General features: G+C 33.9%; 54 protein-coding genes (1 of these 54 running past the window's edge). 24 read left to right on the forward strand and 30 right to left on the reverse strand.

What is annotated here, in order from left to right; genetic code table 11:
• Positions 1 to 163: 163 nt before the first annotated feature.
• The 3 genes from GV828_RS11415 to GV828_RS11425 all read right to left on the reverse strand — a co-directional run bounded on the left by GV828_RS11415 (position 164) and on the right by GV828_RS11425 (position 2,795).
• The gene (locus GV828_RS11415) at positions 164 to 1,165 is read right to left on the reverse strand and encodes a M28 family metallopeptidase (RefSeq protein WP_166537634.1); all 1,002 of its coding nucleotides are present in this window, start codon (positions 1,163 to 1,165) and stop codon (positions 164 to 166) included.
• A 9-nt stretch (positions 1,166 to 1,174) separates the two neighbouring features.
• Positions 1,175 to 2,128: a DUF3667 domain-containing protein gene (locus GV828_RS11420; RefSeq protein ID WP_166537635.1), complete on the reverse strand. Its 954-nt coding sequence runs from the start codon at positions 2,126 to 2,128 to the stop codon at positions 1,175 to 1,177.
• Between the two features lie 118 nt (positions 2,129 to 2,246).
• Positions 2,247 to 2,795 (reverse strand): type 1 glutamine amidotransferase domain-containing protein, encoded by a 549-nt coding sequence (locus tag GV828_RS11425; protein ID WP_166537636.1) that lies wholly within the window; start codon positions 2,793 to 2,795, stop codon positions 2,247 to 2,249.
• 149 nt (positions 2,796 to 2,944) lie between these two features.
• Here GV828_RS11425 and GV828_RS11430 point away from each other — a divergent pair, with 149 nt between their 5' ends.
• The 5 genes from GV828_RS11430 to GV828_RS11450 all read left to right on the forward strand — a co-directional run bounded on the left by GV828_RS11430 (position 2,945) and on the right by GV828_RS11450 (position 7,753).
• Positions 2,945 to 3,637 carry a DUF421 domain-containing protein gene (locus GV828_RS11430; protein WP_166537637.1) on the forward strand — a complete coding sequence of 231 codons (693 nt, stop codon included), beginning with the start codon at positions 2,945 to 2,947 and terminating at the stop codon, positions 3,635 to 3,637.
• A complete protein-coding gene (locus tag GV828_RS11435; protein ID WP_166537638.1) occupies positions 3,638 to 4,123 on the forward strand; it encodes a GNAT family N-acetyltransferase in 486 nt (161 codons plus the stop codon).
• Between the two features lie 99 nt (positions 4,124 to 4,222).
• Positions 4,223 to 4,600 (forward strand): SpoIIAA family protein, encoded by a 378-nt coding sequence (locus tag GV828_RS11440; protein ID WP_166537639.1) that lies wholly within the window; start codon positions 4,223 to 4,225, stop codon positions 4,598 to 4,600.
• Positions 4,601 to 4,612: 12 nt separating this feature from the next.
• Complete coding sequence (locus GV828_RS11445; protein WP_166537640.1) at positions 4,613 to 5,119, forward strand: pyridoxamine 5'-phosphate oxidase family protein; 507 nt, start codon at positions 4,613 to 4,615, stop codon at positions 5,117 to 5,119.
• A gap of 153 nt (positions 5,120 to 5,272) precedes the next feature.
• Complete coding sequence (locus GV828_RS11450) at positions 5,273 to 7,753, forward strand: AsmA family protein (protein ID WP_166537641.1); 2,481 nt, start codon at positions 5,273 to 5,275, stop codon at positions 7,751 to 7,753.
• 226 nt (positions 7,754 to 7,979) lie between these two features.
• On the opposite strand, the gene GV828_RS11455 is transcribed toward GV828_RS11450, so the two are convergent.
• Positions 7,980 to 8,381 carry a hypothetical protein gene (locus GV828_RS11455; protein ID WP_166537642.1) on the reverse strand — a complete coding sequence of 134 codons (402 nt, stop codon included), beginning with the start codon at positions 8,379 to 8,381 and terminating at the stop codon, positions 7,980 to 7,982.
• Between the two features lie 279 nt (positions 8,382 to 8,660).
• On the opposite strand from GV828_RS11455, the gene GV828_RS11460 reads away from it, so the two are divergent.
• A complete protein-coding gene (locus GV828_RS11460) occupies positions 8,661 to 10,991 on the forward strand; it encodes an ATP-dependent helicase (RefSeq protein WP_166537643.1) in 2,331 nt (776 codons plus the stop codon).
• A 155-nt stretch (positions 10,992 to 11,146) separates the two neighbouring features.
• Here the strand turns inward: GV828_RS11460 and GV828_RS11465 are convergent, their stop codons facing one another.
• Positions 11,147 to 11,830 (reverse strand): LytR/AlgR family response regulator transcription factor, encoded by a 684-nt coding sequence (locus GV828_RS11465; RefSeq protein WP_166537644.1) that lies wholly within the window; start codon positions 11,828 to 11,830, stop codon positions 11,147 to 11,149.
• Positions 11,831 to 11,833: 3 nt separating this feature from the next.
• Entirely contained in the window at positions 11,834 to 12,865 is a 1,032-nt protein-coding gene (locus GV828_RS11470) for a sensor histidine kinase (RefSeq protein ID WP_166537645.1), read from the reverse strand.
• A 152-nt stretch (positions 12,866 to 13,017) separates the two neighbouring features.
• Between GV828_RS11470 and GV828_RS11475 the strand changes: the two genes are divergently transcribed.
• Positions 13,018 to 13,830 carry a DUF5694 domain-containing protein gene (locus GV828_RS11475; RefSeq protein ID WP_166537646.1) on the forward strand — a complete coding sequence of 271 codons (813 nt, stop codon included), beginning with the start codon at positions 13,018 to 13,020 and terminating at the stop codon, positions 13,828 to 13,830.
• 57 nt (positions 13,831 to 13,887) lie between these two features.
• Positions 13,888 to 14,511, forward strand: a complete 624-nt coding sequence (locus GV828_RS11480) for an L-threonylcarbamoyladenylate synthase (RefSeq protein ID WP_166537647.1) — start codon at positions 13,888 to 13,890, stop codon at positions 14,509 to 14,511.
• Between the two features lie 210 nt (positions 14,512 to 14,721).
• Here GV828_RS11480 and GV828_RS11485 read toward each other — a convergent pair whose 3' ends face one another.
• The 3 genes from GV828_RS11485 to GV828_RS11495 all read right to left on the reverse strand — a co-directional run bounded on the left by GV828_RS11485 (position 14,722) and on the right by GV828_RS11495 (position 17,109).
• The gene (locus GV828_RS11485) at positions 14,722 to 15,561 is read right to left on the reverse strand and encodes an OmpA family protein (protein WP_166537648.1); all 840 of its coding nucleotides are present in this window, start codon (positions 15,559 to 15,561) and stop codon (positions 14,722 to 14,724) included.
• An 86-nt stretch (positions 15,562 to 15,647) separates the two neighbouring features.
• Positions 15,648 to 16,637 carry a glycosyltransferase family 2 protein gene (locus GV828_RS11490; RefSeq protein ID WP_166537649.1) on the reverse strand — a complete coding sequence of 330 codons (990 nt, stop codon included), beginning with the start codon at positions 16,635 to 16,637 and terminating at the stop codon, positions 15,648 to 15,650.
• A gap of 25 nt (positions 16,638 to 16,662) precedes the next feature.
• Positions 16,663 to 17,109 carry a type I restriction enzyme HsdR N-terminal domain-containing protein gene (locus GV828_RS11495; protein ID WP_166537650.1) on the reverse strand — a complete coding sequence of 149 codons (447 nt, stop codon included), beginning with the start codon at positions 17,107 to 17,109 and terminating at the stop codon, positions 16,663 to 16,665.
• Positions 17,110 to 17,171: 62 nt separating this feature from the next.
• On the opposite strand from GV828_RS11495, the gene holA reads away from it, so the two are divergent.
• From holA to GV828_RS11520, 5 genes are all read left to right on the forward strand, one after another.
• The gene (gene holA / locus GV828_RS11500; protein ID WP_166537651.1) at positions 17,172 to 18,191 is read left to right on the forward strand and encodes a DNA polymerase III subunit delta; all 1,020 of its coding nucleotides are present in this window, start codon (positions 17,172 to 17,174) and stop codon (positions 18,189 to 18,191) included.
• On the forward strand, positions 18,191 to 18,634 hold the full coding sequence (locus GV828_RS11505) for a GNAT family N-acetyltransferase (protein ID WP_166537652.1): 444 nt from the start codon (positions 18,191 to 18,193) through the stop codon (positions 18,632 to 18,634). The genes holA and GV828_RS11505 overlap by 1 nt, the downstream gene beginning before the upstream one ends.
• Before the next feature lie 52 nt (positions 18,635 to 18,686).
• Complete coding sequence (locus GV828_RS11510; RefSeq protein ID WP_166537653.1) at positions 18,687 to 18,869, forward strand: CAL67264 family membrane protein; 183 nt, start codon at positions 18,687 to 18,689, stop codon at positions 18,867 to 18,869.
• 97 nt (positions 18,870 to 18,966) lie between these two features.
• Positions 18,967 to 20,661: an energy-dependent translational throttle protein EttA gene (gene ettA / locus GV828_RS11515; RefSeq protein ID WP_166537654.1), complete on the forward strand. Its 1,695-nt coding sequence runs from the start codon at positions 18,967 to 18,969 to the stop codon at positions 20,659 to 20,661.
• 78 nt (positions 20,662 to 20,739) lie between these two features.
• Complete coding sequence (locus GV828_RS11520; protein WP_166537655.1) at positions 20,740 to 22,932, forward strand: tetratricopeptide repeat-containing hybrid sensor histidine kinase/response regulator; 2,193 nt, start codon at positions 20,740 to 20,742, stop codon at positions 22,930 to 22,932.
• Here the strand turns inward: GV828_RS11520 and GV828_RS11525 are convergent, their stop codons facing one another.
• The 3 genes from GV828_RS11525 to GV828_RS11535 form a co-directional block, all read right to left on the reverse strand.
• Positions 22,933 to 23,763: an endonuclease/exonuclease/phosphatase family protein gene (locus tag GV828_RS11525; RefSeq protein ID WP_166537656.1), complete on the reverse strand. Its 831-nt coding sequence runs from the start codon at positions 23,761 to 23,763 to the stop codon at positions 22,933 to 22,935. It lies immediately after the preceding gene.
• A gap of 50 nt (positions 23,764 to 23,813) precedes the next feature.
• Positions 23,814 to 25,067 (reverse strand): DEAD/DEAH box helicase, encoded by a 1,254-nt coding sequence (locus GV828_RS11530; RefSeq protein ID WP_166537657.1) that lies wholly within the window; start codon positions 25,065 to 25,067, stop codon positions 23,814 to 23,816.
• A gap of 122 nt (positions 25,068 to 25,189) precedes the next feature.
• Positions 25,190 to 26,230: a formimidoylglutamase gene (locus tag GV828_RS11535; protein WP_166537658.1), complete on the reverse strand. Its 1,041-nt coding sequence runs from the start codon at positions 26,228 to 26,230 to the stop codon at positions 25,190 to 25,192.
• Positions 26,231 to 26,338: 108 nt separating this feature from the next.
• On the opposite strand from GV828_RS11535, the gene GV828_RS11540 reads away from it, so the two are divergent.
• A complete protein-coding gene (locus GV828_RS11540) occupies positions 26,339 to 27,220 on the forward strand; it encodes a hypothetical protein (protein WP_166537659.1) in 882 nt (293 codons plus the stop codon).
• 77 nt (positions 27,221 to 27,297) lie between these two features.
• Here GV828_RS11540 and hutI read toward each other — a convergent pair whose 3' ends face one another.
• Positions 27,298 to 28,536, reverse strand: a complete 1,239-nt coding sequence (gene hutI / locus GV828_RS11545; RefSeq protein WP_166537660.1) for an imidazolonepropionase — start codon at positions 28,534 to 28,536, stop codon at positions 27,298 to 27,300.
• 374 nt (positions 28,537 to 28,910) lie between these two features.
• On the opposite strand from hutI, the gene corA reads away from it, so the two are divergent.
• Positions 28,911 to 29,990 (forward strand): magnesium/cobalt transporter CorA, encoded by a 1,080-nt coding sequence (corA, locus tag GV828_RS11550; RefSeq protein WP_166537661.1) that lies wholly within the window; start codon positions 28,911 to 28,913, stop codon positions 29,988 to 29,990.
• A 238-nt stretch (positions 29,991 to 30,228) separates the two neighbouring features.
• On the opposite strand, the gene fumC is transcribed toward corA, so the two are convergent.
• Both fumC and GV828_RS11560 read right to left on the reverse strand, forming a co-directional pair.
• On the reverse strand, positions 30,229 to 31,626 hold the full coding sequence (fumC, locus tag GV828_RS11555) for a class II fumarate hydratase (protein WP_166537662.1): 1,398 nt from the start codon (positions 31,624 to 31,626) through the stop codon (positions 30,229 to 30,231).
• A gap of 13 nt (positions 31,627 to 31,639) precedes the next feature.
• Positions 31,640 to 32,194, reverse strand: a complete 555-nt coding sequence (locus GV828_RS11560) for an STM3941 family protein (protein ID WP_166537663.1) — start codon at positions 32,192 to 32,194, stop codon at positions 31,640 to 31,642.
• 118 nt (positions 32,195 to 32,312) lie between these two features.
• On the opposite strand from GV828_RS11560, the gene GV828_RS11565 reads away from it, so the two are divergent.
• Positions 32,313 to 32,513, forward strand: coding sequence for a hypothetical protein (locus GV828_RS11565; RefSeq protein WP_166537633.1), 201 nt, complete (start codon positions 32,313 to 32,315; stop codon positions 32,511 to 32,513).
• Positions 32,514 to 32,591: 78 nt separating this feature from the next.
• Entirely contained in the window at positions 32,592 to 33,782 is a 1,191-nt protein-coding gene (gene nhaA, locus GV828_RS11570; RefSeq protein ID WP_166537664.1) for a Na+/H+ antiporter NhaA, read from the forward strand.
• A 59-nt stretch (positions 33,783 to 33,841) separates the two neighbouring features.
• On the opposite strand, the gene GV828_RS11575 is transcribed toward nhaA, so the two are convergent.
• On the reverse strand, positions 33,842 to 35,038 hold the full coding sequence (locus tag GV828_RS11575; RefSeq protein WP_166537665.1) for an LETM1-related biofilm-associated protein: 1,197 nt from the start codon (positions 35,036 to 35,038) through the stop codon (positions 33,842 to 33,844).
• A gap of 132 nt (positions 35,039 to 35,170) precedes the next feature.
• On the opposite strand from GV828_RS11575, the gene GV828_RS11580 reads away from it, so the two are divergent.
• From GV828_RS11580 to GV828_RS11595, 4 genes are all read left to right on the forward strand, one after another.
• Positions 35,171 to 36,373, forward strand: a complete 1,203-nt coding sequence (locus GV828_RS11580) for an NAD(P)/FAD-dependent oxidoreductase (RefSeq protein ID WP_166537666.1) — start codon at positions 35,171 to 35,173, stop codon at positions 36,371 to 36,373.
• Between the two features lie 131 nt (positions 36,374 to 36,504).
• Complete coding sequence (locus GV828_RS11585) at positions 36,505 to 37,092, forward strand: DUF4142 domain-containing protein (protein WP_166537667.1); 588 nt, start codon at positions 36,505 to 36,507, stop codon at positions 37,090 to 37,092.
• A 15-nt stretch (positions 37,093 to 37,107) separates the two neighbouring features.
• Positions 37,108 to 37,266, forward strand: a complete 159-nt coding sequence (locus GV828_RS11590; RefSeq protein ID WP_166537668.1) for a lmo0937 family membrane protein — start codon at positions 37,108 to 37,110, stop codon at positions 37,264 to 37,266.
• 46 nt (positions 37,267 to 37,312) lie between these two features.
• Positions 37,313 to 37,483, forward strand: a complete 171-nt coding sequence (locus tag GV828_RS11595; protein ID WP_166537669.1) for a lmo0937 family membrane protein — start codon at positions 37,313 to 37,315, stop codon at positions 37,481 to 37,483.
• 87 nt (positions 37,484 to 37,570) lie between these two features.
• Here GV828_RS11595 and GV828_RS11600 read toward each other — a convergent pair whose 3' ends face one another.
• From GV828_RS11600 to GV828_RS11655, 13 genes are all read right to left on the reverse strand, one after another.
• A complete protein-coding gene (locus GV828_RS11600; RefSeq protein WP_166537670.1) occupies positions 37,571 to 39,361 on the reverse strand; it encodes an acyl-CoA dehydrogenase family protein in 1,791 nt (596 codons plus the stop codon).
• A 122-nt stretch (positions 39,362 to 39,483) separates the two neighbouring features.
• Entirely contained in the window at positions 39,484 to 40,665 is a 1,182-nt protein-coding gene (locus GV828_RS11605; protein ID WP_166537671.1) for an acetyl-CoA C-acyltransferase, read from the reverse strand.
• Positions 40,666 to 40,842: 177 nt separating this feature from the next.
• Entirely contained in the window at positions 40,843 to 41,217 is a 375-nt protein-coding gene (locus GV828_RS11610) for a four helix bundle protein (protein WP_166537672.1), read from the reverse strand.
• A 53-nt stretch (positions 41,218 to 41,270) separates the two neighbouring features.
• Positions 41,271 to 43,661 carry a 3-hydroxyacyl-CoA dehydrogenase/enoyl-CoA hydratase family protein gene (locus tag GV828_RS11615; protein WP_166537673.1) on the reverse strand — a complete coding sequence of 797 codons (2,391 nt, stop codon included), beginning with the start codon at positions 43,659 to 43,661 and terminating at the stop codon, positions 41,271 to 41,273.
• 47 nt (positions 43,662 to 43,708) lie between these two features.
• Positions 43,709 to 44,140, reverse strand: coding sequence for a MarR family winged helix-turn-helix transcriptional regulator (locus tag GV828_RS11620; RefSeq protein WP_166537674.1), 432 nt, complete (start codon positions 44,138 to 44,140; stop codon positions 43,709 to 43,711).
• Positions 44,141 to 44,317: 177 nt separating this feature from the next.
• A complete protein-coding gene (locus GV828_RS11625; protein WP_166537675.1) occupies positions 44,318 to 44,674 on the reverse strand; it encodes a nuclear transport factor 2 family protein in 357 nt (118 codons plus the stop codon).
• 64 nt (positions 44,675 to 44,738) lie between these two features.
• Positions 44,739 to 47,876 (reverse strand): type I restriction endonuclease subunit R, encoded by a 3,138-nt coding sequence (locus GV828_RS11630; protein WP_166537676.1) that lies wholly within the window; start codon positions 47,874 to 47,876, stop codon positions 44,739 to 44,741.
• Between the two features lie 76 nt (positions 47,877 to 47,952).
• On the reverse strand, positions 47,953 to 48,576 hold the full coding sequence (locus GV828_RS11635; protein ID WP_166537677.1) for a transposase: 624 nt from the start codon (positions 48,574 to 48,576) through the stop codon (positions 47,953 to 47,955).
• 24 nt (positions 48,577 to 48,600) lie between these two features.
• A complete protein-coding gene (locus tag GV828_RS13255) occupies positions 48,601 to 48,726 on the reverse strand; it encodes a hypothetical protein (RefSeq protein ID WP_262885824.1) in 126 nt (41 codons plus the stop codon).
• A gap of 7 nt (positions 48,727 to 48,733) precedes the next feature.
• A complete protein-coding gene (locus GV828_RS11640; RefSeq protein WP_166537678.1) occupies positions 48,734 to 50,749 on the reverse strand; it encodes a DEAD/DEAH box helicase family protein in 2,016 nt (671 codons plus the stop codon).
• On the reverse strand, positions 50,746 to 51,579 hold the full coding sequence (locus GV828_RS11645) for a hypothetical protein (protein WP_166537679.1): 834 nt from the start codon (positions 51,577 to 51,579) through the stop codon (positions 50,746 to 50,748). The genes GV828_RS11640 and GV828_RS11645 overlap by 4 nt, the downstream gene beginning before the upstream one ends.
• Positions 51,576 to 52,793: a restriction endonuclease subunit S gene (locus GV828_RS11650; RefSeq protein ID WP_166537680.1), complete on the reverse strand. Its 1,218-nt coding sequence runs from the start codon at positions 52,791 to 52,793 to the stop codon at positions 51,576 to 51,578. Before GV828_RS11650 ends, GV828_RS11645 begins: the two co-directional genes overlap by 4 nt.
• Positions 52,783 to 54,348 (reverse strand): type I restriction-modification system subunit M, encoded by a 1,566-nt coding sequence (locus tag GV828_RS11655; protein ID WP_166537681.1) that lies wholly within the window; start codon positions 54,346 to 54,348, stop codon positions 52,783 to 52,785. The genes GV828_RS11650 and GV828_RS11655 overlap by 11 nt, the downstream gene beginning before the upstream one ends.
• 513 nt (positions 54,349 to 54,861) lie before the next feature.
• Between GV828_RS11655 and GV828_RS13205 the strand changes: the two genes are divergently transcribed.
• The 3 genes from GV828_RS13205 to GV828_RS11665 all read left to right on the forward strand — a co-directional run bounded on the left by GV828_RS13205 (position 54,862) and on the right by GV828_RS11665 (position 56,749).
• Positions 54,862 to 55,248 carry a DUF6122 family protein gene (locus GV828_RS13205; RefSeq protein ID WP_235935460.1) on the forward strand — a complete coding sequence of 129 codons (387 nt, stop codon included), beginning with the start codon at positions 54,862 to 54,864 and terminating at the stop codon, positions 55,246 to 55,248.
• Positions 55,249 to 55,348: 100 nt separating this feature from the next.
• Complete coding sequence (locus tag GV828_RS11660) at positions 55,349 to 56,305, forward strand: gliding motility protein GldB-related protein (RefSeq protein WP_166537682.1); 957 nt, start codon at positions 55,349 to 55,351, stop codon at positions 56,303 to 56,305.
• 54 nt (positions 56,306 to 56,359) lie between these two features.
• Positions 56,360 to 56,749, forward strand: coding sequence for a hypothetical protein (locus tag GV828_RS11665; protein WP_208103191.1), 390 nt, complete (start codon positions 56,360 to 56,362; stop codon positions 56,747 to 56,749).
• 53 nt (positions 56,750 to 56,802) lie between these two features.
• Here GV828_RS11665 and pheT read toward each other — a convergent pair whose 3' ends face one another.
• Positions 56,803 to 57,671, reverse strand: partial view of a phenylalanine--tRNA ligase subunit beta gene (gene pheT, locus GV828_RS11670; RefSeq protein WP_166537683.1) — the end only. It continues 1,555 nt past the right edge of the window; only the last 869 of its 2,424 coding nucleotides appear in the window; its start codon lies off the right edge, out of view; the stop codon is at positions 56,803 to 56,805.

Here is a 57,671-nt window from a genome sequence, read left to right on the forward strand (position 1 = left end):
ACAGAATAATGTTTCTCTAAAACTAACTTAACACATTCTAATTTAAATGCGTAATCATACTTAACTTTTCTTTCCATAAAAAATGCCCCAAATAGTGTCTAACTTTTTGGGGCATGTTCAGAATGATTGGTTCGGGGTATTTTTTTTCGGAAGAATTTTTACATCATTCCCCATTTCTATCCACTTTAATCCGCTCTTTTCTGTTGGCAATTTCCCAAGCGGTGGCAAAAACGAGTTTTGTTCTTTTGGCTAACAAATCATACTCAATTTTGTCAGGCGTGTCGCCAGGTTTGTGGTAATCTTCGTGAACACCATTGAAATAAAAAAGTGACGGAATTCCGTTTTTGGCAAAATTATAATGGTCTGAACGGTAGTAAATTCTCTCCGGATCGTTTCGATCGTTGTATTTGTAATCAAGTAAAAGTTTGGTGTATTGCTCATTGGCTTTTTCGGAAATGGTGTGTAAATCCGTGCTTAATCGATCAGAACCAATTAAATAAACATAGTTTCCGTTATTTTTATGCAAATCATCTCGACGGCCAATCATGTCAATATTTAAATCAACCACGGTATTTTTTAGCGGGAAAATTGGATTTTCTACATAAAATCTCGAGCCGTGCAATCCATGTTCTTCACCAGTTACGTGCAAAAATAAAATGGAACGCTTGGGGCCTTTTCCTTCTTTTTTAGCCTCATTAAAAACGCGGGCAATTTCTAAAAGTGCTACAGTTCCTGAACCGTCGTCGTCTGCACCATTATAAATTTCGCCGTTTTTCATGCCTACGTGATCATAATGTGCGGAAATAACTACAATCTCTTCCGGTTTTTCTGTTCCTTCGATAAATGCCCAAATATTTTCAGAGTCGTTTAAAGCCGGAGAATATTGGCGTTTCATAAATTTTGACGGAACGGCTTGGTAATAACTTTCAGCACCTTTGGGATGTGGAATTCCCATTTTTTCATATTGGGAAATCAGGTATTTTCCCGCTTTTTTTTGTCCGGGTTCGCCCGTATTTCGCCCTTCCATTTCATCTGAAGCAACGATGTAAAGGTGTGTTTTTAAATTTTCTGCAGAAATATTTTCTACGTATTTAATGTTTTTTGATCCGGAACAACTCACCAAAAAAAGTGAGAGTACAAATCCGGAAAGCAGGCTTTTTTTCATAATAAATTTTTATTGAACGTGTGACAGACTGTAAACGAACAATCCGATTAGAGCCACTAAAATCCAGAACAAGTTAATGAAAAATAATAAAAAACTTTTGGTTCTGGAAACAATTTTGCTTTCGCCAAAAACTTTTCGGTGTGACCTAAAAAAATAAAAGAAGCAGTACAATGCTGAACATAACGCGACAAATCCGGAAAGCGCATCGATATAATAAACCAATACTAATAACCAATTAAAGATGACATTTAAGGTAATAATCATTAACAATAACGAAAAATAATGAAGCGTGAAAACACCAGAGTCAAAGTAAATCCACTGCTTTTTGTCGTGCAAAAGCCAAAGAAAAAAGGCAAAAAGTGGCATGTAGAGGAACAACACTTTGGGTAAATTGTTCATGAAAGATTCACCTAATCTTTCGGATAATTGCTTATCTCGCGCAATCACCCGCAATTCATGAATTGTTTTTACAAGTCGATATTCTTTAGGACTATAACGTTGTTCAACCGGTAACACACTTTGAAGCGAATCTAATTCTTTGATAGTTCTAAATTCAGGTCTGTCCTTTAAATTTGTTGGCGAATCATTTTCAACAGTTTCCATCTCAACACGCTCAGATTTCACTTCGTCACTCGGAAACAACGAAACGTCCGGCAACAGATTTGGAATCAAAAAAGTCATAAAACTGATAAAAATGTACAACTTTACCGGAGGTACATATTTTTTTCTTTTTCCTGAAAGATACTCGTTTGTCAATTTTCCAGGTTGCAGCAAAAGCGCTTTCATGGTTTTCCAAAAACTGCTGTCGTAATGCGTCAAGTCTTCGGCAAAATGGGTAAATAAATAATGAAAAGACTGCCGTGTTTCGGAGTTTTCCTGACCGCAATTTGGGCAAAATATATGATCCACCACATAATTACAGTTGAGGCATGTTTTGTCAATTCTGATTTTATGATTTCCCATGTGATACGGTTGTTTCGGGACTAAAACTACTAAAAAAATATTGGTTAGGTAAAAAAAAACAAGGCTTCAATGCAATTGCTGCATCGAAGCCTTGCGGTTCGAATTACAAAACTCTAAATTAACGTGATTGTAATTCGTGTTTTCCTTCTTTAATTTCCTCCACGGTTTTTTTGTTGAAAGCGGGTAAATCATCAGGGTTTCTGCTGGTTACTAAACCGTTATCTACCACAACTTCTTCATCTGTCCAAGTGGCTCCTGCATTAATTAAATCATTTTTTACGGAAAAAAACGAGGTCACCTTTCTGCCTTCTAAAACATCGGCATCGACCAAAATTTGTGGTCCGTGGCAAATGGCGGCAACGGGTTTTTTTTGTTCAAAAAAATCTTTTACAAAATTTACCGCACTTTCTTCACGACGCAATAAATCAGGATTAATTACACCACCAGGTAACACCAAAGCATGATAATCACTCGCCGAAACTTCGCTCAATGTTTTATCTACTTGGTATTCTTTTCCCCAATTTCCATCGGCCCAACTTTTAATCGAACCGCTTTTTAAACTCACGATATCAGCTGTCCAGCCTTGTTGTTCCAAATGTTCTTTTGGTGATTGTAATTCACTTTCTTCAAATCCGTTTGTAGCTAAAATAGCAATTTTCTTACTCATAATTTTAATTTTTAGGTTGATTAATTTTGAGTATTAAAATTACAATTAATCGCCTCCAACTCTGCCCAAATGCTTATTAAACTATCGTTAATCTTTGTTAAGAATAGCGTAATTTAACGTAACTTCAATCAACAAATGCATTACTTTTTATGGAAAAAATATTTGAATGGAACCGCGTTTTAATGAACGAATTACCGTATCAATTTTTATTCGAAATATTCTTTCGTGCTTCGATTATGTTCATCATTTTGCTCATCACGTTACGATTAACCGGAAAACGTGGCGTTCGGCAATTATCTATTTTCGAAACCGTTATCATCATCGCTTTAGGTTCTGCCGCGGGAGATCCAATGTTTTACGAAGATGTTGGAATTTTACCAGCCATTACCGTTTTTATCATCATCATCGCAATATATCGCTTCGTCACTTTTCTTACAGGAAAATTTCGTTGGTTTGAAGTTTTGGTTGAAGGAAAAACGCATTGTTTGATCAAAGAGGGAAGATTTGCTGTAAAAAATTTTAAAAGGGAAGGTTTAGCACAAGATGAATTTTTTGCCGAATTACGCCTTCGCAACATCTCACATTTGGGACAAGTAAAAAGTGCTTACCTTGAAACGACTGGCGATGTGAGCGTTTTTTTCTACGAAGATGCAGAGGTAAAATTAGGTTTGCCGATTTTGCCCGAATTATTTGAGAAAAAAAGCAAACACATTCCCGAAAGCGGTAAATTTGCGTGTTGCAACTGCGGGAATGTTCAAGAGCATCAGCAAAGTTACGGCAAATGTGAAGTTTGCCAGAAAGACATTTGGGTAAAACCCATCAACAGTAAAAGGATAAGTTAAATGAATTTTCAAATCGAACCAACAAACGATTTTCAAACAATTAGAGAAATTGCCCTCAAAACCTGGCCGGAAACTTATGGCAAAATCTTGTCTTCAGAACAATTAAATTATATGCTGTCACTTTTTTATACTGAAAACAATTTAAAGCAACAATCTGAGAAACAGCAATTTATTTTAGTTAAGGAAAATGATTGGCCAATCGCTTTTGCGGCTTACGAAATTTTTAAAAATAATGCTTCCGCAAAAATTCACAAGTTGTATGTTTTGCCTGGAAATCAAGGCAAAGGCATCGGGAAAAATTTGGTTGAGTACATTTTGCGTCAAGCAAAAAAAGAACATCTTTCACATTTATTTCTAAACGTCAACCGAAATAATCCTGCTATTCAATTTTATCAAAAATTAGGATTTGAAATTGTAAAAGAAGAAAATATTTCCATTGGAAACGGTTATCTAATGGAAGATTATATGATGCAGCTAAATTGCTGATTTTTTTGTATTTTATTGGGTAAAGATTAAGAAATTGCTAACTAAAAGCGCATGTTTTTCGACTTAACTTTGAGTAAAACCTAACATAAAATCAAATTTATGATCGAGAAAATACACAATCTACCGCAAAATATGGTAGGTTTTCGCTCAAGTGGCGAAGTAACCAAAGACGATTTTGAAATCGTTCATCAAGAAGTTGAAAAGCTGGTGGAAAAAACCGACAAACTCAATTATTTATTGTATCTCGAAGATTCCCCGAAAAATTTTACCATTGGGGCGTGGCTTCAAGACGCGCTTTTGGGCATAAAAAATTTAACCAAATGGAATCGTGCCGCCATTATTTCCGACTCAGAAACGGTGGATAAATTTACGGCCGTTTTCAGCAACGTGATGCCAGGCGAATTTAAAGTGTTTCAAAAAAATGATTTGGAACGCGCTATTGAATGGACTTCGGAAAAAATTGATGTTGAAGAATAAAGCAATGCAATCATGGGAGATCACAAAAATTTAAGTAACGAAGAAGCCATTGCAAAACTCAAAAAACTGGCAGAAAGCATTCGGATTTGTATGTTTTGTACAGATTTGTCACATATTCCTTTCTCCACTAGACCAATGTCAGTTCAAGAAGTGGACGAGTCGGGAAATATCTGGTTTTTGAGTGGAGCTGACAGCAATAAAAATTTTGAAATTAAACAAGACGAAGAAGTACAACTTTTGTTTGCCAATCCGTCGTCCACAGATTATATCAATGTTTTTGGCAAAGCGTTTATTTACAAAGACAAAAATACCATCGAAAATAAATGGTCACCAATGGCAAAAGCTTGGTTTTCCGAAGGAAAAGATGACCCGAATTTAACCGTCATCAGAGTTCAACCAAACTATACTTATTATTGGGATACCAAAAGTGGCAAGATGATTTCGATGCTTAAAATTGCAGTTGGAGCCGTGATTGGCAAACCAATTGACGATGGTATTGAAGGAAAATTGTCAATTTAATTTTAAGAATTAAAAAATAAAACATAAAAACTTTGAGTTAGTACCCGAAAAAGCTTCCGTAAGAATGGAAGCTTTTTTATTTTAAAAAATTAACACCACCTAAACGTTTTTCACCAAAGTTATCAACTAAATTTAAGTGAAAATCCATTTCGTATGCAAGAAACATTACCTTTCAAAAGAACTATTTCGAAGTGGCTGAAAATTTTACTTAAAATTTTGGCAATCTTATTCGTGTTGATGGTAGTTTTGTACTTGTCGATGGCATTTTACATTAATACCAATAAAGAAAAAATTTTAGCTTCGGTTACGTCACAAATCAATGAAAATATTGATGGCAAAATTAAAATTGGTGCGATGGATCCAACATTTGTGCAAGGATTTCCCCGTATTTCCCTTCGTCTAAGAAATGTAGAAATCATCGATAATCGTTGGCAGGAGCATCAAAAAACATTAATTAAAGCAAACGATTTTAATCTATCAATTAACGCACTTGCGTTTCTTTTTGGCGAAGTTGAGATAAGAAAAATTGAGATTTCTAATGCGAAAATTCATTTGTTCACGGATGAAAATGGTTACAGCAATACTTCGGTTTTTGGCAAAAAAAACAATAAAAACCAAAATAAAGAGTCTGATGAATCTTTTGGCAGAATCAAAGGGTTTGACTTTAAAAATGTTCAATTTATTTCCCAAAATAAAAAAGGAGGAAAGTTGTTTGATTTTTTAATCCATGATTTTCAGGCAAAATTTAACTTCGATTCTCAAGGTTGGGAATCTTCCGGAAAGATTAATGCGTTTGCTAACAATATGGCTTTCAATACTAAACACGGTAGTTTTATAAAATCAAAAAAAATTTCAGGTAAATTGGCTGTCATTTCTAATCGGGAAAAAAATACACTCGAAGTTCTTGAAAACAGGCTGGAAATTGGAGGCGATAAATTTGATATTTCGGGTAAATTTTCTACCGATTCTCATGCAGAATCTCCTTTTGAATTGCACATCAAAGCACCATCAATTTTATGGTTAAACGCCGCTAATTTGCTTTCGCCAAATATCACCAAACAACTAAAACGCTTCGACCTAAAAAAAGAAATTAACGTACGTTGCGACATTGTTGGAGATTTGAACGTTGAAGTCGATCCGCATATTTTAGTAAACGCCCAAATCAAAGGTAACCAATTGACAATTCCGGATGGAACAATTAAAAACTGTAGTTTCAGCGGCATTTTTTCAAACGAATATCGAAAAGGAAAAGGATTCAACGATCCTAATTCTGCCATTAAAATTTATAATTTCAGAGGCGATTATAACGAAATTCCTGTAATAATGGATTCTGTAATTATCAGTAATCTCGAACAACCTTTGGCAACCGGAATTTTTAAATCTAAATTTCCACTTATAAAATTAAACAAAATAATTGACCCTAATCTGCTGCATTTTTCCTCCGGAAACGCCAATGTTGCGTTAGATTTCATTGCAGATATTGTAGATTTTTCTATTACAAAACCTTACGTTTCAGGACTAATTACGGTAGATAACGCCAGCATCAAATATGTACCAAGGAATATTTCATTTACCAATACAAGTTTGGCACTCGATTTTACTGACAAAGATCTTTTTATTAGAAATCTCATTTTACAAACCCCCAAAAGTGTAGTGAAACTTGAAGGATCAGTGAAAAATTTTTTAAACACTTATTACACGGATCCCAACAAAATTATATTGCAATGGAACATCAGGAGTCCGCAACTGGAACTTAGTGAATTTCTCGGATTTCTTGGTTCGCGCAAAAAAATAAAAAATAAAAAAACAACTGATAATCCTGATGTGAGTGATAAGCTCGACTTTCTTTTTGAAAAAAGTAGCGTGGCGATAAATATTAATGTTAAGAAATTGATTTACAACAAGTTTGTTGCTAATGATGTTCACGCTGATTTTTTTGTTTCTGAAAAAGGGATTAATATCAAAAAAATGTTTGCCCGAAATTCAGGCGGAACTTTGAACTTTTCTGGAAACTTACTTCAAAGTCAAAATGCCAATAAATTTTCATTAAATACCAATATTCAAAAAGTAGAAATCGCTTCGTTTTTTAAAGCGTTCAATAATTTTGGTTTAGAAAGTTTAAAAGCCGAAAATCTCGAAGGTCAGTTGTCATCTACATTAAAAATCACAGGTCTCATTAAAGACAACGGGAGTCTTTCGCCAAAATCAATTTATGGCAACTTAAATTTTCAATTACAAAAAGGAAAATTGCTCAACTTCGAACCCATAAAAAAGACCGGAAAATTTGCCTTTCCGTTTCGCGATCTCAGCAATATTACTTTTAGTCAACTGAACGGAAAATTAATTATAAACGGAGAAAAAGTAGAAATAGCACCCATGAAAATCAGCTCCAGCGTTCTCAATATGGACGTTGCCGGAACTTATTCATTTGGGAAAGGTACCAATATTTTAGTAGATGTGCCACTCCGAAATCCTAAAAACGACCGCAACATCACCAACAAAGAAAAACTCGAAGAACGCCGAAACCGCGGCATCGTTCTGCATCTTCTCGCCACTGATAAAGGAAGTGTTGACGGAAAAGTGAACCTGAAATTAGTAAGCAAAAAACGAGGTCAAGAAGCCATTTCTCCATAAAAAAATCCCCAAATTGGAGATTTATTTTTTATTTAAAAGAAGCCTAAAAGCCAATAAATTATGATGAAAACAATAATTGTTCCCAAACATCCGCCGCCGAGTTTTTTCGCACCCCAACCGGCAAGGATTGTTTTAAAAAATCCGTTCATAACATGGTTTGTTTTGGTTATTAAATTAAAGTTACCTTAAAATAACCAAATAATTGTTATATAAATTCAACATAAAGTTATTGGAGTTTATAAATTCGTTTCAATTCTGACAACTGTTTGTCGCTTAAAAACTGCGGTTCAATCATATTTTGCTTCCGCTTCAAGTAAATTTCGCGTTGCTCAGCCGTCAAAACTTCTCTAAAATTCAACTCACTTTCATAAATAATTGGCGCAATATTTTTATTTTTTCTCACCACTACGGCATCCAGTTTTTCCTTTTCAATCTCCCATAAACGCTCTAATTTTAACTTCTGATCATCAGAAAAATCCAAATAATTCACACGCTTAATTTTTTCTTCGATGTAATCATTTTTTTCCATATTCATGTGAGATTTTGCATTGAGCATCGTAAAGGTTTTCGTCATATTACAACTCACAAACATAAAAGTCACGCAACCTAAAAGTAGAAGTTTTTTCATAAAAAATGTTTTTTATAAAGACGATTTAAAAACTAAATAGGTTGCATGCGTTTTAATTTTTTTTTGGAGCAACATAATGGTCATTTCAATATTCGTAATTCCCGTCGCCGTTTCAATTTTCCTGCTCCAAAAAAAGGAGCAGGAAAGATTTACACTTTGCCGGGGCTAATGAAAAACTTCAGGCATTTTTTTATCGTCTGTTTCCCCACAATGCGTAAAATTCTCCCTAAAAAATTTCCTCAAAAATCCTTATTTTTGCAAAAAAGCAAAGGAAAAGAAATGCAACAATATATTAGCCAACTCAACGATGCGCAACAAGCTCCGGTTTTACAAAAAGACGGACCCATGATCATTATTGCTGGAGCCGGTTCGGGAAAAACCAGAGTGTTAACCATAAGAATTGCGTACTTGATGAGTCAAGGCGTTGACGCTTTTAATATTTTGGCGTTAACCTTTACCAACAAAGCCGCCCGCGAAATGAAAAAAAGAATTTCAGACATCGTGGGTAGCAACGAAGCTAAAAACCTTTGGATGGGAACTTTCCACTCGGTTTTCGCCAGAATTTTGCGTTCGGAAGCAGATAAATTAGGCTATCCATCAAACTTTTCTATTTACGATTCTCAAGATTCCGTTAGATTAATTGGAGCGATTATTAAAGAAATGCAGTTGGACAAAGATGTGTATAAACCCAAGCAGGTCTTCAGCAGAATTTCTTCGTATAAAAACAGTTTAATTACGGTAAAAGCCTATTTCAACAATCCTGAATTGCAGGAACAAGACGCCATGTCTAAAAAACCGCGTTTGGGAGAAATTTATCAAAATTATGTAGAACGTTGCTTTAAAGCTGGAGCAATGGATTTTGATGATTTGTTATTGAAAACCAACGAGTTACTAAATGTTTATCCGGATGTTTTGCAAAAATACCAAGACCGTTTTCGCTATATTTTAGTGGATGAGTACCAAGATACTAATCATTCACAATATTTAATTGTTCGTGCCTTGTCAGACAAGTTTCAAAATATTTGCGTTGTTGGCGATGATGCACAAAGTATTTATGCTTTTCGAGGCGCAAACATCAACAATATTTTAAATTTTCAAAAAGATTATGCTGGCGTGCAAACGTATCGATTAGAGCAAAATTACCGCTCAACCCGAAATATCGTGGAAGCCGCTAATAATGTAATCGACAAAAATAAAACCAAACTGGATAAGGTGGTTTGGACCGCAAATGATTTTGGACCAAAAATTAAAATCCACCGCAGTTTGACAGATGGTGAAGAAGGTCGTTTTGTAGCGGGAGAAATTTTTGAGAAGAAAATGCAAAACCAGCTCATGAATGGGAATTTCGCCATTTTGTATCGCACCAATGCACAATCCCGAGCGATGGAAGATGCTTTGCGAAAGCGCGATATTCCTTACAGAATTTATGGAGGTTTGTCTTTTTACCAAAGAAAAGAAATTAAAGATGTTTTGTCGTACTTGCGTTTAATCATCAACCCAAAAGACGAGGAAGCGTTGATTCGCGTGATCAATTATCCAGCGAGAGGAATTGGCGATACAACCGTTGAAAAATTAACTATCGCTGCCAATCACTACAAACGTTCCATTTTTGAAGTGATGGAAAATATTGACAGAATTGATTTAAAATTAAATTCGGGAACAAGGCAACGGTTGCAGGATTTTGTTACGATGATTAAAAGTTTTCAGGTTATCGATCAAAACCAAGATGCTTTTTATTTGGCGGAACATGTAACCAAAAAAACCGGATTGATTCAGGAACTGAAAAAGGACGGAACTCCGGAAGGAATTGCACGTTTGGAAAATATCGAAGAACTTTTGAACGGTATCAAAGATTTTATTGAAGGTCAAAAAGAAATTGATGGCGCAAGAGGTTCTCTTTCGGAATTTATGGAAGATGTAGCACTTGCTACAGATTTAGACAAAGATACTGGAGATGATGATCGTGTGGCATTGATGACAATTCACTTGGCAAAAGGTTTGGAATTTCCTTACGTTTTTGTGGTAGGAATGGAAGAAGATCTTTTCCCAAGCGCCATGAGTATGAACACACGAAGTGAACTTGAAGAAGAACGCCGTTTATTTTATGTGGCGTTAACTCGAGCAGAACATCAAGCCTATCTAACTTATGCACAATCCCGTTACCGTTGGGGAAAATTAACTGACAGTGAACCATCACGTTTTATCGAGGAAATTGATGGAGAATATCTCGAATATCTCACGCCAAACGAAGGAAGTTATCGCTACAAACCTATGATTAATATGGACATATTTGGCGATGTTGATAAATCAAAATTGCGTTTGAGCAAACCCGTTGGCGGTATTCCACCAAAAAAATATGGCGACGAAGAACCCGCAGTTTCCGCAAATATCAGAAAATTAAAACCCGTAGATTCTAGGAGTTCAAATCCAAGTTTGCACGATGATACTAAACTTTCAATAGGAAATGTAGTGATGCACGAACGATTTGGAAAAGGTCAGGTTTTAAATCTTGAAGGAGCTGGAGCGGATAAAAAAGCGGAAATCAAATTTGAAGTTGGCGGTATCAAAAAATTATTGCTTCGATTTGCAAAATTAGATGTGATTGGGTGATTTTTTAGCTACAAATTTTTTAGCTACAAATTCATGAATGTTTATTTTAAAACTTTGATATTTAATAATTAATAAAAAAAATATTCGTGCATTCGTGTTAAACTAATTTTTTAGACAGGATTTAAAATCTTAAATCAGTTATTCTAAATCTAAAATCAAAAAATCCACTTTTTTACTTCATTTTTATAGGTTTCGCCAATGGGTGTTGAGCCTAAATCATGGTAAATAAGATTACCGTCAACTGATTTTATTTTTTCCAAGTTGATAATGTACGATTTGTGGATTCGCATGAATTTTTTCGAGGGAAGTTTATGAATGAAATCTTTCAGATTATCTAGCACAATCAAACGTTCGTCCGAAAGATGAATCCGGATATAATCGCTTAAACCTTCAATAAAAATGATGTCATCAGGATTGATTTTCACTTGTCTGCCATCGACCTTAACAAATAAATGCGACTTGTTTTCCACATTTGTAAATTCTGTAAACTCCGTAAATTTTTGAACGGCTTTGTGAAATTTGTCAAAACTAATAGGCTTGAGCAAATAATCAACCACACGGTAATCATAACTTTCCAAAGCATAATCAGGATAGGCGGTTGTCACCACAAAATAATTTTCTTTGTTAAACATTTGCATCAACTGAATTCCAGACAATTCCGGCATTTGAACATCAATAAAAATTAAATTTACAGCTTCTTTTTGCAATAAATGAATGACCTGAAAAACATCAGTTGTGGCTAAAATCACTTGCAATTGCAGGAGTTTTTCGGCATAATTTTTTAAAAGTTCTACCGCAAGAGGCTCATCGTCTAAAATGATACATTTAATTTTTTTCATTTTTTACAATTGAATTTGGAGGTAACTTTTAAAAATATTTCCTTCAGAAATAATTTCTAATTTGTAATTATTTGGAAAATAAAAAGCCAATCTTTTCTTCAAATTTTCAATCCCAATTCCCGATTGGTTGTCTTTCAACTTGTTGTTAATTTTGTTTTCAGTAGCAACAATAACAGTATTTTTAGAAGATTTTACTGAGAAAAATACCGGATTTTTGGCATCATCTAAAATTCCGTGTTTGATACAATTTTCCACAAACGGAAGCAAAAGATAAGGAGGAATCAATAAATTTTTATCTTCAATTTCATATTGTAATTTAAAAAATACTGGATTGTTATTTCTAATTTTTTCCAATGCTATAAAACTTTCAATGTAACTTATTTCACTACCAATTTTTATCTTTTCTTTTTGCGTTTCGTAGGTTGTGAACCGCATAATTTCACTCAATTTTTCGATTGCTGGCAAAGCCTGATCAGATTTTTTGAAAACCAAAGAGTAAATATTATTAAGCGTGTTAAAAATAAAGTGTGGATTAATTTGCGACTTCAAAAACTGAATTTCAGCCCGTTTTTTTTCTTCGGTTAAAAATACTTCTTTCTGTAAACTTCTAATTAAATTAATTACAATCCAAATCACAGAACTGGCAAAAATAGGAATCGAACCCCAATATAAATTGTCTAAAACATAATAGGATAGAGGCGTTCCTTCAAAATAATTTCCGGTGCCAAAGATTTTCAAAAACAATATTTCTTCAATCAAATATCTGAAAAAAATAAAAAATGAATAGATAAGTATTAAGCCAATGAAAAATTTGCTCATGGCTTTTACATCAAAAAAACGCTTTAAAAGATATAGGTAATTCAAGTAAAAAACTGCAGCATTTATCAAAATGTAACTGATACTGAATGGATTAATCGTATCGATTATTACGCCAAAATCTGAATTTGGTTTTAGTTCGACCAAATGACTGAAGATAAAAATTGACCAAAAAATAATATGAATTATAATTTCTTTTTGTCTTGAAAATAATTTCATAAACTACATTTTTATTGATTTTGTAAAAGTACATCGGGATTTACAAACTCAAAAAGCGTTGACCGATAATTACACGGTGTTCATCGAAAATATGAGATTTCAAAAGAGAAGAAACCACAATTTTGTCCTAATAATTTTAAAAAATAAATCTCATGACCAAAGTATTTTTAATGTTCGTAATTTTTGCCGTTTCAAAAGTAAATGCTCAAGCACCAATATTTCAGGATAAATTTCCCGATGCAATTGAAGTGCTGAATTTTGGAACTTTTCACATGGGTTACACACCTGACGCTAATACGGTTAATTTTGATGAAAATGACAAAAAGAATCAATCGGAAGTCCATAAAGTTGCTAAAATGTTAGCCAATTTTAAACCTACGGTAATTATAGTGGAAACAACTCCCGAGTACAATGAAAATCTTCAAAAAGAATATCAAAATTACCTGCAAAATCCGAAAATGAAATTTGAAAAACCTTCGGAAATTGAGCTTTTAGCTTATGAAGTAGGACGGTTAAGCAAAGCCACAAAAATATACGGAATTGATCATCAAATGGGTTACAACTATAACATTGGCAATCAAATTAAGAACAAGGTAAACGATGATACTTTCGAACAATATTTTACCTTAGTGAATGCTGAAGAAGAAAAACTCAACTACGACAATCTTTCGCTTTTGGATAAGTTAAAAGTGGACAATCATCCGCAATATTTGGATTTTCTGATCAATGTAAATGCTGATGTTTTAACCTACGTTTCCACTCAAAATAATTTTGAAGGAGCGGATCAAGCGGCTCGATATTACCACAGAAATTTGCGTATGTTTTCAAATCTTAACCAAATTCACTTTGCTCCGGGAGATCGCGTTTTTATTTTAATGGGAGCTTCTCACACGGCGTTTTTCAATGATTTTATGCGAAGAAGTCCAAAATATAAATTAGTTGATCCATTTTTGTACCTAAAATAAAAATCAGAAAAACCTTCGATATTTCGCTAAATTTGCGTAAATTATCGTAAAAAATAAATGGCAGAATTTATCAAAATATACGAAGACAAACCCAGTGAAGCCGCTATAAAAAAGGTGGTAGAAGTGTTGAGAAATGGTGGTTTAGTAATTTATCCAACTGATACGGTTTATGGTTTGGGTTGTGATATTACCAACTCTCGCGCTTTGGAACGCATTGCTAAACTCAAAGGGATTAAACTTGAAAAAGCCAATTTTTCTTTTATTTGTCATGATTTAAGTAACCTTTCCGATTATGTTCGGCAGATTGATACGGCAACTTTTAAGATTTTAAAAAAAGCACTTCCAGGACCTTATACTTTTATTCTTCCAGGAAATAATGATTTGCCAAAGGAATTTCGCAAGAAAAAAACCGTTGGAATTCGGGTACCAGATAATCGAATCGCGTTAGAAATTGTGAAAATGCTGGGAAATCCTATTGTTTCAACCTCTATTCACGACGAAGACGAAGTTTTAGAATATTCAACCGATCCAGAATTAATCTTCGAAAAATGGCAAAACAAAGTGGATATGGTTATTGATGGAGGATATGGAGACAACCAAGCTTCGACAATTATTGATTTATCTGATTATGAACCTGTTGTGATAAGAGAAGGAAAAGGCGAAATTGATTTTTTATTTTAAAAAAATTATCTTTTGGCAAAATTTTTGCATTTGAAATAAATAATCATAAATTAGCATCACCAATTAAGAATTCCCCAACTAATGCGAATTTAATATTTACCATATGCTATTCTTAATTTAAATATTTAATTGGTTATAAATAAAAATTAGGGATACATAAAAAGCAGGCTTACGGGCCTGCTTTTGCATTTATTAATATTCTAAAACGACTTAGTTTTTCGCCGCCATGTTTTTCATTTCTTTTTCAATCATATCGTAAAACTGATCAATTTTAGGAAGTACCACAATTCTAGTTCTTCTATTTGTCGCTCTATTTTCGGCTGAATTGTTATCAACTAAAGGAATGTATTCACTTCTTCCGGCAGCAATTAACTGTTTAGGATTTACGTTTAATTCCTGTAAAACTCTAATGATTGATGTAGATCTTTTTACTGATAAATCCCAGTTGTCAAGGATAATTCCATTAGATTTGTATGGAACATTATCAGTATGTCCTTCCACCATACATTCAAAATCAGGTTTACTATTTACAACTTTAGCAACCTTCGCCAAAACTTCTTTTGCTCTGTCACTTACTACGTAACTTCCGCTTTTAAACAATAATTTATCAGCAATTGAAATAAAAACTACTCCTTTTTCAACATTTACCTGAATGTCTGGATCATTAATTCCAACAGAACTTTTCAAGCTGGTAACTAATGCTAAAGTAACCGAATCTTTTCTGGTTAAAGCATCTTGCAAACGTGTGATTTTTAAATCTTTTTCTTTTAAACTTTCTAAAGATTTTTCCAAATTTGAAGCACCTTGAGAAGATAAAGTCGTCAAATTATCTCTGGTATTGATCAAATCTGTTTTGTCTTTTCGCAAATCTTCCACTTGTCTGTTGAGCATATCTCGCTCAGTCAAACAAGAATTTAATTTAACCGTAGCAGTATTCAGTAAGTCCTGAATTTCTTTGTTTTTTGCTTCAAGCTCGGCGATTTTTTTCTTCGAACCGCACGAAGTCAGTGTTAATGTAGCAACTGACAGTATTAAAAAGGCTTTTTTCATAGGTTATAGTTTTGATTTCAACGTTAACAAATTTACAGATTATTAAAAAGGTTAAAAAATTTGCGATTATAAACAAATGTTAAAAATCACGGAGCAAATATCTTGCCTTTTTTGAGAAAATGATAGTGTACAATGCTTTTTATTTTGTAGTAATTTACGTACTGCGTTGAATTTCTTTTCTTTAGAAATTTAAAAAAATACAAATAAAAATAAAAATGTGCTTTTAATATTGACCAAATATGAGTAAATTTTCCTTGAATAAGAAACCTTAATCCCGCCAAACCATCTTGTGAAAGCCTGATAAATAACACCCCAAACATTTTTTTTGAGGGCAAATTTTTAACAAGCATCCATAATGAGTTTCTAAAATTTAAAAATGTTTTCTGTGGATTCGATTCTTTCAAAGTTGCCCCGCCAACGTGGTAAACCGTTGAAAATCCACAATATTTTGCTTTATAATTTTTATTGAAAGCCCTCCAGCATAAATCAATTTCCTCTTGATGCGCAAAAAAATCTTCGTCAAAACCTTCTAACGCTCTAAAAACTTCTTTCCTGATAAAAAAACAAGCACCCGAAGCCCAAAAAATAGAATACGCATCATCATATTGACTTAAATCTTCCTCAAGTTCCTGAAATACTCTTCCTCTACAAAAAGGAAAACCATATTTATCAATAAATCCTCCAGCTGCTCCAGCATATTCAAATTTTTTCTTGTTTTTATAATCTAAAATTTTAGGCTGAATAATGGCGGTATCACTTTCACTTTCAAACATTTGTAATACAGGTTCAAGCCAGTTTTCAGTCACTTCGATATCCGAATTTACCAAGGCATAAATTTCTTCTTCAACTTGCTGTAAAGCTATGTTATAACCTTTTGCAAAACCATAATTTCCTTTATTTTGGATAATGCTAATTTCGGGAAAATTTTGTTTTACAAACTCAACAGAGTCATCGGTTGAAGCGTTATCAGCAACATAAATTTTTGCTTCGTTAGAAAAGGCTAAAATTGTAGGCAAAAAAGTTTCGAGCAAACCTTTACCATTCCAATTTAAAATTACAACCGCAATTTTTTTCATTTTTTTTGAAGAAATTTTTGCAATGTTATTTAGCAAAATCGGGTAAATTTTGAAGAAAATTATACCGCTCATTTTGATAATCAAGCTGGCAAAAGTAATGATTTAATCCATTAGTTACCATTAAAAACTTTGATTCGAGTGCTAAATTATACCTGGCAATTTGATCAAATGTTTGCTGGCTGATTATTACGTCCGCAGATTTACATTCAATCAACAAAAATAATCTTCCATCTGGTTGAAAAACAACCACATCGTAACGTTTAGTTAAACCATTTAATCTTATAATTTTTTCAACGTTAATGTATGATTTTGGATATTTCATATCTTCAATCAAAAACCGCACTACGTGTTGACGAACCCATTCTTCGGGAGTTAAAATCACAAATTTTTTTCTGATTTCGTCAAAAATGGCTACTTTATTTTCGCTATTTTTGAAGCGGAATTGATAGGCCGGGAAATTTAATTTTGTCATGTTACAAAGATAGATTTTCGGGATAAATCTTATCGATTCTATCTTTAAAATAATAAACGCTGATGAAAAAAAATCCGCTCGACGAACCCAAACAAATTATCGATAATATCAAAGCCGGAAATCTTAAACCCATTTATTTTTTCATGGGTGAAGAACCGTATTTTATTGACAAACTCACGGAATATTTAGAAGATAATTTACTCTCTGAAGACGAAAAGGGTTTTAATCAAACGGTTTTGTACGGGCGAGATGTTTCAATCGATGATATTGTTTCTACCTCAAAACGGTATCCGATGATGGCTGAAAAGCAGGTAGTAATCGTAAAAGAAGCACAAAATTTATCCAAAACAATTGATAATATTTTGGCGTATGCCGAAAATCCAACACCGTCAACGGTTTTGGTGATGGCATACAAATACAAAACCCTCGACAAACGTAAGAAAACTCTCAAGGCAATAGATAAAAATGGTTTGGTTTATGAGAGTCAAAAACTTAAGGATTATCAAGTTGGCGATTGGCTAAAACGGGTTTTACAAGGAAAAAAAATAGGGATTGAACCCAAAGCAGCTGCGATGCTTGTTGACTTTTTAGGAAATGACTTAAGCAAAATTGCCAATGAAATTGACAAATTAGCTATCATTTTAAAACCTGGCGAAATTGTAACGCCTCAAGTTATTGAAGAAAATATCGGTTTTAGCAAAGACTTTAATGTATTTGAATTGCGGAAAGCCATCGCAGAAAAGAAGGAAAAAAAAGCTTTCCAAATCATTAAATATTTTGCCGAAAATCCAAAGGATCATCCTATTGTATTGACAACTGGTCAAGTTTTTGCCTTTTTTGTAACCTTGCTAAAATATCACGGGTTGAAAGATAAAAATCCGAGAATTGCTGCACCTGTTTTAGGTGTAAATCCTTTCTTTATGTCAGAGTATGAAGTGGCTTTAAAAACATATCCGATGAGAAAAGTAAGTCAAATTATTGGAAACATTCGAGAAATGGACATGAAAAGCAAAGGAGTTGGAGCAGCAAATGTTCCGCAAGAAGATCTTCTGAAAGAAATGTTGGTCAAAATTTTTAACTAATGCTTGAAATTCGCCCATTCAATCAATTGGATGTTTCATATTTATTAGAGTTGTTACGACTGAATACGCCTGAGTTTTTTTCGGAAAAAGAAAAAGGGGATTACGTACAGTACCTTAATAATGAAGTCGAATATTATTTTGTTGTCACAAAAAAAGACCAAGTTGTAGGATGCGGCGGATTTAATTTTTGGGATGAGGGTAAAACTGTTCGGATTTCTTGGGATATTTTGCACCCGGATTTTCAAAGGCAAGGAATAGGGAAGTTGTTATTACAACATCGGCTGAAAGAGATTGCCAAATTTGACAAAGTTGAGAAAGTAGTCGTTAGAACTTCGCAATTGGTTTACAGATACTACGAAAAGCAAGGATTTGTTTTGCAAAATATTATAAAAGATTACTGGGACTTAGGCTTCGATTTGTATGAAATGGAACTGCAATTTTAGTTGTAGTTCAGTTAATTAATGACGATATTTGCGGTAAAAATAAAATCAAAAAATGGGAATGAACAAAAATACAATTCTCGGTTGGGCTTCATTTATAATGATCTTGATGGGAATTTTACTGGTTTGCCTTGGCGCTTTTAGATATAATGATGTCGCTGGATGGGGTTTTGGAGCCGTTGGAATCGGTTTTTTTGCAATTGCATGGGTGTTTAGTTCGCTAAAAGGTAGGGTTTAAGATTTTAGATTTATGATTTCAGATATTAAATTTAGAGTATTTGATTTTCAGATATAGAAATCGCCAATTTTCAATTAAATAAAATAAAAAATAAAATATGTCAGACGATAAGAAAGTAATATTTTCGATGTCGAAGGTAAGTAAAACTTACTCAAGCACGAACAAACAAGTTTTAAAAGATATCTACCTGAGTTTTTTCTATGGTGCCAAAATTGGTATCTTAGGTTTAAACGGTTCCGGAAAATCATCTTTGCTAAAAATTATTGCCGGAGTTGATAAAAATTACCAAGGTGATGTGGTTTTCGCACCAGGTTACACTGTTGGTTATTTAGAGCAAGAACCGCAATTGGACGAGAACAAAACAGTGATTGAAATTGTTCGAGAAGGTGTTTCCGAAACCATGGCAGTATTGGAAGAATACAACAAAATCAACGATTTATTTGGGCTCGAAGAAAATTATTCTGACCCAGATAAAATGGACAAATTGATGGATCGCCAAGCGGTGCTTCAAGATAAAATCGATGCTTTAGGAGCTTGGGAAATTGATACTAAATTAGAAATTGCAATGGATGCGCTTCGTACCCCAGATCCTGATACGCCAATTAAAGTGCTTTCAGGTGGAGAAAAAAGACGAGTAGCACTTTGCCGCCTTTTACTGCAACAACCTGATGTTTTACTTTTAGATGAGCCCACTAACCACCTCGATGCCGAATCAGTTCATTGGCTTGAACAACATTTGCAACAATATAAAGGAACAATCATAGCAGTAACCCACGACAGATATTTCTTAGACAATGTTGCCGGATGGATTTTAGAATTAGATAGAGGCGAAGGGATTCCGTGGAAAGGAAATTATTCTTCTTGGTTAGACCAAAAATCAAAACGTTTGGAACAAGAAGAAAAAGTGGCTTCTAAAAGAAGAAAAACATTAGAACGAGAGTTGGATTGGGTTCGTCAAGGTGCTAAAGGTCGTCAAACTAAGCAAAAAGCGAGGTTGCAAAACTATGATCGACTCTTAAATGAAGATCAAAAACAACTTGAAGAAAAATTAGAGCTTTACATCCCAAATGGTCCAAGATTAGGAACAAATGTAATTGAAGCCAAAGGCGTTGCCAAAGGTTATGGCGATAAATTATTGTACGAAAATCTAAACTTCACATTACCACAAGCAGGAATCGTTGGGATTATCGGTCCTAATGGTGCCGGAAAAACCACGATTTTCAGAATGATTATGGGCGAAGAAACACCTGACAAAGGTGAATTTTCTATTGGCGAAACTGTAAAAATTGCGTATGTTGACCAATCTCATTCTAATATCGACCCAGAAAAATCTATTTACGAAAACTTCTCTGACGGTCAAGAATTAGTAATGATGGGAGGTAAACAAGTTAATTCCCGTGCGTATTTAAGCCGATTTAATTTTGCTGGAAGTGATCAAAATAAAAAAGTTTCAACACTTTCTGGAGGAGAAAGAAACCGGTTACATCTTGCTATGACTTTAAAAGAAGAAGGAAACGTGTTGCTTTTAGATGAACCAACCAATGATTTAGATATCAATACTTTAAGAGCATTAGAAGAAGGTTTAGAAAATTTTGCCGGTTGTGCAGTTGTTATTTCTCACGACAGATGGTTTTTAGATAGAATTTGTACTCATATTCTTGCATTTGAAGGAAATTCTGAAGTATATTTTTTTGAAGGAAGTTTTTCTGATTATGAAGAAAATAAGAAAAAACGACTTGGAGGTGATATTATGCCTACCAGAATAAAATATAAAAAACTAATTAGGAATTAGATTGCCAAATTATCACAAAATCCTCATTAAATTATGAGGATTTTTTATTTTTATGTAATTTTACGTAAAAATTAGTCTATGTTCCCCAATAGAATGATTTTCTTGTTAATTTTCTTTTTCACCACCGCTTTCACACAAAAAGAAAATGTAGCAGTACGTGAAGAAGTTTACGCTTTAATCACTGAAGCTGATTATTTGCTTGAGAAATCTAAAATAAGCGAATCACTCGAAGTTTCAAAAAAAGCGTTAACATTAGCTTATCGCAATAATCACGATGATTACGTTGCAATGGCGTATAACATAATTGCAGGTTGCCATGAAAGTCTATCAGACTCTGACAAAGCATTACAATACTACAATAAAGCTTTGTACTTTGCGGAAAGTAGCCAAAATGAACAGATTTTAGACTGGATAAACAACAATATTGGTAATATATATAATTTCGATAAAAAAGAGTATCGCAAGAGCATTAAATATTATCAAAAATCGCTAGCTATTTCCGAGAAATATAGGGACACAACATCAATAATTTATACAAAGCTAAATCTTGCGTGGGCATACTTTAATCTAAAAAAAACTAATTTAGGATTTGAAAATCTTCAGTTTATAGAGCAAAACATTGATAAGCATGGCGATGATATTGCAAAAGTGAATTATTATACGTTAAAAGGAATTTACTATAGTCAAATCAATAATCCGGGAAAGGCTAACGAAAATTTCGATATCGCAATTTCTCTAGGTAAAAAACTTCCAGATTTAGCGCCACTTGCTGAGGCTTACGAAGCCTATTCAAGTCATTTATACGAAACTAAAAATTTTCAAAAAGCATATCTTTTAAATGACCAGTTTATACAACTAAAACAAAATCTTTTCGACAAGGAACTACGTCACAACGCACAACATTCGAGCATGAAAATTGAGCTCGATGAAACCAAGCGCGAAATTTTAAAAATTGAAGCCGAAAATTTATTAAAAGACAAGAATATGGCTCATGCTCGTATTATAATTATCCTAGGACTTTTAATCATCATTATTCTCTCGATTTTAATTCACAATTTTTACAATAATCATTTATATAGAGAAAATGTTAATTTAGAATTAATTGAACAAAATGCTAAACTTACTCTCGCTAAAACTGCTGCAGAACAAGCTTCGAAAATAAAAAGTCAACTTATTTCAAAAGTTTCACACGAATTACGAACACCTCTTTATGGTATGGTTGGAATTGCTGATATGTTACTGGAAGATTATCCTCAACTTGCGGAAAATTCAAGCATAAATTCGCTTAAATTTTCAGGTAGATACTTACTTTTTTTAATAAATGATTTACTCCAAATAAGCCAAATAGAAGAACACAAAGAAAATATTAGCTATCAAGCATTTAACCTATATGAGCAAATTGAACGTTGTCAAACCACTTTGCATTTTTATGTGCTTTCAAGTAATAACAAAATAGAAATTGATTGTGATCCTGAAATACCCGAAATAATGATGGCTGATAAATGTAAGCTTTCGCAAATTTTAATCAACATCTTGCATAACTCTTTAAAATTTACCCAAAACGGAAACATCTTAATCAAGGCAAGAATCTTAAAAGTCGATGGAAAAAACATTTGGATAGAATTTACGATAAAAGATTCGGGTTGCGGAATTGAGGAAGAGAATTTGCAGACTGTTTTTGATGAATTTATACAAATTGATAGAAGAGACGGTGGTTATAAAGGCATAGGACTAGGGTTGACTTTAGTCAAGAGGCTTGTCACCATGATGGGAGGAACGGTGTCGATAGACAGTAATAAAAATGTTGGAACTACCATAAAGTTCTCATTCCCGTTTCTTAATGACGCACAAATGGTTAACGATTACATCAACAGCATTGAAGTAAATCTAGGCATTTCACCTAAGACCTATAAAATTTTAGTAGTGGAAGACAATAAAATAAATCAATTAGTAACTCGCAAAAATGTAGAAAAAAACGGACATCTTTGTCACGTGGTTGATGATGGATATGCCGCTATAGATAAACTTAAACACGAAAATTTCGACTTGATATTGATGGATATCAATATGCCAATGTTAAACGGTTTTGACACCACAAAATTAATTCGGGAAATTGATCAAAAAATACCAATAGTTGCTTTAACTGCTTATAATCGTGAGGAAGTTTACCATCAAGCAATTCATGTAGGAATGAATGATGTAATCATAAAACCCTTCGACCCAAAACAATTTTTTGATACCATTCACAATTATATTGCCATTGCAAGTTGATTATTCAAAATTTATTTCCGCATAAACCGGCAAATGATCACTTGGATATCGACAATCTTTACTATCACTAAAAGTGGCAAATTTAAGTACTTTAACGCCGGTTTTACTTACAAAAATATGATCAATTCTATCTTTCACGGGTTTGTTATATTGAAAACCGCTAAAAGTACCATCAGGACCAAAAGGTTTTGTCACGCTTTTATTTTTCGCCAAGTCTAATCCCGCTAACATTTCTTTTATTGGTGCGGTTTCTTCTTTTAAATTAAAATCGCCAGTCAATAAAACCGGAAGTTTTTTAGCATTAATTTCATTTATTTTTTTCAAAATTAATTTTGAACTTTCCACTTTTGCCACATCGCCAACGTGATCAAAATGCGTGTTAAAAACCCAAAATTTTTGTTTGGTTTTTCTATTTTGAAAAAGTCCGTAAGTACAAATTCTATTGTAAGCGGCATCCCAACCTTTGGAAATTTTTTCTGGTGTTTCCGAAAGCCAAAACGTGCTGTTTTCAAGCATTTTAAATTTTTTGGCATTGAAAAAAATGGCGCTAAATTCACCTTTACTTTCGCCTTCTCTTCCAATCCCGATGTAATCGTAGTTGGGCAAATTTACCTCAATAAACTGCATTTGATGAGGTAAAGCTTCTTGAACACCCATAAAATCTGGAGCATAAAATTTTACCTGATCAGTTAAAAAATCGTTGCGGTTTGCCCATTTGTTTTCGCCATCGCTTTCCACATCTAAGCGAATGTTATAACTCATAATCGTAACATCTTGGGCAGAAATATGTTGAAAAGCTAAAAGTAAAATGGTCAACAAAATTTTTTTCATAACAGGGGAATTATTTTTTTTCAGAAAGCCAAAACTACGAAAAACGCCGGTTAATACCAGCGTTTTTTATTTTTTTTAGAAGCTTCAGACTTGCGTGAATTGTTTTTGCCTGAAGGTTTTTTCTTGTTTCTTAAATCAGGTTTTGCGTCTGGATTTGGCTCAGTTTCTTTCCATGGAAAGGGATGATCTTTGATTGTTTTGACATTTACTTTTATCAATTTTTGAATGTCTTTCCAATACGGTTCTTCGTCTTTTCCGCAAAAAGAAATTGCAATTCCACCGTTTCCGGCACGTCCGGTTCTGCCAATTCTGTGAACATATGTTTCCGGGATATTGGGCAAATCAAAATTAATCACGTGTGGCAATTGGTCAATATCAATGCCTCGAGCTGCAATATCAGTCGCTACCAAAACATCAACTTCACGGTTTTTAAAATTATCCAAAGCACGTTGTCTTGCTCCTTGAGATTTATCACCATGAATAGCTTCGGCAGTAACGCCATTTTTTTTCAAGGCTTTCACCACGTTGTCGGCTCCATGTTTTGTTCGGGCAAAAACCAAAACGTGTTTGATATTTTCATTGCGAAGCAAATGATACAAAAGTTTTCGTTTGTCTTCTTTAGCTACAAAATAAATTTGTTGTTGCACGGTTTCGGCAGTAGAAGAAACTGGAGTTACCGAAACATATTGCGGTTTGTTCAAGAAATTTTCGGCTAATTCACGGATTGCCATTGGCATTGTTGCCGAAAATAAAAGTGTTTGCCGATTGGTTGGCGTAAGTTTCACAATTTTTTTAACATCGTTAATGAAACCCATATCCAGCATTTGGTCAGCTTCGTCTAAAACCAATGTATGCAAGTGATCAAGGTCAATAAATCCCTGTTTATGAAGGTCTAATAATCTTCCAGGTGTGGCAATTAAAATATCAATTCCCTTTTTTAAAACATCCACTTGCGGCACTTGCGAAACGCCTCCAAAAATGGTAAGTTGTCGTAAATTAGTATATTTCGCATAATTGTCAAAGCTTTCGCCAATTTGTAAAGCCAATTCGCGAGTTGGCGTTACCACTAAGGTTCTGATTTTTTTTGATTTATTAGACGAACCTACAATTTTGTGCAAATGGTTCACAATAGGAATAGCGAAAGCCGCTGTTTTTCCGGTTCCGGTTTGAGCACAACCTACTAAATCACTTCCTGCTAAAATTATAGGAATCGATTTTTCTTGAATAGGAGTTGCTTCTTTGTACCCCAAATCTAAAACGGCACGTTGTAAACTTTTGGATATAGATAATTCTTCGAATAGCATATTTTAAGGATGCACGTTTTTTTTTGTGCAAGCGGCAAAGATAGGCTTTATTTTTTTTGAATTAGAAATAAAGAAAATCATTGCTCTTTTAAGAAAACCCATCTGAGTTTTTTTGCTAAAATTTAATCGGGTAGCGTAGATTTTGCCTTAATAAAATCAGTAGTTAAATAGGCGATTAATTTTCCTACAAGATGACTGTTTTTTTCATCGCCCAAATCTGGTGCGCCTTCACAAATGTGCAAGTACGAAGCATTTTTATTTTTGCCGAAAAAATAAATAAACTGGCGTAATTCTTCAACCGAAAATCCGCTTAAAGTCATCGCACTTGAGGGAATATTAGGGATTGAATCTAAGTCGATTTCAATACCGTAACAATCGTTATTGATAAAATGGTAAGCGCGTTCTATTTCTTTGTTAAAATCTTTTTCTTTACGAATTTTAATTTCGTCGTAAGTATTGATGCGAACGCGGTCTTCTAATTTTTTGATTTCGTGTAAAACGCTTTTGGAAGTATAACTTTCGTGTAAACCAAAAACAAAATATTTTTTCAAAAAACCTTCGTCAAAAGCATACGAAAAGCCATTGCCACTGTGTCGTCCTTCGAGAATTCTAAAATCAGAATGCGCATCAAAATTAACAGCATTAATCGATTTCCCTTTGGCCAAAGCCGTTCCTTTTATATTACCGTAAGCGTTGTTATGACCACCGCCAATCACGATTGGAATTTTTCCGGATTTTACAATTTGAAAAATAATATGGGCTACTTCTTTATCTACTTTTTCTACTAAACCCGACAATTTTTTTCTTTGGTCAGAATTATTGAAATCTAAACTTTTGGCTTCGTCCATTTCTTCTGTAGTGTCCAAATGTCCTAATACAAGCACTTGGTTTCCTTTGCAAAATCGGTTATGTTGCAGATTAGCAATGCTTTTTATGGTACTTTCCCAGGCAGAAACGGTTCCAGGTCTGCCATAATTGGCTCTTACACCAATGTCTTCCGGGATACCAAAAAGAACAAATTGGGCATCACATTCGTTTAAAAATTCGTTCACATTTTTTCCTTTGGGAACTGTTTGCATCTTTTCGCCGAATTTTACTTCGCCACTTCTAAAGTTTGTAATTTTTGCTAAGTCGTGGATAGTGAGGGGAATAAGCTTTTCCATAAAAAATATTTGCCCTCAAAAATAATATTTTTATTAAAAATTGCGTTAACACTTCAGAAAATCCCCCAAAAAAATAATTATTTTTGTTTTAAACCTTACAAAAAACCTATGGAAAATCAGAAAAACAACAATAGCTTAAAGGCTATTATTGCAGTGCTGGCAATTTTGTTGGCGGGAAGTTTAGTGTACATGTACAAAATTAGTAGCGATGCCAAAGCTACTGAAACCGAATTGGTAAGCGACAAAGAAAGCGCAATGACCCAATTAACGGAAATGAAAACCAAATTAGATGAAGCTATTGCTGAAAATACTTCGGTTTCGGATGAATTAATTGCCGAGAGAGAAAAAGTGGTAAAATTAATGGCAGAACTCGAAAAATCTAAAGGTGATGTGGCTACTTTGAGAAAAGTACAACAACAATATAATGCTTTGAATGCGAGATTAAAAACACTTTTGGCTGAAAACGAAGGTTTAAAAACTCAGAATCAAACGTTGATGACCCAAAAAGACAGTATGACTGTTGCACTTGACGAATCAAGAAAATTTAATGATACGTTGATTTCTCAAAATGAAAATCTTTCTAAAACGGTGGAAAAAGCGTCGAAATTAGTGGTGACCAACACAAAAGCTGAAGCGATTAAAGAAAGAAGTTCGGGGAAACAAATTGTTACTGAAAGAGCTAGACGGGCGGATAAATTGAAAGTTTGCTTCACAATTGCACAAAATGCCGTGGCAAAATCAGGCAGTAAAAATTATTATGTACAAATTATTGACAGCAAGAACAACGTGGTTGGTGAAAAACGAACTGAAAATTTTGGCGAAAAAACTTTAACTTATAGTTTTGTGAGCACGGTTGCTTATAACAACGAATCAGTTAATGTTTGTGAATTTTTAGAGGGTCAAGGAGTAGATTTTGAAAAAGGAAATTACTTTGTAAATATCTTTGACAAAAGTGAATTGGTATCTAAAACCAGCTTTACATTGAAATAATTTTCGGTAAAAATAAATTTAAACTATACAAAAAAAGGAGCTTGAAAAAGCTCCTTTTTTTATGTAAAGAAACTTAATTAACGAATGATTTTGCCTTCGATAATTACGTTGTCAATTAAATCTGTACCAAATTGATACGGCAACTGGTAAAACGAAGTTACAGGTTTTGAAATGATGATATTGGCGCGCTTTCCTTTGGTAATCGAGCCGTGAGTTTCGGAAATTCCCATGGCGTAAGCTCCATTAATTGTAGCGGCATTGAAGGCTTCTTCGGGCGTCATTTTCATTTTTATACAAGCTGTTGCTACCACAAAATTCATGTTTCCGGAAGGTGTTGTTCCGGGATTGAAATCTGAAGCTAACGCCAATGGTAATCCGGCTTCAAGCATTTTTCTAGCTGGGGTATAAGGAATGCTTATAAAATAAGAACATGAGGGCAAGGCAACTGGCATTGTCATAGAATTTTTTAAAATTTCGATGTCCTCGTCCGTAACAATTTCCAGGTGATCTACGGAAAGTGCTTCGTGCTTTACACAAGCTTCAATGCCATTTATAGCGGTAAACTGGTTGACGTGGATTTTTGCTGGAAGTCCATATTTTTTGCCGGCTTCCAAGATTTTTTCGGTTTCTTCGATGGAAAAATAACCGGTTTCGAGAAATGCATCGATGTAATCAGCAAGATTTTCCTGAGCGATTTTTGGAAGCATTTCATTGATAATCAAATCAAGGTAAGCGGCATGATTTTCTTTATATTCCGAAGGAAAAGCGTGGGCTCCTAAAAAGGTAGCTTTAATGGCAACAGGAAAATTTTCTTTTAATTTTTTAATAACCCGAAGCATTTTGAGTTCGCTTTCAACGGTCAATCCGTAACCTGATTTTATTTCCACAGCTCCAGAACCTTGCTGCATCACTTCTTCTAAACGTAGTTTTGATTCTTGGTACAAAATTTCTTCAGGAGTTTCGTTTAGTTTTTTAGCCGAATTGAGAATGCCGCCACCACGATTGAAGATTTCTTCGTACGAAAGTCCGTTGATCCTGTCGACAAATTCCTGAACGCGATTCCCGGCATAAACAATATGAGTATGACTGTCACACCAGGCTGGAAAAACTATTTTTCCTGTAGCATCAATTGTTTTATCAGGGTTTATTTTTGGCAAGTTTTCCATAGATCCAAAATTGGAAATCAGGTTGTCTTGGAGTAGGAGAAAGGCGTTTTCGATGAGTGGCAAATCTGCCATTTCTTTTCCGGAAACTTTTTCTATGTGATTTTCCCGAACTTGAAGCAGTTGTTTTATATTGGTAATTAATGTGGTCATTTTGGGATATATGATTTATGAATTATGACATTTGATAACTTGAAAACTGAAACTTAAAACTAAAATTTTACTTCACAAAGCATATAAGAAATTCAAGCAGTTTGGTTTTTTAACATGGAACATTCAACTTTAAACCTTAAACTTTTTTTAAAACTTTAAAAAATGCCTGATGGTTTTAATTAGCCCCGGCAAAGTGGAAATCTTTCCTGCTCCTTTTTTTGGAGCGGGAAAATTGAAACGACGACGGGAACTACGTTTAAAAAAATGCCTGTCGATTGGCTCCTGAAAAAAATGATCCGACTGATGGTGAATAAAATTTTTGTAAAGTTAAAATTGAATTTTAAAAACTCCTATATTTATTCAAATTTATTGCTGTGAGAAAAATTAAGTACCGGGAGGTTAGGAAGTTGCAACCGAATTATTTGGAATACACCGGGATTTATAACACTGAACCGGTTGAAATGCAGTTGTTTGTGTACAATGATGAAGGTTTTGAGGAATATAAAAAGGCAACTGTTGATCGTTTTAAAAAAGAAATTTCTGACGAGAATCAGGCAAATGATGTAAAATGGTTAAATGTTCACGGATTACATAACGAAGATGTAGTCAGGCAGATTGGTGAGGTTTTGGAACTGGAAAATTTTGTTATTGGAGATATTTTAAATGTGGCGAGACGTCCTAAAATGGATGAATTAGACGACGTGCTTTTTTTTAGTATTAAATCAATTTTGCAGCGTGAAGAAAGTGAATCGGTTAGGGTGGAGCAAATTAGTTTTTTATTGAAAGACAATTTGCTGATTTCGTTTCAAGAAAAAAAGAGCGATTTTTTTACACATATACGCGAGCGAATCCGAACGCATAGCGGAATTGTACGAAAGAAAAAAGCGGATTATTTGATGTATTTATTGCTGGATGCTGTGATGGAAAATTTTTTTGTGACGATTGAAAATTATGAAAATGGCATTGAGGTTTTGCTGATAGAATCGAAAACAGCTTATAAATCTACTTTTTTGGAACGTATTGAAAAAGAACGGGAAGATTTGAATTTTTTGAAACGATCAATTGTACCATTGCGTGACGCGATGTATAACCTAAAGCACGGTAACGAAATTGAAAATAAAATTGTGTCAAATTCAAACATTGTTTTCTTCGAACGTTTACATCAAAAAAGTTTGGAGCTTTTGGAGCAAATCGATTATGATATGAAGTCGTTAGATAGTGCTTCTAATTTATTTTTTTCGTCCCAAAGCCAGCGGATGAATCAAATTATGAAAACGCTTACAATTTTCTCTGTAATTTTTATGCCGCTTACTTTTATCGTTGGGGTTTACGGAATGAATTTTGAAAACATGCCCGAACTGAAAATGGAAAATGGTTACTATGTGACTTTAGTGGTAATGTTTTTAATAGCTGTTGTGATGGTGGTTTATTTTAAACGGAAGCATTGGTTTTGAATTATGAGTTATGAGTTATGAGTGAAGAGAAAAGAGAAAAGAGAAAAGAGAAAAGAGAAAAGAGTTTGGAGTTATAAGTTTTGCTGTAAAAAATAAGCAGTCAGAAAAAAATAAAACGGCGGAAATTTTCCGCCGTCATACTTTTCAGTTATTACGAATTATTCAACCCTCATTACTCAATCCTCCCAACTCCCAACTCCCAACTCATAATTCATAATTCATAACTCATAACTCATAACTATTTAAGGCTTCCTACCATTTCTTCCGGTTTTACCCAGGCGTCAAAGTCTTCAGCTGAAACGTAACCTAATCGAACGGCTTCTTCTTTTAAAGTTGTTCCGTTTTTATGAGCGGTTTGTGCAATTTCTGCGGCTTTATAATACCCGATTTTTGTATTTAAAGCGGTAACCAACATTAGTGAATTGTTGACTAATTCATTGATTCTTTTATGATTAGGTTCGATTCCTTGTGCACAATGTTCGTCAAATGAAACACAAGCATCTCCAATTAGTCGTGCAGATTGAAGAAAGTTTGCTGCCATTAACGGTTTGAAAACATTTAACTCGTAATGACCTTGTGTACCTCCTACGGTAATTGCAACATCGTTCCCCATTACTTGAGCACAAACCATTGTTAATGCTTCGCATTGCGTAGGGTTTACTTTTCCTGGCATGATTGACGATCCTGGCTCGTTTTCTGGAATAAAAATTTCGCCAATTCCCGAACGTGGTCCGGAAGCTAACATACGGATGTCATTGGCAATTTTATTCAAAGAAACCGCCAATTGTTTTAACGCTCCATGTGATTCTACGATGGCATCGTGAGCTGCTAAAGCTTCAAATTTATTCGGTGCAGTGACAAACGGATGTCCGGTAAATTCGGCAATGTATTGTGCTACTTTTACGTCATAACCTTCAGGAGTGTTTAACCCAGTTCCAACAGCCGTTCCACCTAAAGCTACTTCGGATAAATGTGAAAGCGTATTTTTTAAGGCTTTTAAACCGTAATTTAATTGCGCTACATAACCAGAGATTTCTTGTCCTAATGTCAAAGGTGTAGCATCCATCAAATGTGTTCTACCAATTTTTACCACATTTTTAAATTCTTCAGATTTTTTTTGAAGTGTATCTCTTAATTTTTCAACACCCGGAATTGTTACTTCTACCACAGCTTTGTAGGCTGCAATGTGCATTCCCGTTGGGTAGGTATCGTTAGAAGATTGGGATTTGTTTACATCATCATTTGCTTTTACAATTTGTTCCCCTTCGCCAATTTTTCCGCCGTTAAGAACCTGAGCTCTGTTAGCAATAACTTCGTTAACGTTCATATTGCTTTGAGTTCCAGAACCCGTTTGCCATATTACCAGTGGAAATTCATCAGCTAATTTTCCAGCCAAAATTTCGTCACAAACCGCACCAATTAAATCTCTTTTTTCTACTGATAAAACGCCAAGATCGTGATTAGCATAAGCGGCGGCTTTTTTTAGATAGGCAAATCCTTCTACTATTTCCATTGGCATTGAAGCCGAAGGACCAATTTTAAAATTATTTCGGGAACGCTCTGTTTGTGCTCCCCAATATTTATCTGCAGGAACCTGCACTTCACCCATAGTGTCTTTTTCTATTCTAAAACTCATTTGCATAAAATTTTTAGTTGTTTTGAGTAATTTGGTTGTATTGTTTTAAATGGCTTTGCAGCAAATCCAGTAATTGTACGTGATTAGTTTTTAAATTATTAGCCGAAATTGATACCGCACTTCCAAATTTTTCATGGTTAACGGTCATTACTTTTTTGATGAAATTATTTTGTTGTGAAGCAATAAATTTTTCCGGATTATTTAATTGTATCGAAACAAATTTTTGGTTCATTACTGAAACTTCTTTTATCTCAACAATAATATCCCACGGAATAAATCCTGCGCTAACACCGCTTGAATTGTCAGTAATTCCTTGTGAATTAATAATAAGACCTTCCTTTGGCACTAATAATTTGCGAATAATTATTATGGCAGAAAATCCGAAAAAAATGATTCCAGCAATCCCAACAATTGAAATAAGAACTGGAGAATTTATAATGTGTAAAAAATAATCTTTCGCTGATAAAAAGTAAATAGATAATCCTACAAACCCTAAAGCCAATATTAAAGAAATCAGCATTTTACCTTTGCTTAATGGAATAGAAATGGTTTGATGGGTAGATATCATCTTTGGACTTTGATTTTTTACTGCCCAAAAATAAGCATTATATTAAGGTATAAAAAGAGAAACATTTGTTTTTTTTTTGAATGAATTTTATTGGTAGAAAAAATTTTAAGCCTTATCTTTGGCAGGTATTCAAAAAATTCCGGAAAACATGTTTGAATTTCAGCAGTATTTAGGCTTTTTACTTTTCCTTACCATTTTAACCATGGGCTTTTGGTTGATGATTTTTTTGGTAAGTTTCCTTCCTTATTGGGTTGGAGGTGCTTTAACAGAATTGTACAAAGAAAGAAAAGCTAAAAAGAAACTAGAAAAATCAGCTTAAATTATTTATGCTTGATTACAGGCTGTCTTTTTTTGAGACGGCCTTTTTTTTGTCAATTTTCATTAAAAAAAATATTAGATGACTAAGTTAATCAACTTAAAAATTTTTCCACATTTCTTTAAATCATCTTCAGCGGGTGGAATCTTACTTCTTTTTGCAGTTGCAATATCTTTGATAATTGCTAATACAAACTGGGCTGATGATTTTGCCGAAATCCTTAATATTCCATTAGGTTTTGAAACCGAAAGTTTAAAACTTCGTTACCCAATTCTACTTTGGATTAACGATGGATTAATGGCAATATTTTTCCTTTTGGTAGGATTAGAAATTAAGCGTGAGGTGGTTGAAGGTGAACTTTCAACACTTAAACAGGCTGCTTTACCTGTTTTAGCTGCTATTGGAGGAGTTGTAGTTCCAGCGGCAATTTACACAGTTTTCAACAACAATTCACCTGAAACAATTCACGGTTGGGGAATTCCTATGGCAACAGATATAGCATTTGCATTAGCCATTTTATCGCTTTTAGGAAAAAGTGTTCCCACGGGATTGAAAATTTTTCTGGCAGCTTTGGCTATCGTAGATGATTTAATTGCTATTTTGGTTATTGCTATTTTTTATTCAAAAGAGTTGCATTTAGATTATTTAGGATATGCTGCAGGTGTTTTTGCTTTTTTAATTATCCTCAATAGATTAGGGGTGAAAAACATTTTTTGCTACCTCGTTCCAGGTGTTGTAATGTGGTATTTAATTCATCACTCTGGTATTCATGCTACTATTGCTGGGGTTTTGACCGCTATTACTTTACCCACCAATGATGTTGATAAAGAATCACCATTAGAAATTTTAGAACACGCTTTAACCCAACCTGTAAATTTCATCATCATGCCTATTTTTGCCTTAGCCAATACCAATATCACTTTTGAAAGTGGTATGGTTGAAGGGTTGACTAGCAGCTTAGGTTTAGGAATTGTTTTAGGATTGTTTCTAGGTAAACCAATTGGAATTTTCTTGATGTCATTTTTGGCAGTTAAGGGAAGAGTTTGTGAATTACCTGTGAATACTAATTTTATTCATGTATTAGGTTTAGGTCTTTTAGGAGGAATAGGTTTTACCATGTCTATATTTATTGCGTTATTGTCTTTTGACGAAGTTTTTTTACAAACTGAAGCCAAATTTTCCATTTTAGTGGCATCAGTTTTGGCCGGACTTATCGGATTTATTTTGTTGAAAGTGTACAGTCGTAAAAAAGGATACCAGCAAGAAGTATAAGATAATATTTTCTTTAAATTAATTTTGGAAAAAATGTCAACGTTACGAAGTATTAATTGCTAATTGCTATTATTTTCATTAAACGCGGACGGTAAGAGTTGCGGAATAAATTTTACTAAAATTGGTAATAAAAGTGAACCTCCCGGAAGTAAAAAAATGGTCAATGACGGGACGGTTTTACATATTTCAAGTAGCTGTTTTTTGACTTTTTTCTTTTCTTTTGAATCTAAATTTTGATTTATTGATTTAGAAAGAAGCATCATCAACTCGGCGTTGTTGCTCAATTCTTTTTTCAGGCGGTGGCTGTTTCGGGTAATGAGTACTTTTACATTTTGCGTAGCGTGGTCATAAAAATGTTTAACTGGATTAGAATAATTAAAAAAAGGAATCTTCTTTTGATGTGCCTGAATAAAAAGGTTCGTTTGCGTAATGCTATTAGCTACGAATTCCGCCGGGATATTCATATTTTTAGCTAATTCAAATAAGAAACTTTTTTCGTTTTCTTCCATTTCATTGTCCGTCCACATTGCCAAGCCTGCTAAGTCCAGCAAATAGTATTTTTCGAGATTTTCTTTAAAATTATCTAATTCCAGTGAACTAATGTCTTTGGCTTCGGTCTTGGAAAATTTTGTGTAACGTACTGATGATTCGAACAATTTTATTATTAATTTGTCATAATCGGACTTTAAGGTTTTTACCTCAAGTGCTTTTGAAACAAGATTTACGAGAGTTTCTTCTAGCTTCCGTAAATAATTTTCGGGAATATTTCCTTGCCGTAAAAAATGATAAAATGCTAAAACATCAATAAAAAGTAGCGCATTAGTTAAAATATGCGAAAAATTTTTGCTGATGATGTTTTCGTTAGTCTGTACTCGGTTTGCAATAATCTTTTCCAAATTGTTACTCGGTGGATTTTCTGGTAGCATTTTGTCTAAAAAACTAAAGCCCTTTGGATGCATTTGTTCGTAAAAAGCAATCGATTTATTGATAAAATTGGCTGGGTCTGTCTCGTGAGTAACCAAACCAAAAATTCCGTACAAGGTATTGAGGAGTGCTACTTTAGAAAATTCTTCAGAAATCCAACCCTTACTATCAATATCCACAGGTGTGTCGAAATGCGTCACGTATCCATATATAAATCCTGTAGCGCGAACATTTTCGTAAAATTCACGCGGATAAATCACCACCGGAAGTTGCAAATGGTGCTGTTCTATAAAAAATTTATCGATCCAACCGGATGCTGAAGGATTTATCATAACCTGGAAAATACTTGTGCAAAGCTAAAATATTTTTAATTTAAATAAAATTAATAACAAGACACGACTTAAAGTTGTCCTAAAATTAATGAGCTTAATTATTATGTTTTTAACTTAGAGTAAAAAACAGCTATGAATTTAAAATCAGGAATGCCACTATGGTTAATTAAAGATGGTTTGCCACACACGTTTCCAAAACTCGACAAAAATATTGAAACGGATGTCTTAATTCTTGGAGCCGGGATTTCCGGTGCTTTAGTACGGTACTATTTGCTTAAAGCAGGAGTTGATTGTACCACAATTGACGCCCGAACAATAGGTTTAGGAAGTACCTCTGCCAGTACTTCATTACTGCAATACGAGATTGATACGCCACTTCATAAACTGATTGACATGGTTGGGAAAAAAAATGCAGAAAGAGCTTACCAACTTTGTGGCGAAGCCATTTTGACATTAAAAGAAATTGCAAAGGATCTTGAGATAAAAGATTTTTGCTTACGCAAAAGTTTATTCTTTGCCGCATACAAAAAGGACGTTTCAATGCTCGAAAAAGAATTTAAAGCGAGAAAGGAAGCCGGTTTTGATGTGGAATTTTTGACTGAAAAAGACATTGAGAAACAATTTAACATTAAAGCGCCTGCGGCAATATTATCATCGTTAGCGGCAGAGACGAACGCCTACGCATTTTCGCATAAATTGCTCCAATATAATGGTGAAAGTAAACACGCCAACATTTTTGATCGCAGTCCAGTAGTTGATATCAAAACGAAACATTCAGGGATTGATGCCAAAACAGAAAACGGATTTACCATCAAGGCAAAAAAAATCGTTTATGCTACGGGTTATGAAGTAGTTGATTTTATAGATAAAAAAGTTGTGGATCTCCTTTCAACTTATGCGGTGGTAAGTGAGCAGTTTAATGAAAGAAAATTTTGGAAAGATGACGTATTAATATGGAATACTGCTGATCCCTATCTATATTTAAGAACCACACCAGACAACCGAATATTGATTGGTGGAAGAGATGAAGATTTTCAAAATCCTAAAAAGCGAGACGCATTGCTGGAAAAAAAAGCTGAGGGATTAGTTAACGACTTTAAAAAATTATTTCCGGATATTCCATTTAAGAAGGAATTTTCATGGACGGGAACCTTTGGTGCTACCAAAGATGGATTACCGTATATTGGTAGTTACAAGCCATTGCCAAATAGTTATTTTGCATTAGGTTTTGGCGGAAATGGCATTACATTTAGTACTATTGCTGCCGAAATGATAAGGAATGAAATATTGGGAAAAAGCAACCCTGATGCACCACTTTTTTCTTTTGAACGATAGTTTTTTAATCCAAAAAAGGCTACTGTTAAAATTTTGTAACATAATGAACTAATTTTATAAGTGTTAAATTTTAACGTTAAAGTAATTTTATGGTAGAAAAAAAAGTTTTAACTAACCAACAAATTATTATTATGAAAAAACCACAAATTTTTGGAAAAGCTATTTTGAGTCTTGGCGTAATTGCGTTAAGTTTAGGAACAGTTTCCTGTAAAGATGAGAACAAAGCAGAAGATCCTAAAGAAGTAGCAGAGGAAGCAAACGAGGCAAAATTTGACGAGTCAGATAAATTAGAAGACAACGCCGAAATTGCTGTTGATGCAGCTGAATTTGATTTAATGCAAAGAGAATTAGCTAAAGTAGCACAAGTAAAAGCGATGTTACAAGCAGTGAAAGACTTGGCCAAAACTGTTGAAAATGAACATAACGAATCATTTAATGAACTTTCTACTTTGGCGCAAAGTAAACAAATTTCTATTCCAACTGCCTTAACGGATGACGGACAAAAAGAGTATGATCGTTTAAATAAAGTTGAAGCTAAAAACTTTGACAAAGAATATTTAGATAGAATTGCAAAAGACCACAAAGATGCGATAGACGATTATCGTAAAAACGCTGAGAAAACTACCGATGTAGAATTGAAAAACTGGTTGATGGGAAAAGTTACTACTTTGCAAGCTCATCATGATAAAGTTGTTGCACTACAAGAAACTATTAAATAACTTAAAAATTAACTCATGGGAAATTTATTATATACAATTGCAGTTATTCTAGTAATTATTTGGGCAATTAGTTTTCTTGGAGGTTTTGTAACAGGAAGTTTAATTCATATTCTTTTGGTAATTGCAATTATTGTTGTACTTTTAAGAATAATTCAAGGAAGGAAACCGCTTTAAAGTTAAATATTTGTAAATACAATACTAACCAATAAAATTTTACATTATGGGAAATTTGTTATATACTATCGCAGTAATTCTGGTAATTATCTGGGCATTGGGATTTTTCGGAATTTTAGGAGAAGGAATTGCAACTGGTGGATTAATCCATATTTTGCTAGTAATTGCAATAATTATTGTGCTATTGAGAGTAATATCTGGTAGAAAACCATTATGATATTATACTGATAATATTCAACCAAAAACAATAAAAACCGCTGATTTATCAGCGGTTTTTTACTTTCTAAATTATTTTATTATTAGCTTAATAACAATATTCGTTTTCAGCAATCAGCTTGGAAGCGATAGTTTCTCGCAAAGCAACTACGTTTGGAAGATTGGTGTATTTTGTAAAACGTTTCAATCCCATTAACATCATGCGTTGTTCATCGCCTTCGGAAAACGAAGCAATTCCTTCTTTTCCTTTGGCATTTACGATGTCAACAGCTTTATACAAATACAATTGAGCCATTGCGATTTGTTCTTTTACATTTTCCTGACCTTTTAATCTTGCCAACTTTTCAGTTCTCAGGATTGTAGATTCGGCCATGTAGATTTCGATTAAAATATCAGCCGCCGCCATTAATAATTGTTGATGAGCATCTAAATCTGGGCCGTATTTTTGAACGGCAGCACCTGCAACCATCAAGAAAGCTTTCTTCAATTTGGCTACCATTTCTTTTTCTTCGGCAAATAATTCTGAATAATCAGGAGTATTGAAATCGGGAATTCCCATCAATTCTTCCTGTACTTTCATCGCAGGACCTAATAAATCTACGTGACCTTTCATGGCTTTTTTTACCAACATTCCTACCGAAAGCATTCGGTTGATTTCATTGGTTCCTTCGTAAATTCTAGCAATTCTCGCATCTCTCCAAGCACTTTCCATCGGAGTATCTTCCGAAAACCCCATTCCTCCAAGAATTTGAATCCCTTCATCCGAACAATTTTGAATATCTTCTGAAATGGCTACTTTTAAAATAGAACATTCGATGGCAAATTCTTCAACACCTTTCAATTCTGCCTCTTGATGACTTTCGCCGTTTGCCACTCGTGCATCAATTCGTTCTTCGATGTTTTTTGCAGCACGATAAGAAGCACTTTCGCCAGCATAACAGGATGTTGCCATTTCGGCAATTTTAGCACGGATGGCTCCAAAATTTGAAATTGCAGTATTGAACTGGATTCTTTCATTGGCATATTTTATAGCTCCAGAAGTAACTCTTCGTTGTGCATCCAAACAAGCGGCACCTAACTTGATTCGTCCCACGTTCAAAGCATTCATGGCTATTTTAAAACCATTTCCTCTTTCCGAAAGCATATTTTCAACCGGAACTTTGGTTTCGTTAAAGAAAACCTGACGAGTAGAGGAGGCGCGAATTCCTAATTTATGTTCTTCCTCGTTCATCGAGATTCCGTTTGACGGATCGTTTTCTACGATGAAACCAGTGATGTTTTTATCGTCGCCAATCCTTGCAAACACAATGAAAAGGCTACAGAAACCTGCATTGGAAATCCACATTTTTTGTCCTGTGATGAGGTAATGTGTTCCATCTTCTGACAAAACTGCTTTTGTTTTTCCAGAATTAGCATCCGAACCCGCTCCAGGTTCTGTCAAGCAATAGGCTCCAAACCATTCACCAGACGCTAATTTTGGAACGTACTTTTTCTTTTGTTCTTCCGTTCCATATAAGGTGATTGGCATTGTTCCAATTCCAGTATGGGCTCCAAACGCTGTTGAAAACGAACCTGTTGCTCCTGAAATATAATCGCAAACCAGCATTGTAGAAACAAATCCCATTCCAAGTCCACCATATTCTTCTGGAACGGCAACCCCAAGAAGTCCGAGTTCACCTGCTTTTTTCATACACTCTTCGGTGAAAGCGTAATCTTTGTTTTCAAAACGGTTTTTGTTCGGCCAGATTTCTTTGTCCACAAATTCCTTGACCATTTGTTTCATCATCAATTGCTCTTCGGAAAAATCCTCCGGAGTAAAGATGTCATCGCTTTTTGTTTCCTTCACTAGGAATTGACCACCACGTGTTATTTCACTCATATCAGCCCCCTAACCCCCAAAGGGGAAATACCTACTAGGGGTAAGTAGGGTGTAAATTGTTAAACTTTATATTTTAAAACATTTTTATCCATATTGCAATTCCCCCTTTGGGGGTTAGGGGGCTAGAATACTTCATAAACCCCAGCAGCACCTTGACCCGTACCCACACACATCGTTACAATACCATATTTGTTTCCTCTGCGTTTCATTTCGTCAAATAATTGAACGGAAAGTTTTGCTCCTGTACAACCAAGTGGATGTCCAAGTGCGATTGCTCCACCATTTACATTTACAATTTCTGGGTTGATGCCTAATTCTCTGACAACTGCCAATGATTGTGATGCAAAAGCTTCATTCAATTCAATTAAGTCTATATCTTTTAAAGACAATCCGGCTTGTTGTAAGGCTTTTGGAATGGCTTTTACAGGACCTATTCCCATGATTCTTGGTTCAACTCCAGCTGCAGCATAGCTTACCATTCTGGCGATTGGTTCCAAGTTTAATTCTTTTACCATATCTTCTGACATTACCATTACGAAGGCAGCACCATCACTCATTTGAGAGGAACTACCAGCCGTAACGCTTCCATCGGCTGCGAAAACTGGTTTTAGTTTTGCCAATGCTTCTAAATTAGTATCGGCTCTTGGACCTTCGTCTTTAGAAACTACGTATGATTTTGTGGCTTTTTTTCCGTTTTCGTCGATATAAGTTTGCTCTACGGTAATGGGAACAATCTGCTTGTCAAATTTGCCTTCTGCTTGAGCTTTCAAAGCTTTTTGATGAGAATTGAAAGCAAATTGGTCTTGGTCTTCACGAGAAACTTTAAATTGTTTTGCAACTGCTTCTGCCGTCAATCCCATTCCCCAATAATAATCTTCGTGGCCTTCTTTTGCTACGGCATAATCTGGAGTAGGTTTGTAGCCTCCCATTGGAATAAAACTCATACTTTCGGCACCACCAGCAATAATACAATCTGCCATTCCTGATTGGATTTTGGCAGTTGCCATGGCGATAGTTTCCAATCCCGAAGCACAATAACGGTTGACGGTAACACCCGGAACATCATCAACCTTCAATCCCATTAACGAAATCAATCGTGCCACATTTAAACCTTGTTCGGCTTCGGGCATTGCATTTCCGACCATTACGTCGTCTATTCTTTTTTTGTCTAAATTTGGCAATTGTTCCATCATGTATTGAATGGTTTTTGCCGCCAACTCATCCGGACGCTTGAATCGGAAAAGTCCTTTTGGAGCTTTTCCAACCGCGGTTCTGTATGCTTTTACTATGTATGCTGTTTTCATAATTTATAAGTATTAAGATTGAGTATTAAGAATTAAGACTTTCAATCTATTCTTGTATTAAGATTTGAGTATTAAGAATTAAGACTTCAATCTATTCTTGTATTAAGATTTGAGTATTAAAAATTAAGACTTTCAATCTATTCTTGTATTAAGATTTGAGTATTAAAAATTAAGACTTCAATCTTTGTCTTTATTATTTGTTGTGTTTAGTGTTTTTTGAAAGGCGAAATTCATATTTGAAACTTCGACTAACTGATTAATGATTGGTTGTACTATTTCTTCACTTGCTAGTTTTAATCGTTTGGCTAAAATTAGTTGTGTAATCAATTCAAATGTAGAGCCATTAGCGATTCCTAAAAACTGGATGAATTCTTTATTATGATTTCTACCTGAACCCTCCGCTATGTTTGACGGAATTGAAACCGCACATTTCTTAATCTGATGAATCAAATTGAATTTTTCATCATTCGGCAAAAGCGAAGAAACTTGATAAACTTCAACTGCTATGTCCATTGCTTTTTGCCAAATCTTTAGTTTTTCGAAATTATGCATATCTAAATATGGTCTTCTGAATTGTCTTACTACTTAATACTCCAATCTTGATACTAATTCCTCAAAGGCTTCCCCTTCGTTAACATATACTGAATGCGTTCCAAAGTTTTTCTTTCTGTACAAAGTGACAAAAACGCTTCTCTTTCGATATCCAATAAATATTGTTCACTTACCAAAGTTGCTTCGGATAAATCACCACCAGCCATAACGTAAGCTAGCTTATTTGCTATCTTTTTATCGTGTTCAGAAATATAGCTTCCGGCTTGCATTTGGTCAGTTCCTACTAAGAACATTCCCAGGGCTTGCTTGCCCAAAACTTTTACGTCTTTTCTTCTGATAGGTTGTGTATATCCGGCTTCGGCTAAAGTTAAGGCTTGTTTTTTGGCTTCGGCAATCTGACGGTCTTTGTTGATGACTACGATGTCTTTTCCGTGTTGCAATATGCCCAAATCGAAAGCTTCATGTGCAGAAGTTGATACTTTTGCCATGGCAACTGTCAAGAAATATTCTTGTAAAACGTTTAATTCCACGTCGTTTTTACGAAATAAATCAGAAGCTCTCAACGCCATTTCTTTAGAACCACCACCACCTGGAATAACTCCAACGCCAAATTCTACCAAACCAATATAGGTTTCCGCTGCAGCAACAACCTTATCAGCATGCATACTCATTTCGCAACCGCCACCTAAAGTCATTCCGTGTGGAGCTACTACAACTGGAATTCCGGAATAGCGAACTCGCATCATTGTGTCTTGGAACAACTTGATTGCCATATTCAACTCGTCATATTCTTGTTCGACAGCCATCATAAAAATCATTCCGATATTGGCTCCAACAGAGAAATTTGCTGCTTGATTTCCAATGACCAAACCTGCATATTCTTTTTCAGCCAAGTCGATGGCTTTGTTGATTCCTTGTAAGACATCACCACCAATTGTATTCATTTTTGACTGAAATTCAAGGTTTAAGATGCCGTCACCTAAATCAGTAATTACAGCACCTGAATTGCTCCAAACCTTTTTGCTTTCGCGAATATTATTCAAAATAATAAAGGAATCCTGCCCTGGAATTTTCTTTTGGGATTTCGAAGCGATGTCATAATAATAAGTCGCTCCCTCCTTAATGGTGTAGAATGATTTGTTTCCAGAAGCCAACATTTCAGTCACCCAAGTTGCAGGTTCTACATTTTCGGCTTTCATTAATTCGATTCCTTTTTCAACCCCGATGGCATCCCAGATTTCAAATGGGCCATTTTCCCATCCGAAGCCAGCTTTCATCGCATCGTCAATCTTGTATAAATCGTCTGTGATTTCAGGAACTCTATTGGCTACATAAGCAAACATTCCTGCGAAATTTTTTCTGTAGAATTCTCCCGCTTTGTCTGTACCTTTTACTAAAACTTTAAAGCGATTGATTGGCTTGTCAATGGTTTTAGTTAATTCCAAAGTTGCGAAAGAAGCTTTTTTTGCACTTCTGTATTCTAATGTATCTAAATCTAAAGACAAGATGTCTTTATCGACTTTTTTGTAAAAACCTTGTCCCGTTTTGCTTCCCAGCCATTTGTTTTCCATCATTTTGCTGATGAAATCCGGGAGTTTGAAATAGTCATGAGCTTCATCATTCGGAACGCCTTCGTATAAACCGTTGGCAACGTGTACCAATGTATCCAAACCTACCACATCAACGGTTCTAAATGTAGCTGATTTTGGTCGACCAATAACAGGTCCAGTCAATTTATCTACTTCCTCAATCGTTAATCCCATTTCTTTTACCAAATGAAACATACTCATAATGCCGTAAATACCAATACGGTTACCGATAAACGCCGGAGTATCTTTGGCTACGACCGAAGTTTTTCCCAGGAATTTTTCGCCATATTCATTCAAGAAATCCAATACTTCTGTAGAAGTTTTAGGCCCTGGAATGATTTCGAAAAGCTTTAAATAGCGAGCCGGATTAAAGAAATGCGTTCCACAGAAATGTTGCTGGAACTCTTCGCTTCTGCCTTCGCTCATAAAATGAATGGGTATTCCTGAGGTGTTTGAAGTAACGAGGGTTCCTGGTTTTCTGTATTTTTCAATTTGTTCAAAGACTTGTTTTTTGATGTCGAGTCGTTCCACAACTACTTCTATAATCCAATCTACATTGGCTATTTTTGCCAAATCATCAGTAGTATTTCCAGTGGTGATTCGGTTGGCGAACTTTTGATGGTAAATAGGAGAGGGCTTTGATTTTAAAGCGTTTGCCAAATGGTCATTGACGATTCGGTTTCTAACAGCTTTGTTTTCTAATATCAATCCTTTTTTCTGTTCGGCTTCAGTGAGTTCACGAGGCACGATATCGAGAAGCAATACTTCTACACCGATATTGGCAAAATGACAGGCTATACCTGATCCCATGATTCCTGAACCAATTACCGCAACTTTTTTTATGAGTCGTTTCATTTATAGTATGTTAAGTTTTTAATTCTAAGTTGTAATTTTTATGAAGCCTAAAAAATTTTCTTCTCGGCAATCAGCTCGTTGATTTTCTCCGAAACCTCTATAAAATGCTGCAATTTTTCTTCGGAAATATGCGCTTTGATTGTTTCGTTAAACTTGATTACTGTATTTTTTGACAATTCTCTTTTCTCTTTTCCAAATTTCGTTAGGTGTATTAAAACACCTCGTCCGTCTTCCGGGTTTTTTTTTCGGATGATTAATCCTTTTTCTTCCATCGATTTTAAAGTTCGGGTAAGGCTTGTAGCTTCCATTCCCATTTTGGGACCTAAAGTGGTTGAGGGTGTTCCTTTGTCACGATCCAAGCTTAGCAAAGCAAATCCCGTTGACATGCTTGCGCCATATTTTGAGGCTTCCTCATTGTACATTCTTGAAACCGCTTGCCATGTGGCTCGTAAAATATAATCTATAGTTTTATCTTTCATAAAATGAATTCGTTACTTCAAATATATAAAAAAAATAGTATGCACGCATACTATTGTGAAATGTTTTTTTTGTTAAAATTTAAAAGAGTGGAGAAGTAGGGAAGTTAAGACTACAATCAATTTTATAATAGTCTTTCTTGCGAGGTATTAATTTAAAACTTATGGGACAATTGTTCATTATCTTTTTGACGGAATACAATAAGACGTTATTTTTTGAATTTTATTGTCATGGTTATATTCGTACAGGTCGCAGGCAGAAACAAATGCAACACGCTGATTGTTTTTTTTGAATTCGGCTGTTCCATTTATCACCACTTTATTTTGGTTAGCAATAATATTAAAAGTCTTAAAATCGGTTGTAACAGATTTAAAATAAGCTGCCACTTTTTCACAGTTTTGAAGAATAGCTTGCTTTCCTTTAAAGTGATTTTCTTCCACCACAATCCATTCAGCATTTTCGGCAATGAATTCGTAAGTTTTTTCAAATGCTCCCGTAGAGAATGCTTCGGCTATTTGTTCTTTTGTGTAGTTCATTTTGTGGTGTTGTTTTACAATTGGTTTTACAGTTTGCTAAAGTTTTAACTTTATCAAAACTCTATTACCTATTCTTCTTAAAATTCTCTGCTTGTTCCAGTACATTTTTATATACGTCTTCTTGTGTAATGGGTGGATAACCAAACTCGTGTAGCTTGATGATGATGTCCATTTTTAGTTGCGCTTTAATGTCGTCCCGATCACTCCAATCGGGATATTTAGCGTTGTTATCTACAATCTTTTTGATTTCTCGGGCAAGTTCCAGCATTTTGTCTTTCTCAAATTCAAAACCATATTGTTTGCAGATCATATCCAAAATATCATAAAAGGCTTTTTCTTCGTAATCAATCCCTAAATCTTGGAAAGAATCCATTTCTATTCGTAGTTTTATGATGAGATTCAGCATTTGCTCGGCGGTATCAAACTGGATGCCTTCATAATCTAAGATATCGCCTTCGCTGCGTTCGTTATATCGGTTAATGATGGATTGTAATCGTTCGGAAAAATCTTGTCCTTTTACTTTGTTTACTTTTTTAAAATCGTTGATTGCCTGCTTCAACAAGCGTTCTAATATTTTGATTTTTGTATTGGGTAATTCTAAATTAGCTATTTTCTCGATGAATTTATCATTGAACAAATCAATGGCATTGGCTTTATTGTCATCTAATTTAAAAATCTCTTCGACTCCTTCTGAAATAATGGCTTCTTCTACCAACTTAGCAACTTTAAGGTTCATCTGAGCTGTATCGGGTGCTTCGCCTTTTGTTAGTTTCACCACAATTGATTTTACGGCAAAATAAAAATGAATTTCATCTACTTCTTTTTCTGTAAACAATTCTGAACCGCTGACTAAATTGTAGGAAGATTTTAACTTTTTGGTTAGGTTCACAAAAAACTTTTCTGATTCTTCGGTTTGTAATACAAATTCCGAAGCGCTGTTTAAACAGTTTAAACGCTGAATAGGCGAGCCTTCGAAATAATCTTTTGTATCAAAGCGATGAAAAAATTTGCCTAATAAATCCAATTGGTCTCTAACCAATATTTCCGCCTGCGAAATATCTTCAAAATCATCATCGGCAGTTTGGCTATTAAACATACTTAGGGCATGATTCAGATTCTTTTTGATGCCGACATAATCAACTACCAAACCACGATCTTTTCCTTGGTATTTACGATTTACACGCGAAATAGTCTGTATTAAATTATGCGTTTGTAAAGGTTTGTCAATGTAAATCGTATCTAAAAAAGGAACATCAAAACCTGTTAACCACATATCCACCACAATGGCAATTTTAAAATTAGAGTTGATTTGCTTAAACTGTCGATCCAATTCTTTGCGATCTTCTTTACTACCTAATAAATCCCACAATTCCTTTTCATCATCTTTATTACGTGTCATAATCAACTTTACACGCTCTATAGGCTTGATTTCCTTTTGTTCTTTTTCGGTTAAACCTTCAGGAAGCATCATTTCACCCCACTGAGGTCGTAAAGCTAAAATCTCTTTAAATAATTTGTAAGCGATACCACGAGATGCACAAACAAACATTACTTTGCCGGCTACCGTTGCGTTTTCTTCCAAACGATTTTCATAATGTTCCACAAAATCTTTCGCAATAGCTTTTATACGGTCACCATCGCCTAAAACGACTTCCATTTTGGCAATGGCTTTTTGACTGGCTTCTACATGATATTCCGAAGCGCCTTCTGCCACCGCATTTTCATAATATTGTTCAATTTCCTGAACTTTATTGTAATCTAAATTCACTTTTGCAGCCCGACCTTCATACACCAAACGAACCGTAATTTCATCATTTACCGATTCAAACATCGTATATTGATCTACAACTTCACCAAATACTTCCAACGTTTTATCAATTGGTGTTCCGGTAAAACCTACATAGGTTGCATTGGGTAAAGAATCGTGCAGGTATTTGGCAAAACCATACGATTTCGTGACACCTTTCTCTTCGTCAATTTTTACTTTCAAATCTAAATTGACTTGCGAACGATGGGCTTCATCTGAAATACAAATGATATTGGTTCTATCGGATAAAATTTCGGCGTCTTCCGCAAACTTTTGTACCGTTGTTAAATACACGCCACCACTTTCAATCCCTCGCAATCGATCTCTTAAATCAGCTCTTGATTCAATATTGATGATGTTTTCATCGCCAATAAATTTTTTGGCATTTGTGAAATCCTTTGATAATTGGTCATCTAAATCGGTACGATCTGAAATAATGATAATCGTCGGACTTGCAAAATCGGTTGAACGCATTAATAACCTCGAAAGATATAACATGGTATAACTTTTGCCACAGCCTGTTGCGCCAAAATACGTTCCACCCTTACCATCACCTTCCGGTTTGCGGTGTTTTAAAATATTTTGATACAATTTATTCGATGCGTAATATTGCGGATAACGTGTCAGAATTTTAAGTTCGCTTTTTGAAGTATCCGGAAATAAAACAAAATGGTGAATAATATCCACCAATCGTCTTTGGTTCAACATTCCGTGAACAATCGAAGTTGTGGTGTCAATTCCTGTCAACGCTTTTTTCTCATCGCCTGTAATTTTATTCCAACCATAAAAGAATTCGTAAGGAGAAAATACCGTTCCTGCTTTATTGTTTACCCCATCACTAATCACACAAAACACATTGTATTTCATCAGTTCCGGAATAGCCCTGCGGTAACGAACTGTTAATTGTTTAAAAGCATCGTAAATGGTAACTTCCTCCTCAATAGCGGTTTTAAACTCAAACACCACTACTGGAATGCCATTGATGTACAAAATTAAATCGGGAATACGCAATTCCGAACCTTGAATTTCTAATTGATTGACAATTTTAAACGAGTTTTGTTTGATATTTTCTATATCGATATACCGAATATGTACATCTTTTTTTGACGGATTATTTCGTTTAAATACCAAGCCTTCAGCCAATAATTTACAAATGTATTTGTTAGATTCATATAAATTAGAAGCCGATTGAAAAGCAATTTCATTGATGATACTTTCCAGTTCAATCTCTTCTAAATCTGGATATCGAGTCAACAAAAAAGATCGTAAATCATCATTTATTAAGACTTCTTGATTGGAAGTTCTAACCAATTCTTTTCCGTTGATATACTGATAACCTTCTGTTTCCAAAAGGCTAATAAAAGCTTGTTCTAATTGGGATTCGGTGTATTTCATTTTTTTTAATTAATTGGGGCGAATCGTTGGGGCGAATCGTTGGGGCGAATTGCAATTCGCCCCAACTACGAAATTATTATATTCCATAAAATTTATCATCGTTCCAGCGTTTCGGATTATTTCTAATATAATCAGATATTCTTTCGTAAGCCTGTTCGCTTCTGATAATATGCTCATAATAATTCCTTTGCCAAATCTTAAAATCTAATTCTTTTATCTTTTCTGTTGGGGCGATTGGGGCGATTGGGGCGAATTGCAATTCGCCCGTACTGTTTATTTTTTCGTTCGTCCTTCCTGAAGATTTTTCGCCTATATTTAAAATATAATCTTTTATTTTTTTTATCGTTGCTATTTTATATCCTCTGATAATTGCTCCCACCGTTTGTGATGGCGATTGAAATTTTCCAATCTCATTATTTCCTTTTTGAAATTTTATTTCTATGATTGAATGAAAATGATTAGGCATCACGACAAATTCGTGCAACAAAACATTATCTCTAATTTCAGTAGTATTTAGCCATTCTTCTTGTGCTATTTCTCCATAACTGTTCAATATCATTTCTCCGCTTACAACCTTCCCAAACAAATGCGCTCTATCCTGACAACAAATCGTGATAAAATACAATCCTTCTTGGCTATAATCATAACCTTGTAAACGTATCGAACGGCGATGGTGTTTTTGGGGATTGTATCTATTCATAATTAATTTATCGTTTTTATTACGTTACCGTTGGGGCGAAAAATCTTTTGCCTTTTCCCCAAATAAATCTCTGCCATTCACGTACTCATAGCCTTCTTCTTTCAGAAGATAGATGAATGATTTTTCTAATTGGGATTCGGTGTATTTCATACCGGTATTATTCAAAATAAACTCGTAAATCATTCATACCCTCATTTTCAATTATAATTTTCTTAATATCATGAATAGAAAATTTATCCGGTAGATTGCTAGTAATAATTTCTAAAAATGGATTAGCTCTTTGATAAGGAATTCCATATTCAAATAGCTTATTCATAATTACTAAGGTTTCATGAGTAGGATTATCTACACCTATAAATTTAGAGTAAAACTGTGCTTTTTTTCTTTTTGCTTCAACTATTACTTGGGTTGGAAGTAAATTTTCATTAGCATATTTATGGTATAACACATCAACATCTATGATAAAATTAATTAATGGTATTATTTTGAAGGGTAAAAAATTATATATCATGTCAATTAAAGTAGATATGATTTTAGATTTATCATTTTGTTGGTTTTTTGAATGCAGTTCATCGACCATTACACTAAATGACTTAAATCTGGAATTCAAAATTACTTTCAAACTGTTTAAGTCAGTTCTTCCAACAAGTTTTCCAATTATACCTAAAAGCATTACATTTTTATTAGATGCAATATAATCAAGTAAAGCTGTAAATTTATTAACTGTAAATCCATGATTATTAAGAAGACTAATAATTTCTTTTGAAGGCACATTAGAATAGCTTGAATTTTCTAAATGCTTTTGTAATTTATCTTCATGGGAAGAACTACTTTCGGATGCAAATTCCTTATCAAAGTTTTCATCTCGATTTATTTCAATAATTTCAGCTTTATTTTCTAATAAAAATTGAATATCAATATCTTTATATGAAACATTAGCACTGTCGAATTGTGCTTGATGTTTCTCAAAATAGTATATATTTCCAACTTTATGCTCTCCTAATCTGCCTGCACGACCAATTAGATTTTTGTATTTAACTAAATTTTTTCCTCCTAATAAATCTCTTGAACTGTATATGTAGATATTTTTTGTAGGCGTATTAACTCCTTCAATGATAGAATTCGTTGCTAAAACACTTTTTATTTGATTTGATTTAAAAAGATCAATAACTTTTTTCTGAATAAATTTCGGCATAGGACCATAATGTATACCAATACCTGATTTTAGAGCTTGAATTGGTATCCATTCTGAATGAAAGTCTTCTTCTACTCTTTGTACCCACTTACCATTTAATTCAACTGAATTTTTTATTGACTTTAAATTTTTCAGATAAACTTTTTCTAATTCTTGGGGAGAATTGAAATAAATCAGATTTGTGATTTCATTTTTTGAAATTTCTTGATTTATTGTTTGATCTAAATTTTTTATACTATTGAAGTTTTTAGCTACAGGAGCATAATCCGATTTTAGAATTTGAAAATTAAAGTTTTCTAAACCTATAATAGAATTAACTAGAGGCATTAACAATATTATCTTTTCAGAATTTTCTAAAGTATCAATAAATGACCGATTCAGAATAACTTCTCTACTTCCTTTAATTGAATCTGTCAGTTTATAAGCTTCATCAATTACAAAAAGATCAATTTTATCTTGATAAAAACCTTTTAAATTATAATACTTTTCTTGTGTTCCGATAAAAATACTTTTTTCGGAAATCACTTCTAAATTTTTAATCGAATCAAAAATAACATAATCATAATCTGTAAAAAGTATTTTAAAACCATCTAACAGTTCGTCTGCTAAGGAATTTGTTGGTACAATAAAAACAACTTTATTTGGCTGATAATTGAAAATATATTCCTTAATCAGCATAGTTTTACCAAAACTGGTAGGTGCAGATACAATACTTCGATTACTCTCAACTATTCCTTGATAAATTTTGATTTGTTCAGAAGTAAATGAAATTTCTGGATTATGACTCAACCGATTCTTTTCTTGGATAAATTCAAGTTGCTTAGAAAAAAAAGAATCGTCTAAATTTTCTTTATAGTATGGAGATAAATCATAAAGGAATAAATCTTCTAATTCTACTCTTTCTTTTTTGTCATCAAGAATTTTTATAATGACTTCACGATTATCCTGATTAAGTATTGTTTCTTCAGAGTTTATCATAATCCTCTTTCTTTAATTATTAAATCCAACGCTTTTCTTTGCGCTTTAAAAATCAATTCTTTTTTAGACTTTATAGGGAGATGGTATAAATGAATTTTGTAATGACTTGGAAAATTTGCAATAGTGACCTTATCAATTAAATTATAGGACGAATTATATTTTTTCACATCAGTTTCACTTGTATGTAGTACAAATCCAGATAATATAAGAGGCATCTTTTTAATCTCATCCGAAGTCTTTTCAGATATTTCTCCTGTTATACCTTTTAGTATTACTACGCTATCGGAATTTAATATATTCTTTATATAATCTTCTAATTTACTTTTGAATGACACATCCTTTATTATTTTGCCTATACCTCCATATAATGCACTATAAAATTTTGCCTCGCCTAGAACTAAACTATTATCTGAAAACATACAAACATCTGCCCCTGTTGAAACTTTAGTTAAATTTTCATTTACGGCAATCACACCAGTAATCAAATCTTTATCAATATAATCTATATTCAATCTAGCTAATAACGCCTCAGCAAAAAAAGAATAATATGTTTCGTTATTGTTATCTGCAATAAATTTGTTTATTTCATCATCATCGACATCCTGTTCTCTATTTTCAAATGAAGTTTCTATAAACCTTCGTAATTGTCTAAGCCTATCTTTTCCAGATAATGGTTTATCTTTTTGAAACAAGTAATTTAGATTATTTTCATTGTAAAGAATATCAAGTATGTAGCTATCTAAATCTGCAAATGTTAAAGAATGTTCATAAATAGAAAAACTGTAATTTCCACAACTACTTTTTTTCTTCTCGGTAATTTTAAAAGTCATAATCTATTATTATTAATTTCCTCCCCAACCGCCAAACGAGACAACAACAAACTTTGAAGATGTGTGAGTTTTTGGATTTCTTGGGATTTACATAAGAGTAAGCCATATATATTTTTTACGCCATTATTAAAATCTATTTTAATAAACTCATTAGGCTCTAAAACATTTTGCTGATCAAAATCTTTTGTAACTAAAGCACTAAATACGGCTCCTACCGCTTCGTCTTTCAATTTTTCAATTACATTTAAAGTTTTTTGATGAATATAATACGGTAGACTATCTTTAATAGCATAACAACTTTGGTTCATCGCCATATTCTGTGATGATAAACCAATTGCGCCAACTGTACCTCTTGCTGTAATAAATACTGTATTTTTTGGATATAATTTAGTGCTGCTTTTTTTTAATCCTAATTCTGTAATATTCTTAAGAGTACTAATTGAATAATAGGATTTTTGAATATCAGCAGGAGTAAAAAATGGAATATTTCCATTCCAATATTCCCAAACCTCAGTACTTGGAGTACCTCCGCCTGTTAATTTAACCGTTTCAGTAAAACTCTTCACCTCCCAACCTTCAGGAATTTCCTTCCCAAGTTCTTCATTCCAAACCATCACACCTCCAGAAGATTTGTAAGGTTTCCCTTCTTCATTTGGAAACTCAAAATCTACAAACCAATGTTTATACAAAGCTTGCGCAGTAGCTTCCAACTTTTCGCAAATCTGCTCATTGACTTTTATTTTGTTTGTTACACTTTGGTATTGCGCAACTATTTGTCGCTGTTTTTCAATTGAAGGAATAGGTAATTCAACTTCGCACATATCTTCCATATCGAAGAATTCGTGAGCACTTCCGTGAGATTTGAAGCGTGCATATCTGTCAAATTCTGGTCGTGTAAACCACATTTGCAAATAATCAGGATGCAATACATTCTCATCTCTTACCTCAAAAATTCTGTACGATGGAGAAACAATACAACTTTCACCTTTTCGCAAAGCAATTGATATCTTATCGCCATTACGTGTGGTTGCTCTATTAAAAACAAATTGATTGTAATGAGCTACCCGATATTTCGACAAGTCAATCCCGATGATATTGGTTTTCGCCTTTTGAAAATATTTGTTATTACTTACACCTTGTAACAATTTGTATTTATCCCCATCATTGAACTCCACTTTTTCAATGATATAATCACCAAGTCTTTTATAGCTCATAACCTAATGATTTAAATACATTTTCAACTTCAACTTTTAATGAGGATTCTTTGTCAAAAAGAACCTTTAATTCTGATGTGATACCAATCATCTTCTCATCAAAATTGAAATCCTCTTCGATATTTTTAAAGTCTATATATTTACTTGGAACTAAAGAATAATCTTTCTTACGAATCTCATCCAAGGAAACACTTTTGCAGTATTCTTCTATATCTTTATATTTTTCTTGCCAAGTTTGCAGTTGCCATTGATGATAATGTTGAGCAATTTCTGAAATTGAATCTTCATCAAATTCTATAAATTTCTTTTCAAACGGAACACCTTGTTTCCTTAAGTCAAAAAACAAAACTTCATTAGAACGATCTCGATAATCCTTTATAACATCATTTAATTCAACAGTTCTTTCTTTTTTATTTCTATTTATAATCCACATTGAAACACTGATGTCTGTCGAATAAAACATACTTCCAGGCAAGATTAAAATCGCTTCCACCAAATCATTTTCAATAATCTGTTTACGGATTTTATATTCTTCGCCACCGCCAGAAAGTGCACCGTTTGCCAAGATAAATCCGGCAACTCCATTTTGAGACAACTTTGAAATCATGGTCAAAATCCACGCATAATTAGCATTAGACTTTGGCGGCACTTCGTATCCTGCCCAACGTGCATCGTCTGTTAATTCGTTTTCAGCACGCCAATCTTTTAAATTAAAAGGCGGATTTGCCATGATGTAATCGGCTTTCAACTCTTTGTGCTGGTCATCGCCAAAAGTATCTGCCGCTTTATTGCCTAAATTAGCAGAAATGCCCCGAATGGCAAGGTTCATTTTTGCCAGTTTAAATGTGGTATTGGTTAGTTCTTGTCCATAAATGGAAATATCTTTTTTGTTTCCCTGATGTTTTTCAATAAACTTCAACGATTGCACAAACATACCACCCGAACCGCAAGAAGGGTCATAGATTTTTCCTTTGTAAGGTTCAATCATTTCGGCAATCAGGTTCACAATGCTTTTTGGCGTGTAGAATTCACCTTTTCCTTTTCCTTCGGCTATCGCAAATTTGCTCAGGAAATATTCATACACACGCCCCACAATATCTTGCGCTTCATCTTTTAGCGTATCAATATTGTTTATGGTATCCAACAAAGCCGAAAACTTAGACTGATCCAAACCTAAGCGTGAAAAATAATTGTCGGGCAAAGCGCCTTCCAAAGATTTATTGGTGCGTTCAATGGTTTTTAGTGCAGAATCAATTTTTAACGTAATATCTTCCTGTTTTGCGTTCTCGATGATAAAAGACCAACGGGAGGCTGACGGGAGGTAAAACACATTTTCCGCCTGATAAAATTCGGGAATATCCAAAAAAGCTTCTTTATGTTCGTTGATGAGTTCCTGTCTTCGTCTTAGAAATTTATCATTCGCAAATTTGAGGAAGATGAGACTCAAAACCACGTGTTTGTATTCAGACGGTTCTACAGAACCACGTAATTTATTGGCAGAATCCCATAAGATTTCTTCGGTACTTTTTGTTTTCGCAGCTTTTTTCGTTGCCATGTAATGTATTTTTGTTTTAGAAAAAGGATGTAGCGAGTTACTTGTCAATTACAATGTAGTATTTCGATTTGCTCAAAATATACTAAATTACAATAGACAATGGCTAATCGCCACTCTTTGAGTGAGTTAAAATATTTATATCGTAAGACAGTAAATATCTTACAATTGGAAAGTTTAGTTCTCAAACTTAAATATTTTTTTAACAATTTCTAAGTTTAATTTGCTTATTTTTTCATTTCTCCAAACCTACAAAACACTCTCCATACACTCTTACGGGTTTCCGTAATTCATACAAAATAATTCCTCTCTAATAAAAAATTTTATTTAAAAAAAGTATTGTAATACTGTAAATTATAGTAAAGTAGCATCACGCCTTTGGGTTTAGATTTCGCTTTCAATTTATAGGTTTAATTTTTATATTTTTGGTTGGGTTACAATAGCCTGATAAGTTTTGATTACAAACCTAAAATAAAGTCCTCCAAAAACTGAATAAGAACGCAATATTGTAAAATCATGCAAACTTTTATACATTACTTTTTACATTTGGTATTCCCATTTTTCATTGCCTGCGGATTTTTTAAAAATGATTGGAAAAAAGTGTATTTGATATTATTGGCCACCATGTTAGTTGACTTAGATCACTTGTTTGCCAACCCCATTTTTCAAGCCAATAGATGTAGTATAAACTTTCATCTGCTACATACGTATTACGCTATGATAGTTTACGTTTTTTTATTGTTTTTTAAAAAACCTTTTAATATAATTGGTATTGGATTATTATTTCACATGTTAACTGATTTTATTGATTGTATGATGATGTATGCGAAATGTAAAAATTGTTTTATAGATTCACAGGCTATAGCCCTGATGAGGTTTACCGCAGAAATTTTTGGAATATAAAAAAAAATTGGCATTAACTACCTTTGTCAAATATGTCTAATGTCCGTTATAAATTAGTATTTATAGTAACAATAACACAACAATTTTTACAAACGCCAATATGAATAAAATACCTTGCCTTATTGTTGTTTTACTATTTTTTAATATTTCTAATTGCCAATATAAACAAGTAATCGAAACACGCGACATTGAACATTTTTGGAATGCATTTGACCAATTACAATTTGCGGCCAACAAACAGGATAGCATTACTATAATACAAACCCAATATATTGAAAAAGCTACTGAATTATTCAAAGAATTTATAAAAGTGCGAAACTTTACCGCAGAAGAATATATCAGTTTAATTAGTCAATATCCAAAATTTTGGCATTCGATTAGAAAAGAAACCGAACAAATAAAATATAGAAAAGAAGATGTTGAACATATTTTAGACCAATACGAAAAAGAAATCACCAATTTTAAACGACCTAACGTTTGTTTTGCAATAGGATGTTTAAGAACAGGAGGCACAATTAGTGACAATTTAATTTTAATTGGGACCGAAATAGCCGCATCCACTCCCGAAACAGAAAAATCTGAACTATCACAATGGTTAAAAAGTGTTATGGGTACTTTTGGGGATATAGTATCGATGGTGTCGCATGAAACAATACATACGCAACAGCAAGGTCAGTTGCGCAATTTAGCCGAACATTCAATTAGTGAGGGAGTAGCTGATTTTTTAAGTGAAAAAATATGTAGTTTAACCATTAACAAAACATCATTTAAATACGGAGTAGCTAATGATTGTAGTTTAAAAAAAGAATTTGTAGCCGATTATTATCAAAACAAATTTGACCTTTCAAATTGGCTTTATAATGGAAACAAATCAAAAAATCGACCAGCTGATTTAGGATATTATATCGGTTATCGAATTGCTCAGGAATATTATAACAAAACTGAAAATAAAAAAAAGGCAATTTCCTATTTACTACACAGAAAAAACTATAAAAAACTATTTAAAAAAAGTGAATATTTAAAAATAAATTGTGATGAACCTAATTCTGCTTTTTAACATCTTGTTTTTGAAGCAATTAAAATGTTTTGTCTTAAATAACAATTTTAAAAAATGATTGAAATAATAGCAAAATGGATTACGCTGGCATTTGGCGTATTTTTTATTGGGACCGCGTTTTTAATGCTTTTAAATCCTAAAAAAGCCAACGAAATTTTGCAAAAAGCAGGAAGCACTAATTTTATTAATTATGCCGAAATTACCATAAGAATTATTCCTGCTCTTGGGCTTATTTTTGTAGATAAAAGTTCAAGGTATCCGGAACTGTTAAAAGTGTTTGGTTATTTTATGTTATTGACCTCATTAGTACTTTACTTTGTACCTAGGAAGTTACATCATAATTTCTCACTAAAAGCGGCGGCAATTATAAAACCAATATATTTCCAATTTATTGCGCCTTTTTCTGCATTAATAGGAATATTTTTAATTTACAGTGTCTTTTAGTGTTTCGAAAGAAGCTAAAAATTATAAAAAATCCCGCATCAGCGGGATTTTCATTATCTTAAAGTAGCTCCTAATTCAGTTTCAAAATTGTGTTGCAACTTGCTCATTATTTTCTCAATCTGGACATCAGTTAGCGTTTTAGAATTGTCTTGAAGAATAAAACTTACCGCATAAGATTTTTTATTTTCGGGTAAATTTTTTCCTGTATAAACGTCAAACAAACTAATTTCTTTCAGCAAAGTTTTTTCGGTTTGTTTGGCAATTTTATAAATGTTTTCGAATGCTACTGTTTCATCTACTAACAACGCTAAATCACGTCGAACTTCAGGATATTTCGGGATGTCTGTAAACTTTAATTTGGTCGAAATCACTTTCAAAACAGCATCCCATTTGAAATTAGCAAAAAACACTTCTTGCTTAATGTCAAAATGTTTTAACACCGATTTTTTCACAGTTCCCATTTCTACCAAAATTTCGTTTCCTAAACGCAATGCTATTCCTTCGCCAAAATAATCGCTCTCTAACAATTGATTAGAAGTTTTGTTAATTCCTAATCTTGATAAAACGCTTAGTACTAATCCTTTAAAATAGAAAAATTCTGAAGGTTGGTGATTTCCTGTCCAGTTTTCCGATTTTTTATTTCCGGTTACAAACAAAGTCAAATGCTTGTTTTCGTCATAGCCTGAAGGCATTTTGTGATAAGATTTTCCAAACTCAAATAATTTTAAGTCAGAATTTTTTCTATTAATGTTGTAAGATACCGCTTCTAAACCAGAGAATAAAAGCGATTGTCTCATTGCCGATAGATCGTTGCTCAAAGGATTTAGCATCATCACGTTAAATTCTTCCTTCAACGTTTCGGTTAGTTTCACATATTCTGGCGAAGTTAAAGAGTTGGCCATCATTTCGTGAAACCCAAGTG

The sequence above is a fragment of the Flavobacterium ichthyis genome (assembly GCF_009915155.1).
Lineage (GTDB): Bacteria > Bacteroidota > Bacteroidia > Flavobacteriales > Flavobacteriaceae > Flavobacterium > Flavobacterium ichthyis.

What these genes read in the sequence shown, in the direction of transcription:
- GV828_RS11415 (WP_166537634.1), bottom strand. Translation starts at nt 1,165, where the DNA reads ATGAAAAAAAGCCTGCTTTCCGGATTTGTACTCTCACTTTTTTTGGTG.
- GV828_RS11420 (WP_166537635.1), bottom strand. Translation starts at nt 2,128, where the DNA reads ATGGGAAATCATAAAATCAGAATTGACAAAACATGCCTCAACTGTAAT.
- GV828_RS11425 (WP_166537636.1), bottom strand. Translation starts at nt 2,795, where the DNA reads ATGAGTAAGAAAATTGCTATTTTAGCTACAAACGGATTTGAAGAAAGT.
- GV828_RS11430 (WP_166537637.1), top strand. Translation starts at nt 2,945, where the DNA reads ATGGAAAAAATATTTGAATGGAACCGCGTTTTAATGAACGAATTACCG.
- GV828_RS11435 (WP_166537638.1), top strand. Translation starts at nt 3,638, where the DNA reads ATGAATTTTCAAATCGAACCAACAAACGATTTTCAAACAATTAGAGAA.
- GV828_RS11440 (WP_166537639.1), top strand. Translation starts at nt 4,223, where the DNA reads ATGATCGAGAAAATACACAATCTACCGCAAAATATGGTAGGTTTTCGC.
- GV828_RS11445 (WP_166537640.1), top strand. Translation starts at nt 4,613, where the DNA reads ATGGGAGATCACAAAAATTTAAGTAACGAAGAAGCCATTGCAAAACTC.
- GV828_RS11450 (WP_166537641.1), top strand. Translation starts at nt 5,273, where the DNA reads ATGCAAGAAACATTACCTTTCAAAAGAACTATTTCGAAGTGGCTGAAA.
- GV828_RS11455 (WP_166537642.1), bottom strand. Translation starts at nt 8,381, where the DNA reads ATGAAAAAACTTCTACTTTTAGGTTGCGTGACTTTTATGTTTGTGAGT.
- GV828_RS11460 (WP_166537643.1), top strand. Translation starts at nt 8,661, where the DNA reads ATGCAACAATATATTAGCCAACTCAACGATGCGCAACAAGCTCCGGTT.
- GV828_RS11465 (WP_166537644.1), bottom strand. Translation starts at nt 11,830, where the DNA reads ATGAAAAAAATTAAATGTATCATTTTAGACGATGAGCCTCTTGCGGTA.
- GV828_RS11470 (WP_166537645.1), bottom strand. Translation starts at nt 12,865, where the DNA reads ATGAAATTATTTTCAAGACAAAAAGAAATTATAATTCATATTATTTTT.
- GV828_RS11475 (WP_166537646.1), top strand. Translation starts at nt 13,018, where the DNA reads ATGACCAAAGTATTTTTAATGTTCGTAATTTTTGCCGTTTCAAAAGTA.
- GV828_RS11480 (WP_166537647.1), top strand. Translation starts at nt 13,888, where the DNA reads ATGGCAGAATTTATCAAAATATACGAAGACAAACCCAGTGAAGCCGCT.
- GV828_RS11485 (WP_166537648.1), bottom strand. Translation starts at nt 15,561, where the DNA reads ATGAAAAAAGCCTTTTTAATACTGTCAGTTGCTACATTAACACTGACT.
- GV828_RS11490 (WP_166537649.1), bottom strand. Translation starts at nt 16,637, where the DNA reads ATGAAAAAAATTGCGGTTGTAATTTTAAATTGGAATGGTAAAGGTTTG.
- GV828_RS11495 (WP_166537650.1), bottom strand. Translation starts at nt 17,109, where the DNA reads ATGACAAAATTAAATTTCCCGGCCTATCAATTCCGCTTCAAAAATAGC.
- holA (WP_166537651.1), top strand. Translation starts at nt 17,172, where the DNA reads ATGAAAAAAAATCCGCTCGACGAACCCAAACAAATTATCGATAATATC.
- GV828_RS11505 (WP_166537652.1), top strand. Translation starts at nt 18,191, where the DNA reads ATGCTTGAAATTCGCCCATTCAATCAATTGGATGTTTCATATTTATTA.
- GV828_RS11510 (WP_166537653.1), top strand. Translation starts at nt 18,687, where the DNA reads ATGGGAATGAACAAAAATACAATTCTCGGTTGGGCTTCATTTATAATG.
- ettA (WP_166537654.1), top strand. Translation starts at nt 18,967, where the DNA reads ATGTCAGACGATAAGAAAGTAATATTTTCGATGTCGAAGGTAAGTAAA.
- GV828_RS11520 (WP_166537655.1), top strand. Translation starts at nt 20,740, where the DNA reads ATGTTCCCCAATAGAATGATTTTCTTGTTAATTTTCTTTTTCACCACC.
- GV828_RS11525 (WP_166537656.1), bottom strand. Translation starts at nt 23,763, where the DNA reads ATGAAAAAAATTTTGTTGACCATTTTACTTTTAGCTTTTCAACATATT.
- GV828_RS11530 (WP_166537657.1), bottom strand. Translation starts at nt 25,067, where the DNA reads ATGCTATTCGAAGAATTATCTATATCCAAAAGTTTACAACGTGCCGTT.
- GV828_RS11535 (WP_166537658.1), bottom strand. Translation starts at nt 26,230, where the DNA reads ATGGAAAAGCTTATTCCCCTCACTATCCACGACTTAGCAAAAATTACA.
- GV828_RS11540 (WP_166537659.1), top strand. Translation starts at nt 26,339, where the DNA reads ATGGAAAATCAGAAAAACAACAATAGCTTAAAGGCTATTATTGCAGTG.
- hutI (WP_166537660.1), bottom strand. Translation starts at nt 28,536, where the DNA reads ATGACCACATTAATTACCAATATAAAACAACTGCTTCAAGTTCGGGAA.
- fumC (WP_166537662.1), bottom strand. Translation starts at nt 31,626, where the DNA reads ATGAGTTTTAGAATAGAAAAAGACACTATGGGTGAAGTGCAGGTTCCT.
- GV828_RS11560 (WP_166537663.1), bottom strand. Translation starts at nt 32,194, where the DNA reads ATGATATCTACCCATCAAACCATTTCTATTCCATTAAGCAAAGGTAAA.
- nhaA (WP_166537664.1), top strand. Translation starts at nt 32,592, where the DNA reads ATGACTAAGTTAATCAACTTAAAAATTTTTCCACATTTCTTTAAATCA.
- GV828_RS11575 (WP_166537665.1), bottom strand. Translation starts at nt 35,038, where the DNA reads ATGATAAATCCTTCAGCATCCGGTTGGATCGATAAATTTTTTATAGAA.
- GV828_RS11580 (WP_166537666.1), top strand. Translation starts at nt 35,171, where the DNA reads ATGAATTTAAAATCAGGAATGCCACTATGGTTAATTAAAGATGGTTTG.
- GV828_RS11585 (WP_166537667.1), top strand. Translation starts at nt 36,505, where the DNA reads ATGAAAAAACCACAAATTTTTGGAAAAGCTATTTTGAGTCTTGGCGTA.
- GV828_RS11590 (WP_166537668.1), top strand. Translation starts at nt 37,108, where the DNA reads ATGGGAAATTTATTATATACAATTGCAGTTATTCTAGTAATTATTTGG.
- GV828_RS11595 (WP_166537669.1), top strand. Translation starts at nt 37,313, where the DNA reads ATGGGAAATTTGTTATATACTATCGCAGTAATTCTGGTAATTATCTGG.
- GV828_RS11600 (WP_166537670.1), bottom strand. Translation starts at nt 39,361, where the DNA reads ATGAGTGAAATAACACGTGGTGGTCAATTCCTAGTGAAGGAAACAAAA.
- GV828_RS11605 (WP_166537671.1), bottom strand. Translation starts at nt 40,665, where the DNA reads ATGAAAACAGCATACATAGTAAAAGCATACAGAACCGCGGTTGGAAAA.
- GV828_RS11610 (WP_166537672.1), bottom strand. Translation starts at nt 41,217, where the DNA reads ATGCATAATTTCGAAAAACTAAAGATTTGGCAAAAAGCAATGGACATA.
- GV828_RS11615 (WP_166537673.1), bottom strand. Translation starts at nt 43,661, where the DNA reads ATGAAACGACTCATAAAAAAAGTTGCGGTAATTGGTTCAGGAATCATG.
- GV828_RS11620 (WP_166537674.1), bottom strand. Translation starts at nt 44,140, where the DNA reads ATGAAAGATAAAACTATAGATTATATTTTACGAGCCACATGGCAAGCG.
- GV828_RS11625 (WP_166537675.1), bottom strand. Translation starts at nt 44,674, where the DNA reads ATGAACTACACAAAAGAACAAATAGCCGAAGCATTCTCTACGGGAGCA.
- GV828_RS11630 (WP_166537676.1), bottom strand. Translation starts at nt 47,876, where the DNA reads ATGAAATACACCGAATCCCAATTAGAACAAGCTTTTATTAGCCTTTTG.
- GV828_RS11635 (WP_166537677.1), bottom strand. Translation starts at nt 48,576, where the DNA reads ATGAATAGATACAATCCCCAAAAACACCATCGCCGTTCGATACGTTTA.
- GV828_RS13255 (WP_262885824.1), bottom strand. Translation starts at nt 48,726, where the DNA reads ATGAAATACACCGAATCCCAATTAGAAAAATCATTCATCTATCTTCTG.
- GV828_RS11640 (WP_166537678.1), bottom strand. Translation starts at nt 50,749, where the DNA reads ATGATAAACTCTGAAGAAACAATACTTAATCAGGATAATCGTGAAGTC.
- GV828_RS11645 (WP_166537679.1), bottom strand. Translation starts at nt 51,579, where the DNA reads ATGACTTTTAAAATTACCGAGAAGAAAAAAAGTAGTTGTGGAAATTAC.
- GV828_RS11650 (WP_166537680.1), bottom strand. Translation starts at nt 52,793, where the DNA reads ATGAGCTATAAAAGACTTGGTGATTATATCATTGAAAAAGTGGAGTTC.
- GV828_RS11655 (WP_166537681.1), bottom strand. Translation starts at nt 54,348, where the DNA reads ATGGCAACGAAAAAAGCTGCGAAAACAAAAAGTACCGAAGAAATCTTA.
- GV828_RS13205 (WP_235935460.1), top strand. Translation starts at nt 54,862, where the DNA reads ATGCAAACTTTTATACATTACTTTTTACATTTGGTATTCCCATTTTTC.
- GV828_RS11660 (WP_166537682.1), top strand. Translation starts at nt 55,349, where the DNA reads ATGAATAAAATACCTTGCCTTATTGTTGTTTTACTATTTTTTAATATT.
- GV828_RS11665 (WP_208103191.1), top strand. Translation starts at nt 56,360, where the DNA reads ATGATTGAAATAATAGCAAAATGGATTACGCTGGCATTTGGCGTATTT.